Raw genomic sequence first — 57,671 nt, 5'->3', positions numbered from 1 at the left:
GGTCGGTGGCGGTGTACGCACTGCCATCGGGCTTGCGCGCCGCAGGATCGGCGTCGACGGTGTACATGAAGATCTCGCCCAGGCCGGTGGAGATCGGCCCCAGCTGCGGGTCCAGCCCCGCCGGGATCTGCGATTTCACCTGCTGGAGGCGTTCGGCCACCTGTTGCCGCGCGAAGTAGATGTCGGTGCCGTCTTCGAACACGACAGTGACCTGCGACAACCCGTAGCGCGACAGCGAGCGCGCCTGTTCCATCCGCGGCAGGCCGGCCATCACCGTTTCCACCGGCCAGGTGATGCGCTGTTCGGCTTCCAGCGGGGAGTAACCCGGTGCGGCGGTGTTGATCTGCACCTGCACGTTGGTGATGTCCGGGGTGGCGTCGATGGGCAGCTTGGTGAAGCTCCACACGCCCACCGCGATCAGCACCAGGGTGAGGCTCATCATCAGCCAGCGATGGGCAATGGAGGCGGCAATGATGCGTTCAAGCATGGCGGTGCGGGGGTGCTCAGTGCTCATGCGCTGCTCCCGCCTTGCCGATATCGGCCTTCACCACGTAACTCTGCTCGGTGACCACGGCTTCGCCGATGGCGAGGCCTTCCAGCACTTCCACCTGCTTCGCGTCGCGTGCGCCAAGGCGAACGGGGCGGGCGGTATAGGTCTCGCCCGTGCGTACGAACACCACGTCCTTGCCTTCCAGCGTCTGCAGCGCGCTCAAGGGCACCACCTGCGCCGCCGGGCGGGTTGCCACTACGATGCGCGCCTTCACGGCGGCACCCGGACGCCACAGGCCGTCGTCGTTGCGCAGCGTGGCGCGGGCCACGGTGCTCTGGCTGGCGGTGGCGGTGCCGGGCAGCACGCGTTCCAGCGTGGTGGCCCGGGTGACCCCGTCGGTCATGCGCGACACCGTGACCGGCACGCCGGCGGTGATGTGCTGGGTGTCGTTGCCGAAGATGTGCAGGTCCACCCACAGCGTGGACAGGTCGCCGATCTCGAACAGGGCTGTGCCCTCGCCCGCCACCGCGCCCACCTGGGCCTGGCGCGCCAACACCACGCCGCTGATCGGTGCGCTGACGGTGTACGTGGTCAGGCTGAGGTTGCTTTCGATGCTGGCCAGTACCTGGCCGGCCTTGATGGTGTCGCCGACGTTGGCACGCAGCGAACGGATCGGCCCGGGGAAACGCGCCATCACCTGGGCGACGCGACCGTCGACCGGGGTCAGCAGGCCCTGCACCTCGTGTTCGTCGGCAATGGTGCCGGCCGCCACCGGGGCGACGCGGATACCGGCTTGTCCGGCCATGGCGGCGGGGATGAGAGTGCTGTCCGGTGCTTCGTCGTGGTCGCCGCCCTCATCGGTATGCCCCGGCTCGCCGTGGCCGGCGTCGGTGTCGGGGGTTGCCGTGGGCGCGTCCCTGGCGCAGCCGGCCAATGCGAGCAGGCACAGCAGGAGTGCGGCGATACGGGCCGCGCGGGTGATCGAAAGGTTCATCGGCGGTCCTCCGTGGACGCGGTCGCGGTATCAGGGGTGGCCTCGGCGGCACGGGCCAGCAGGCCCTGCCCGGTCAGGCGTTGCAGTTCGATCAGCGCGCTCTGCGCGGCGATGGCGGCTTCAAGCTGACGTTGCCTCGCTTCAACGCGCATGGCCTGCAGCTGGGCCCATTCCATGTAACTGATGGCCCCGGCGCGCCAGGCTCTCTCGGCGGCATTCTCGGCGCGCTGCAGTTGCGGCAATACATCGCGGGCCATGCGGGTGACCTGCAGCCGCGACGTTTCGTAGCGACCGTGCGCTTCAGCCAGCGTGGTGTACAGCTGCAGCGCGCGCGCTTCGCGTTCCACGCCGTTGAGGAAAAGCTCGGCTTCGGCCGCGCGGATCTCAGGGCCGGCGCGGCGCACACTGCCCAGCGGCAGGCTGAAGCCGCCCACCAGCGCGGTATCCCCGCTGTCGCGGCTGTTGCGCACGCCGGCCTGCCAGCTGATGTCGGGCCGTGCCTGGGTGCGTGCCAGCTGCAGCTGCGCTTCGCGCACGCGGCGTTCGCCAGCCAGCACGGCCAGCTCCGGGGTGCGCTGCAGTTCGTCGGCGAGTACGTCGAAGGGCTGCAGTGCGGGCAGCTGCAGCGGGTCGCCGCTGACAACATCGAAACCAGGTTCGCGCTCGCGCCACAACGCCGACAGCGCAAGCCGCGCGGCGCGGTCTGCCTGCCTGGCGCGATCGCGGTCAACTTCGGCCTGCGCCAACATCGCCTGCGCGGTCATCACTACCGACTCGGGTGACGCGCCCGCCTGCAGCCGCACGCGGGCGGCGGCCACCGCGCGGCGCCGCTGGTCGATGTCGGTTTCGGCAATGGCGAGCTGCGCGCGGGCTTCGGTGATGGCGAGGTAGCGCTGGGCCACGGCGGCCATCAGGTCCAGCCGCGCGGTTTCGCGCTGGGGTGCCAGTGCGTCCAGGTTGGCCTGCGCCAGGACGCGGCGGGCGTCGAGCTTGCCACCGCGCTCGAGCACCCCTGCGAGGGTCACGGTCAGCTCGGCGGCATCGAACCCACGGCTGCCGCCGGTACCCAACGCATTTTCAAGCTCCACGCCGAGGGTCAGCGGCGGGCCGAATGCGGCCGCCTCGCGGCGCGCTTCCCAGACCGGGCGCTGGGCATCAACCAGGCGCAGGTCCGGGTGGAACCGGGCAACGCGGGCGATGGCCTCGTCCAGGGTCAACGGCGTGTTCAAGGTCGAGGCACCCGGAGCGGGCGTGTCGATGAAAGGGGTAACGGGCGCGGTGCCCTGCGCATACGCGCACGGCACCCACGCAATGGCAGCAACGGCTGCCAGACGCATCCACATGGGAATCTCCAGAAAGCGGTTCAGAGGTGAAGCCGCGGCAGGTCGCCGCGTGGCATCACACCGCTATCGGGGGGCGCAGCAGGCTCTCGGGCGGCTGCGCAAGCAGCTGCGCGGTCAGGCCGCCCGGCACCAGGTGCGCCGGGGCGACGGGCAGCGCCCACGCCGACGCCGCCAGCGGCAGCACGCCACCGTGGCCATGGCAATGCCCGCAATGGACCAGGGCGTGCAGCAGGCGCGCGCCCTCGTCTTCGTTGTCGTGGCCACTGTCGGCATCGGTCAGGGCCACCGCCACGTTCGCCGGTTCGGCATGCGATTGCGCATGCGCAAGCCCGGCGAGGTCGGTGTGCGACAGCGCATGCAGATCGCCCAGCGCCGACGCCAGTGCGCCACCGGCCGTGCCGAACAGCACCACCCCCAGCATCAGCAGGCGGAGTGGCAACGACAGGCGGTGGCGCAGGCGGGACATCATCGGCGCAGGGTAGCCGTGGGCGAGTCCGTTACACAATCGCAGCGGTGCCGTGCGTTCATGCGCTGCGCGCTTCGGGCAGGGCGCAGATGGCCTGGCGGATTTCGCGCAGGCGCATCGCTTCGGTGGCGGTGCACGGGTCCGGCGTCTCGGGCCGGGCACGGCCGTCGACGGCGGGTACCTTGAGCAGGTAGTCGCACTGCAGCTGGCCGCCGTCGCGCCGGATATCAGCCTGCACGGTCCGGCCCGGATCGCACCCGGCCTGCGGGCGGCTGCTCCAGCAAGGGCTTGTGTCCTCCACGCGCAGGCTGGGGACGCCGAGGCGCTCGGCAATGCCACTGATGCCATTGAAACTGCCGGCGTGGGCATTGCCGACCAGCGCCACCCAGCGCTGGGGACCGGGTTTGCCGACCTGGTTGCGCTGGTCGTGCTCGATCCTCCGGGTGGCCACGTGGTTCGCCACCTTGATCCGGATCTCCGTCGTGCTCGACGCGCCCGGGCCGACCTCATCCTCGATACCGCGCAGGTGGTAGCTCGTCATCAGGTCAAGCGCCACGACCCGGATGCCGGCATTGAACGCTGCGTCGACCAGGTTGCGGAACGTCGCACCGCTGGCCGCATCGGTCATGTGCCCCTGGTCCTGCCCGGCGAGGAACCGGCCCAGTGCGGGCGAAACCACCCCGGTGCGGTGCAGCTGGTCCAGGTCGGCCTGGTGGATGTCCCCCTGCAGGTGTTGGAGATACAGGGTGTCCACACCGAGGTGGCGCAGCAGCGGCATGTGGCCGATCAGCAGGGACTTTCCGGCGCGGGCTGCATGGACCTCGCCGATCACCAGCCCCTTCCTGCCATCAAGCAGCTGCCGCAGGAGCTGTGCGTGCGTGCGGACCGGGGCCAGCCCCGGCCACGGATCGCGCCCGGCGCTGGATGGCACCGGGGTGCCGAGTGCGGTGTCGGCCAACTGTGCGCGCCGGGCGAAGAAGCTGTCGAGCGCGGCGCGCTCCGGGGCCGGGAACGGCAGGTGGTAATCGGGGTCAAGGACCCTGCGGTGCAGTTGCAGCAGCGCGACGAGGGTCTGGCCCTGATCCGTTGGCAGCGCGAAGCGCTGCAGCGGATCGGGGGGTGTTGGCCGCTGGCAGACAACGCCGTCGAACACGGCGGCGTTGCGCGTCTGCGCGGGCGGGCTGTCGGGAAGATTGCGCAGCGACAGCAGCGCAGGGGTCGCGTTGCGGCGCTGCACGACTGCGGTGGCAGGGGAGGTAGCGCGGTGCATCAGTGCGGACAGGGCATCCAGCATGGTCAGGCTCCTTGTGGGGGGAACGCGCGCCCGTGGGCGCGCCCTGACCAGCCTAATCATGCGCTGCAGCAATGTTGCGATGCGCTAAGCAGTTTTCATCGTCACGCTGAGGGCCATGTGCCGATGCGTGCGCGAGCGCACATCGGCACCGACCAATCACGACATCAGGGCGCGCGGCGCTCTTCGATGTACGCACGGATCTGCGCATCCAGCACCGGCAGCGGCACCGAGCCCTGGCTGAGCACCGCGTCGTGGAAACCCTTGACGTCGAAGCGGTCGCCCAGCGCCTGCTCCGCCTCGCCGCGCAGGCGCACGATGGCGATTTCGCCCAGCTTGTAGCTGAGCGCCTGGCCCGGCCAGGAGATGTAGCGGTCCACTTCGGTGGTCACTTCGTGTTCGCTCAGCGCGGTGTGGTCGCGCAGGTAGGCCAGCGCCTGGTCGCGGGTCCAGCCCTTGTGGTGCACGCCGGTATCGATCACCAGGCGCGCGGCCCGCCACATTTCATAGGTCAGGCGGCCGAAATCCTCATACGGGGTTTCGTAGATGCCCATCTCCACGCCGAGTTTCTCGCTGTACAGGCCCCAGCCTTCGCCGTAGGCGGAAATGTAGGCATTGCGGCGGAACTCGGGCTGTTCGCCCTGTTCTGCGGCCAGCGCGCCCTGCAGGGCGTGGCCGGGGTCGGACTCGTGCAGGGTCAGCGCCGGCAGGTTGTACAGCGGTCGCGCCGGCAGGTTGTAGGTGTTGACCCAGTAGGTGCCCATGCCGCCACGGCCGGCGGTCCAGAACGGGGCGATGTCCGGCGGCACCGGCACGATGGTGAAGCGCGCGCGCGGCAGGGTCATGTACTTGCCGATCACCCCATCCACGCGCTTGGAGATCCACGCGGCGCGGTGCAGCAGCTCGTCGGGGATCTTGGCGTAGAACTGCGGGTCGGTGCGCAGGAAGGCCAGGAAGTCGGCGAAGCTGCCCTTGAACTGCACTTCCTTGATGACGTCGTTCATTTCCTTCTGGATGCGCGCCACTTCCTTCAGGCCGATCTCGTGGATCTGCTGCGGGGTGAGGTCCAGGGTGGTGTATTCGTGGATCTGCTGCTGGTAGTACGCCTTGCCCTCGGGCAGCGCTTCAGCGGCCAGGGTGGTGCGTGCCTGCGGCACGTATTCGCCGACGAAGAAGGTGCGCAGCTTGGCGAACGCCGGTACCACGCTGGCGCTGATGGCCTGGCGGGCCTGGGCCTGCAGCTCGGCCTGCTCGGCGGCCGGAATGGCGGCCGGCAGCTTCTTGAACGGTGCGTACAGCGGCGACTGGGTCGGGTCCTTCAGCTCGGCCACGGTGGCGATGGACACCTCACGGCCATCAAGCACCGCGCGTGGCACGCTGAAACCGCGCTTCAGGCCGGCACGCATGTTCTCGGTCTGCTGGTCGAAGTAGCGCGGCACGTCGTTGAGGCGGGCGATGTAATTGCGATAGTCCTTGGCGGTCTTCATCTCGCGACGCGCCATGAACGAGAGGTTGGACCAGAACGAGGAATCGGAATTGAACGGCATTTCGTAGCCGCGCAGGCGCACGTCGGCAGCCAGATTGAACACCTGGTCGCGGTAGATCGCGTAGTTGACCTGGTTGGTGGCCGACAGCGCCTTGGTATCGAGCGTGTCCAACTGGGCCAGCACGTCGTCCCACACCGCCAGGCGTGCCTGCTGGGCAGCCGCGCCCACGTCGGGCATGCGGGTGGCGTTGGCCGGACTGTCGCTGTCCTCGCTGGCTTCGCCGCCACCGGCCTGGCGCCAGGCCCATTCCTTCTCGTAGATGGCGCGGAACGCGGCGTCGGCCGGCGATTCCGTGGCCAGGCTGGCCGGCGCGGCAGCTGGTACCGAGGGCGGTGCCGCCAGCGCGGGGTGGGCAGGAAGGGCCAGGGCGAGCAGCAACGCGGCAACGAGCGGTGATTTCACGATCAGGGGTTCCCGAGGGACGGCAAACCCCGATCATGGCACCCCGATCCGCGGCGCGCATGGATCAAAGGTCCTACGTGCGGAGCCCGTAGGACGGGGATCGACCGAAGGTCGAGACCCAAGCGCCGAAGGCGCGGGTAGCGCCGACTGTTAGTCGGCTGGTTTTGATCTGGACGTCGTTTTTGCCTTCCGCGAAGAGCAGCCGACTAACAGTCGGCGCTACCAGTCGGGTACGGTTCGGGTACCGGTACCGTCAATGTTCCGCTTTGTCCCTTCGCCAACCCCTGTGCTGGATATCCAGCTTCAGGCTGTAAAGCGCGGTGAACGCCGGGAACAGGTTCTGCAGCACGCCCACCGAATCCTGCTTGGCCGAGAACAGGAAGTAGCTCAGCGTCATCAAGCTGCCCACCACGCTCATGTACCAGAACAGGCGTGGGATCACCGGCTTGCCGGCCCGGCGCGAGGCGACGAACTGCACCAGCCAGCGGCCACCGAACATCAGCGCGCCGGTGTAGCCGATGAGCTTCCAGCCGGTCACGTGCAGGCCGGTCCAGAACAGCCACGTCAGCGGTTGGTCGAGCCAGTGCAGTTCCATCAACGTTCGTCCACGGCGGTGCGCCTGCTGCGGGTGATCAGCCAGGCCACCCCGCGCAGGTCGCGGATGCCCACCAGCGCGCGGCCCAGGTTGTTGTACTTGGACACCCCGGCGGTGCGGTGGCGATGGTTGACCGGCACGCTCACCGTCTTCCATCCGGCCCGCTGCATCAGCGCGGGCAGGTAACGGTGCATGTGGTCGAAGTACGGCAGGTCCAGGAACGCGGCGCGCTCGAACAGCTTGATGCCGCAGCCGGTGTCGGGCGTGTCGTCGCGCAGCATGCGGGCGCGGATCGCATTGGCCCACTTGCTGGCCCAGCGCTTGCTGCCGCTGTCCTGGCGGTTGACACGCCAGCCGGCGAACAGCTTCACCTGCGGCTCGGCGCCTGCGCGGGCGGCCAGCAGCTTCGGAATGTCGGCAGGGTCGTTCTGGCCATCGCCATCGAGCGTGGCGATCCAAGGCGCCCGGGCATGCTTGACCCCATTGCGCACGGCCGTGCTCTGCCCGCTCTGGCTGACGTGATGCAGGACCCGCAGTTCGGGGGTGGCCCGCTTCAGCGACTCCAGCACGGCCAGGGTGTCGTCGCGCGAGTGGTCGTCGATGTAGACGATCTCGAAGTCCAACCGGCCGCGCAGGGCCGCGGTGATCTCCTCGACCAGGGGCTGCACGTTGTCGCGTTCATTGAATACCGGAACGACGACCGACAACTGGGGTTGGCTCATGATCGGGCTCTGCGAAAGGCCAGGAATGTAGAAGACCGCGCATTTTCCGAAATCAAGGTTATCCGAAGATGAACCTGCCGATGTGAGTCAGGCGCGATCTCCGAAATAATCGCGGCACCAGGCCACCACCGGTGGCAGGCCGCGCTCGATTGGCGTAACCGGCTCGTAGCCGAAAGCGTCATTGGCGCGATGGGTATCGGCCATGGTGCGGACCATGTCGCCGGGCTGCATCGGCTTGTAGACCTTCTGCGCCGGGCGTCCGGCGGCGGCCTCGATGACCCCGATGAAGTATTCCAGCTCGATCGGGGTGTGGTTGCCCAGGTTGAAGACACGGTGCGGTACGTCCTCGCCGGACGGATGCGCCAGCGCGCCGAGGATACCGGCCACGATGTCGGAAACATGTGTGAAGTCGCGCTGCATCTTCCCCTCGTTGAACACGTCGATCGGCCGCCCGGCCAGCACCGCGCGCGAGAACAGCAGCGGCGCCATGTCGGGACGGCCCCACGGGCCATACACGGTGAAGAAGCGCAGGCCGGTGGCGTGCAGGCCGTACAGCTGCGCGTAGGTGTAGGCCATCAACTCGTTGGCGGCCTTGGTGGCCGCGTACAGCGAGCGCGGCTTGTCGATGCGCTGGTCTTCGGAGAACGGCGGGGTGGCCGAATCGCCGTAGACCGAGCTGCTGGAAGCGTATACCAGGTGGCGCACGCCGCGATGGCGGCACAGCTCCAGCATGTTGACGAACCCGGTCAGGTTGCTGTCCACGTAGGCGTGCGGGTTTTCCAGCGAGTAGCGCACGCCGGCCTGCGCGGCCAGGTGGATCACGCGGGACGGCTGGACCTCATCGAACAGCGCGGCCAGTCCCTCGCGGTCGGTCAGGTCCAGCACGCGGATGTCGGCCTCGGGGCACAGCGCAGCCACGCGATCGTGCTTGATCTGCGGGTCGTAGTAGTCGTTGTAGTTGTCCAGGCCGACGACCGCGTGGCCTGCATCGAGCAGGGCACGCACGGTGTTGGCGCCAATGAAGCCCGCGGCGCCGGTTACGAGGATGGTCATGGAAACAGGTCCCGGAGGATGCAATGCCCCATTGTGCTACGGCGCGGGTGACATGGCATGCATGCGCCCCGCGCGGACCCCTCGATTACAGGCTCAGCGGCGGTTCCAGCGCCAGTGTTGCCTTGCGTTCCTTGCTGAAATCCCACCATGGGCGCGGCGCCTCGCCCTGCATGAAGCGCACGATCGACAGGAATACATCGATGACGCAGGGGTCGTGCAGGACCCCCGTGCGCATGCACAGCTGCGCATACATGTCATAGGCATCGCGGCCGCGCACGTGCGCGGGAACGCGGATCCCGATCAGTCGCAGATCTTTCTCACAGGCCGGCCCGACATTCGGCAGGTCGGTCAGACGCAACAGATGGTTGCGGTCGACCTTGGTGGGGTTCATTGAATGTGGACTCAGCCTTTGCGTACGCGGAGCTTCTCGAGCACACCGTCCAGCGTGTCAAGGTCGGTGTAATGGATGATCAGCTTGCCCTTGCCACCGCGGCCGTGGTTGATCGCCACGCGGGCGCCCAGCGATTCGGACAGCTCGGTTTCCAGCGAGGCAATATCGGCCTGCGGAGTCGCCGCACTTGGCTTGCGGCGCAGCGAAGCGGGCACCTTGCCGGCGGCAAACTGCTGCGCGCGGTGTTCCACTTCACGCACCGACCAGCCCTGGTCGGCCGCTTCCTGGGCCAGCTTGCTGGCCAGTTCCGGGGCCAGGGTCAGCAGCGCGCGGGCGTGGCCCATTTCCAGCCGGCGGGTTTCCAGCAGCAGGCGGATCGCCACCGGCAGCTCGAGCAGGCGCAGCAGGTTGGACACCGCCGCGCGCGAGCGGCCGACGGCCTGGGCGGCCTCGGCGTGGGTCAACGCGAATTCGCTGATGAGCCGCTGCAGCGCTTCGGCTTCTTCCAGCGGGTTGAGGTCTTCGCGCTGGATGTTCTCGATCAGCGCCATCGCGATGACGGTGCGGTCTTCCAGCTCACGCACCACCACCGGCACTTCATCCAGGCCGGCCAGCTGCGAGGCGCGCCAACGGCGTTCACCGGCCACGATCTCGAAGCTGTCCGGGCCCAGCTGGCGCACCAGGATCGGCTGGATCACGCCCTGTGCCTTGATGGATTCGGCCAGCTCGGCAAGCTTGGTCTCGTCCATGTCCCGGCGCGGCTGGTACTTGCCCGGCTGCAGGTGCTTCACGGGCAGCTTGCGCAGCACTTCACCCGGCAGCGGTTCGACCACCGCAGCGGCCTGCACCTGTGTCACCGCGCCCTTGGGCCCCAGCAGCGCATCGAGGCCACGGCCGAGGCCGCGTTTCTTGCCGGGGGTGGGCTTGGTGCTCATCAGGCGGTCTCCATGGCCTTGCCGGCCGTGTTGCGTTGGTGGTGGCGGCGGATGATCTCGCCGGCCAGGCCGAGGTAGGCGACGCCGCCGCGCGAGGCGCGGTCGTAGCCGACAATGCTCTGGCCGTGGCTGGGCGCCTCGGCCAGGCGCACGTTGCGCGGCACGATGGTGCGGAACACGCGGTCGCCGAAGTGGTTGGTCAGTTCAGCCGACACGGCGTTGGCGAGGTTGTTGCGCACATCGAACATGGTGCGCAGCACGCCTTCGATCTCCAGAGTGGGATTGAGGTTGGCGCGCAGCGCATCGATGGTTTCCACCAGCGCGCTGAGGCCCTCCAGCGCGTAGTACTCGCACTGCATCGGCACGATCACCGAATCGGCGGCGGCCAGGGCGTTGAGGGTCAGCAGCGACAGCGCCGGCGGGCAGTCGATCAGGATGAAGTCGTACTCGTCCTGGATCGGGGTCAGCGCGCGCTTGAGGCGCTGTTCGCGCTCGCCCTGGTCCATCAGCTGGATCTCGGCGGCGGTCAGGTCGATGTTGCCCGGCAGCAGGTCGAAGCCTTCCGGGGTGGTCACCCGGACCTCGGCCGCGGTGCTTTCGCCCAGCAGCAGGTCGCAGGTGGAGGCGGCAACTTCCCGCTTGTCCACGCCGCTGCCCATGGTCGCGTTGCCCTGGGAATCGAGGTCGACCAGCAGCACGCGCTTGGGCGCAGCAGCCAGGGCGGCGGCCAGATTGACGGCAGTGGTGGTCTTGCCGACGCCGCCTTTCTGGTTGGCGATGGCGATGATGCGGGCCATGCGGGTGAGCCTCATCGGCAGGGGGTGGGACTGGGCATTATGCGGGCATGGGGCGTGTCATGTCTCACGGACCGGCCACCACCACCAGATGTCGTTCGCCGGTGAGGCCGGGAACCTGCAGCGGCAGGACCTGTTCGACCTGCCAGCCGGCCGGCAGCCGGGCGATCTCGTCGTGCGGGTAGACACCCTTCATGGCCAGCAGGCGCCCGCCGGGGCGCAGCAGGTGGCCACCCACCTCGATGATGCCGGCCAAAGTATCCATGGCGCGGGCGGTGAGGTGGTCATACGCGCCCGGCTCGGCCAGCGTTTCAGCGCGCGACTCGGCCACGCGGGCATTGCCCAGGCCCAGCTGGCGCACGGCCTCGCGCATGAAGCGGGCCTTCTTGCCGTTGCTCTCCACCAGGGTCACCTGCAGCTGCGGGCGGGCGATGGCCAGCGGAATGCCGGGCAGGCCGGGCCCGGTGCCCAGGTCGGCCAGGGTGCCCTGCTCCAGGTACGGCTGCATCGCCAGCGAATCAAGCAGATGGCGGGTGACCATCTCCAGAGGATCGCGGATGGCGGTGAGGTTGTAGGTGCGGTTCCAGCGGTCGAGCAGCGCCAGGTAGGTCAGCAGGGGCGGCGCCAGGGCAGCATCCAGGCCCATGGCGGCCAGGCCGCGCCAGAGCGCTTCGGCCACGCCGGCCGGGAGGTTGTGTTCGGTCATGTGCCCATTATCGCAGGGTGGCGGCCCGCTGGCTGCCCGGATTCGGCGCGCTTACAGCGCGTGCCAGGCCAACGCGGCACGGAAATCGTCTGCGGCCTGCCATTCGTGCAGGTGCCAGCGCTGGGCCGGGCCGAGTTCGGCATCGGACCAGGCCAGGTGCAGCGCGCCATCGGTGCCAGGGGCCAGCTGCAGGCGATGCAGCCCGAACGAGATGCCCTGCCCCTGCGCCTTGAGGATGGCTTCCTTGGCGCACCATACCCGGAAGAACCAGTGGTTGCGGGCAGCGTCGTCCAGGCCAAGCAGCCAGGCCACTTCGGCCGGGTGGAAGAAGCGCTCGATGATTTCGGCCATGCGCGGGCGCGGGCGCAGCGGCTCCAGGTCCACCCCCAGCCGCACGCCCTCGCCCAGGCCGACCAGCAGCAGGCCGTGGCTGTGGCTCCAGCCGGTGCCGATATGTGCCAGCGGGCCATGCAGCTCGGGGCGGCCGCGCAGGTCGCGCTGCAGCGGCAGGGCCTCCGGGTTGCCACCCAGCTGCTCGGCCAGCAGCACCCGCGCCTGCGGCTCGCCGCGGGTGCCGGGCACGTGCGGCAGGCGCCAGACGGTGACCGGACCGAACCGCCAGGGGCCGTCGAGCGTGGCGGGCAGGCTCATGCGAACACCCCGGCAAGGCCAGTGCACGATGACTTCACGGGGCCTGCCGTCAACTGGGCCCGTCTCATCCGCACACTGGGAGTCAACAACATGGGCATCATCATCTGGTTGATCGTCGGTGGCATCGTGGGCTGGCTTGCCAGCATCATCATGCGTCGCGACGCGCAGCAGGGCATCATCCTGAACATCGTGGTCGGCATCGTGGGTGCGTTGATCGCCGGTTTCGTATTCGGCGGCGGCATCAATGACGCGATCACGATTCGAACGTTCCTCTTCTCGCTGATTGGTGCAGTGATCCTGCTGGCAATAGTGAATCTCTTCACTCGTAAGAGCATTCGATAACCTGACAGGGTAGGTACCCACCGTTGGTGGGTACTCCTTGCCGACAAGGCCCGGCATCGGCCGGGCCTTGCTGGTTTCAACCCAGCTGCACCCACGCTGGCGCGTGGTCGCTGGGGCGGTCCCAGGTACGCGGCTCGCGGTCGATGCCCGAGGCCAGTGCGCGCGCCTTGAGCGCGTCCGAAACCAGGGTCAGGTCGATGCGCAGGCCCAGGTTGCGGCGGAAGCCGGCCGCGCGGTAATCCCACCAGCTGAAAATGCCCTCTTCCTCGCTGTGCAGGCGGAAGGCATCATGCAGGCCCAGCTGCAGCAGCTTGTTGAGCGCACCCCGTTCGGCGGTGGAGGTCAGGATGTGGTTCTCGTTCCAGACCAGCGGGTCGTGCACGTCGCGCGCGTCCGGGGCGATGTTGAAGTCGCCCATCACCACCAGCTCGGGGTGTTTTTCCAGTTCCGAAGCCACCCAGGCATGCACCGCTTCAAGCCAGCGCAGCTTGTAGGCGTACTTGTCGGTGTCCACGTCCTGGCCGTTGACCACGTACAGGTTGATGATGCGCACCCCGTTGACGGTGCCGGCGATCACCCGCTTCTGTTCGTCCTCGAACCCGGGAATGCCGATCTGCACGTCCTGGGCCGGCTCACGCGACAGCAGCGCCACGCCGTTGTAGGTCTTCTGGCCCGCGAACACGCTGCGGTAGCCCAGCCCGGCCAACACCGCGTCGGGGAACTTGTGGTCCTCCATCTTGGTTTCCTGGATACCGACCACGTCCGGCGCGAACGCGGTGAGCCACTGTTCCAGGTGCGGCAGGCGCACGTTGAGCGAATTGACGTTCCAGGAGGCGATTTTCATGGGGGCATTGTAGCGGGTCGGGGGTTGCGTACCGACCAACGGCCGGTGCCTACCGGCCGGCGCTACCGGAGAATCGCCTTCAGCAGACCGGCAATTCTTGAATAGGGCGGCTTGAGCAGGTCGCTGGCCGCCCACCGCGACTGCCACAGGATCGGCAGCTGCTTGCTCATCGCGTCAAAACCCGCACGCCCGTGGTACGCGCCCATGCCGCTGGGGCCCACGCCCCCGAACGGCAAACCGTTGATGGCGAAATGCAGCAGGGTGTCGTTGACGGTGACGCCGCCGGCCACGATCTGGCCAAGCACGCGCTCCACTACCGGCCGCTGTTCGCTGAAGACATACAACGCCAGCGGCCGGTGGCGACCCTGCACCGATTCCAGTGCGGCATCCAGGTCGGGATAGGCGCACACCGGCAGGATCGGGCCGAAGATTTCGTCCTGCATCAGGTCCAGGTCGCCCGGCGGGTCGAGCACGATGGTCGGTACGATCAGCCGTTCCCGGCGCGCGCGCTCCGGGTCTACGCTGGCCAGTTCGATCACGGGCACGCCGCGCTCGCGCGCCTGGGCGAGATAGCCGACCAGGCGCTGGTACTGGCCTTCGTTGATGATCCGGGTGTAATCGTCGGCGTTGCTGAAATCGCCGTAGCGTGTCCGCACCTGGGTCTGCAACTGCTGCACCAGTTCGCGCTGGCGGCGGCCGTCGATCAGCACGTAATCCGGTGCGATGCAGGTCTGCCCGGCGTTGAACCACTTGCCGGTGGCCAGGCGTGCGGCGGCTTTGTCCAGCGGGTAGTCGCTGCACACGATGGCGGGTGATTTGCCGCCCAGTTCCAGGGTAAGCGGGGTCAGGTGCTGCGCGGCGGCGGCCATGACCTTGCGGCCCACGGCGGTGGAGCCAGTGAACACCAGGTGGTCCAGCGGCGAGCCGGCCAGCGCGGACGCCAGCGCCGCATCGCCCTGCACCACCGCCACCCGGTTGGCGGGGAACACCTCGGCCAGCAGGTCGTGCAGGAAGGCGCTGGTGCGCGGGGTGTGTTCGGACGGCTTGAGGATGGCGTGGTTGCCGGCGGCAATGGCGGTGGCCAGCGGGATCAGCGCCAGGTTCACGGGGTAGTTCCAGGGGGAGATCACCCCGACCACGCCCAGGGGCACCGGCCGGGTCTGCGCGCGCGCCGGCCAGAACCGCCAGCCCACCCCGACCCGGCGCGGGCGCGCCCAGCCGCGCAGGTGGCCCAGCAGGTGGTCGATCTCGTTGAGCACGGTCATCCCATCGGCGATGAGCGACTCATGGGTGGAGCGGTGGCCGAAATCGGCGGCGATGGCTTCGGCCATCTGCGGCAGGCGCGCCTTGAGCGCGGCGCGCAGGCGGTGCAGGTCGTCGCGCCGCTGTTCCAGCGACGGGCGGTTGGCCTGCCAAGCGGTCCGTAGGGTACGCAGGATCTCAGAGAGCTGGTTCGGATCGGTATTTGCGTCGCTCATGCCGCGACTATAGCGGCATGCCCGGTGATACCGGCATGGATGTGCAACCGCCGGTAGGGTCGCATCCCGATCGACCGCACGTAACGGTGATCGGCACGGCTGGGGCATGACCGTTGCCGAGGCGGGTTTGATGTTGACGTGCAGAGCGCGATTCCGATCTACGGTCATGCCTTCGTCGCCCGTGGTCATCGTATCGGCGGTCGATTGGGATGCGACCCTACCGGCGCCCCGTCGTTCCGTCGTTCCGGCATTCCGGCATCCGGCATCCGGCATCCGGCATTCCGATTGTTCAAACGGGCGGATCCCGGCGCACCAGACAAAAAGGGCCGTGGCAATGCCACGGCCCTTCCGGTTCACGCCATCACCGGGTTACTTGGTGATGTCCACACCCTTGGTTTCGTGCAGGAACAGGCCGCCAACCACGACCGTCATCAGCGCGATGATGATCGGGTACCACAGGCCGTAGTAGAGGTTGCCGGTGCCGGCCACCAGCGCGAACGAGATCGCCGGCAGGAAGCCACCGAACCAGCCATTGCCGATGTGGTACGGCAGCGACATCGAGGTGTAGCGGATGCGGGTCGGGAACAGCTCGACCAGGTAGGCCGCGATCGGGCCGTAGACCATGGTCACGTACAGCACCAGGAGCCACAGCATGAACACGGTGCCGGCGATGTTGATGCGGGCGTTGTCGGCCTTGGCCGGGTAACCCGCAGTCGTCAGTGCCGTCTTCAGTTCTGCACCGAAGGCATCGCCCTTGGCCTTGAGCTCATCCTTGGTCAGCCCAGCGGCCTCGAACGAGGTCACCTGGGTGCTGCCCACGCTTACCAGGGCCAGCGAACCGGCGGCGGCAGGCTGCACGTCGTACGGCACACCGGCCTTGGTCAGCGCGGCGGTGGCCACGTCGCAGGAGCTGGTGAACTTGCGCAGGCCGACCGGATCGAACTGGAACGAGCAGGTGGCCGGATCGGCAATCACCAGTGCCGGCGAGCTGCTGCGGGCTTCTTCGATGGCCGGGTTGGCGAAGTGGGTCAGGCCCTTGAACACAGGAATGTAGGTCACCGCGGCCAACAGGCAGCCGGCCAGGATGATCTTCTTGCGACCGATGCGGTCCGACAGCCAGCCGAAGAAGATGAAGAACGGCGTACCCAGGGCCAGCGCGCCGGCGATCAGCAGGTAGGACGTAGTGGCATCAACCTTCAGCATGCTGCTCAGGAAGAACAGCGCGTAGAACTGGCCGCCGTACCACACCACGGCCTGGCCGGCCGCGGCGCCGAGCAGCACCAGCAGCATCAGCTTGAGGTTGCCGCCCTTGAGGCTGTCACGGAACGGGGTCTTGGAACCCTTGCCTTCGGCCTTCATCTGCTGGAACAGTGGCGACTCGCTCAACTGCAGGCGGATCCACACCGAAATACCCAGCAGGACGATGGAGACCAGGAACGGAATGCGCCAGCCCCAGGCTTCGAACGCTTCGTTGCCGAGGAAGTAGCGGCAGGCCAGGATGATCAGCAGCGACATGAACAGGCCGAGCGTGGCCGTGCACTGGATGAAGCTGGTGTACAGGCCACGCTTGTCGGCCGGTGCATGTTCGGCTACATACGTCGCCGCGCCACCATATTCACCGCCCATCGCCAGGCCCTGGGCCAGGCGCAGCACGATCAGGATCACCGGAGCGGCGAAGCCGATCGATGCGTAGTTGGGCAGCACGCCGACCAGGAAGGTCGAGATGCCCATGATCAGGATCGTGATCAGGAACGTGTACTTGCGGCCGATGCGGTCGCCGAGGCTACCGAAGAAAGCCGCGCCGAACGGACGCACGAAGAAGCCGGCCGCGAAGGCCAGCAGGGCGAAGATCATGCCCGTGGTTTCATTGACCCCGCTGAAGAACTGCTTGGCGATGATCGCTGCCAGCGAGCCATACAGGAAGAAGTCATACCATTCGAATACGGTGCCAAGGCTGGACGCGAAGATGACCTTCTTGTGGCCTTTGGTAAGTTCCGCTTTTGCAGGTACAGGTGTGGTGGACATAAGACGCTTCCCCTCGGTAGCGCCGACCGTTGGTCGGCGCTCGTCATGTGTCGCCGACCCGTGGGCCGGCATTCGTTTTAATGGTTAAAAACTGTACTTCGTGGTGAATTGCACGCGGTTGATGTCGCCCTTGCGGCCGTCTTCGATCTCGCGTACGCCGTACATGTACTCCGCGCCGATATCGACCTTGGGCATCGGCGTGTAGAAGACGTTGCCGCGGATGCTCTGCACGCTCTTGGTGACCAACGGGCCGAGCACGCTGTCGTTGTCGTAATCGCTGCGTGCGTAGATCAGGTTGGTGCGCAGCTTCGGGGTGAAGGCGTGGCGCCAGCCGACATAGCCGGCCAGCACGCCGGTTGGGTTGAGTTCGTCCTGCGCCACGTCGTAGGCGGTGTCGGCGGTGACGCCGAGACCGACATAACGCGCAATGCCTTCACCACCGCTGACCTGGTAGTGCAGCTGGTCGCTGCCGCCCATCACCCACTTGCCGCCCAGGGTCAGGCCGCCGCCGATCTTGTCTGCGTCGGCGCCGGTGGCCTGGTTGTCGACCTTGAGCTGGCGCACGATACCGCCGACACCGAAGGTGCCCCAATCGCCCTTCCAGCCATACCGCAGGGTCAGGTCCGGCAGCGAGCCGCGGTCGCTGTTGCTGGCCACGTTGGTCCACGCCCCGGTGACCGGGTTGCGGGTACCGGTGAGCGTGGTGGTTTCCGGGTTTTCCAGCGCGACGCTGAAGCCGCCGTTGGTGTAGCGGATCTGCGCCTGGCGGACGAACAGCACGCCGTCGGTGGGACCGACGAAGTCGGCCGCTTCCGGCAGCGAGGCCGCGTCCATGAAGTTCGACCAGGTCTGGCCAGCCATCCAGTTGTTCCAATACATGTACGCATGGCGCAGGGTCACGCCGTAGGTATTGGTGGCAGTCTGGTTGCCCAGCGAGTTGCCGAAGAAGTCCATCTCGAAGAACGCGCCGGACTTGTTGCCGGCATCGCTGACGTTGTCGATGCCCAGGTTGAAGCGTGAGAACTTGGCATGGGCGTTGTAGTCAACGTCCGAACGCTCGCCGCTGCCGCCGGCACCGGCCACCGGCGTCTGGCCCGGCAGGTACAGCGCGCGGCCGGTGGCGTCGTCGGCCAGCTGGCCATCGCCGGTCTGGGTGGCCAGGAAGTCGGCCTTGATGAAGCCGCCGATCTTGACCGTGGTACCCGGCGCGGCGCCCGGGGTGATGGTGGTGACCTGGATCGGCTGCTTGCCGGCAGGCACGGTGGCACCGGCAGGCTGTTGGGCCTGTACCGTCCTCACCGCCGTCACGTCGGTCTGCGCCTGGCTGATCTGGGTCTGTTGCTGCTGGGTGGTGGACAGCAGCAGCTGCACCTGGCGTTCCAGTTCGGCAACGCGCGCTTCCAGCTGCTTCTCCTTGGCGGTTTCGGCAAACGCCATGCCAGGCGCTATCAACGCGACCAACAGGCAGGTCGCCAACGGCTTGCGCATGGTCTTCAACATACGGGTACTCATGTTGCCCTCTCTCCCGGGTGGCAAAGTGATCGCCGCGTGTGGGGTCACGGTCCAGCCGAGCGTGCGGCCGGTTGACGCACCTGGGCTATTGGCAATTGGTCGTATCCGCCCCGCCGGGGCGGATACCTGGACGCCAAAGGCGGACAGCAGATGCCGCAGGCAGCTGAGTAGGTACCGACCGTTGGTCGGTACGCGCCGGTCCGATAGGGTGCAGCCACGCAGGGCGTGGCTCTGCGCTTTACTACGAAGGTCTAAGCAGTTGCATACCGCGCGAGGCGGTGGATGCGGCACACTGGGCAGGAACAATCGCGGGTTATGCTGCGATCGCACAACCCAGTCCTAGTGCAAGTGAGGGTGCCATGGCCGATCTTTACCCCGTCAAGGCGGACGTTGCCGCCAAGGCGCGCATTGACAAGAACACCTACCAGCAGCTCTACCGCGAATCGGTGGACAACCCCGACGCGTTCTGGGGCAAGGCCGCCGAGCGGCTGGACTGGTACAAAAAGCCGTCAACGATCCGCAACGTCAGCTACCAGCTCGACGATTTCCGCATCAAGTGGTTCGAGGATGGCGAGCTCAACGCCAGCGTGAACTGCCTGGACCGCCAGCTTGAACAGCGCGGCGACAAGGTCGCCCTGCTGTTCGAACCGGACAGCCCGGATGCACCGGCCCAGGGCGTGACCTATCGCGAGCTGTATGAGCGCACCTGCCGGCTCGGCAACGCGTTGCGCAACCTGGGCGTCAAGAAGGGCGACCGGGTCACCATCTACCTGCCGATGATCGTCGACGCCGCCGTGGCCATGCTGGCCTGCGCGCGTATCGGTGCGATCCACTCGGTGGTGTTCGGCGGCTTCGCGCCGAACTCGATTGCCGACCGCGTGATCGACTGCGGCAGCAAGCTGATCATCACCGCCGACGAAGGCCTGCGCGGCGGCCGCAGGATTCCGCTGAAGGCCAACGTGGATGCCGCGCTGAAGCTGCCCGGCACCACCACGGTGGAAACCGTGCTGGTGGTGCGCCATACCGGCGGCGCGGTGGACATGCAGGCCCCGCGCGACCGCTGGTTCCACGATGTGGTGGACCCGCAGCCGGCGCAGTGCGAACCGGAACGGATGAACGCGGAAGATCCGCTGTTCATCCTCTACACCTCCGGTTCCACCGGCAAGCCCAAGGGCGTGCTGCACACCACCGGCGGTTACCTGCTGTACGCGGCCTACACCCATGAGGCGGTGTTCGACCTGCGCGAAGAGGACATCTACTGGTGCACCGCCGACGTCGGCTGGGTCACCGGGCACAGCTACATCGTGTACGGGCCGCTGGCCAACGGCGCCACCTCGCTGATGTTCGAAGGCGTGCCGAACTACCCGGACACCTCGCGTTTCTGGCAGGTGATCGACAAGCACCAGGTCAGCATCTTCTACACCGCGCCCACCGCGATCCGCGCGTTGATGCGCGAAGGCGATGCGCCGGTCAAACGCACCTCGCGTGCCTCGCTGCGCCTGCTGGGCAGCGTCGGCGAGCCGATCAATCCGGAAGCCTGGCGCTGGTACTACGACGTGGTCGGCGATGGCCGCTGCCCGATCGTGGATACCTGGTGGCAGACCGAAACCGGCGGCATCCTGATTTCGCCGCTGCCTGGCGCCATCGATCTCAAGCCGGGTTCGGCCACCCTGCCCTTCTTCGGCGTGCAGCCGGCGCTGGTCAATGCCGATGGCGAGATCAAGGACGGTGCCACCGAGGGCAACCTGATCATCCGCGATTCGTGGCCGGGCCAGATGCGCACCGTCTATGGCGACCACCAGCGCTTCATCGACACCTACTTCCGCACCTACCCGGGCAGCTACTTCACCGGCGACGGCTGCCGTCGCGATGAAGACGGCTACTACTGGATCACCGGTCGTGTCGACGACGTGATCAACGTGTCTGGTCACCGCATCGGTACGGCCGAAGTGGAAAGCGCGCTGGTCTCCCACCCGAAGGTGGCCGAGGCGGCCGTGGTCGGCTTCCCGCACGACATCAAGGGCCAGGGCATCTATGCCTACGTGACCCTGGTGGCGGACGAGACGCCCAGCGATGAACTGCAGAAAGAGCTGGTGGCGTGGGTGCGCAAGGAGATCGGTCCGATCGCCTCGCCGGACCACCTGCAGTGGGCGCCAGGCCTGCCGAAGACGCGCTCGGGCAAGATCATGCGCCGCATCCTGCGCAAGATCGCCGAGAACGCGCCCGACCAGCTTGGTGACACCTCGACGCTGGCTGATCCTTCCGTGGTGGCCTCGCTGGTCGAAGAGCGTAAAGTGAAGTAACGCTCTGGACGGCGCAGGAAAGCGCCTCGGGGCCGCCCGCGTTGGAGGGCGCTGGCGGCCACTGGATTCTGTTCCTGCGCGTGAGTGCGATGCCCGATGATTCCTTCCATCCCCCGGATTCCATGACAACCCTGCTGATTGCCGATGACCACCCCCTGTTCCGCGAAGCGCTGCGCGGCGCGGTACAGCGGGTGATGCCGGGCGTGCAGCTGTTTGAAGCCGACAGCGTGGAAGCGCTGTACCAGCTGGCCGACCAGCATGCCGATGCCGACCTGGTCCTGATGGACCTCAACATGCCCGGTGCGCAGGGTTTCAACGCGCTGGTGCATATGCGGGCACTGCACCCGCAGCTCCCTGTCGTGGTGGTGTCCGCGCGCGAAGAGCCCACCGTGATGCGGCGCGCGCTGGATCATGGCGCGTTCGGGTTCATTCCCAAGTCGGCCGACTCGGACACCATCGGCCATGCGCTGGGCACGATCCTCGATGGCGAAACCTGGGCCCCGCCGGAAGCGCACAACGTGCCGCCGACCGGGCGTGAGGAGCGCGAGGTGGGCCAGCGCCTGCGCGAGCTCACCCCGCAGCAGTTCCGGGTGCTGCAGATGCTCGGTGCCGGGCGGCTCAACAAGCAGATCGCGTATGACCTCAATGTGTCCGAGGCGACGATCAAAGCCCATGTGACCGCGATCCTGCGCAAGCTGGGCGTCACCAACCGCACCCAGGCGGTGTTGATGGCCGGCAAGCTGACACTGGATGACGAGCCGTTGGTGTTGCCGCCGGAAGAGGATTGAAGCGGTAACGCCGTAGGCGTTATAGCCGCAGCTATACATTCCAGCATTCCCTGCGCAATTCGCCGGTTTGGGCGGTGAACCGCAATCCCGGTGCTAAGCTTCGCGTCCCCTGCGGCAGCCGGTTTCCCGCTGAGTTCCGATGTCCCCGATTTCGATGTTGCTGATCGGCTTTGCCATGTCCACCGATGCGTTCGCCGCAGCGGTCGGCAAAGGCGCGGCCATGCGCAAGCCCCGCTTCGCCGATGCCCTGCGCGCCGGCCTCATCTTCGGTGTCATCGAAGGCATCACACCGGTCATCGGCTGGCTGCTCGGCCGCGCTGCCTCCTCCTACGTGGAAGCGTTCGACCACTGGATCGCGTTCGTGCTGCTGGGTGCGCTGGGCGTGCACATGATCATCAACGGGGTGCGGCCGGACAAGGAAGCGGCCGATGAAGACCCCGGCCGACATCACGGCTTCTGGCACCTGGCCGTCACCGGTTTCGCCACCAGCATCGATGCGATGGCCGTGGGCGTGGGCCTGGCCTTCCTGGATGTGCATATCGGCGTGATGGCCGCGGTGATCGGGCTGTGCACGCTGGTGATGGTCACCGGCGGCATCATGCTGGGCCGGGTACTGGGCCAGTTGGTCGGCAAGCGTGCCGAGATCATCGGCGGTGTGATCCTGATCATCGTGGGCAGTGCGATCCTGTACGAACATCTCAGCGGCGCGGTGGGCTGAATGCTTGCCGGGCAGGGCGCGGCACGCACACTGCCGGCGTCACGTGCGGGGCCGGTGGTAGTCGACGATGTCCACCAGCTCGTGCCCGCCCTGCCCTTTACGGTGCAGCAGCCGCCACGCGTTGCGGCCCGGGCTCTGCCGCCCTTCCCAGTGGATGTCGTTGGCCTGGTAATGCTCGCCGTGGTAGCGGACCGGATGACCACAGGGACGGTTGGCGGCGAGGTCATCCTCGATCCGGTTCAGTTCCCGCCAGGTGCGGCTGTCGGCGGCCAACCCCAGGAGCTTGGCGCGCAGCAGCGGGCCGCGGCAGACCTTGCTGCGGGCCTGGCCGACTGATGCCACCACCTCCGCTGCCGGCGTCGCACTGCCACTGGCCGTGCGTTGCGTGAAGGGTGGCGGTGCCGCGCGCGGTGCGCCGTGCTGGCCGGTCGAACGCCGGTTGGTCACTTCCACCAGCGGGCCGACCTCGAAGGGCGATGGATGCGCACACACCCGCATTTCGCCATGGGATTCATTGGTGGTGAACGACTGCGCACCGTGCAGGGTTTCGTTGGCCAGGTCCACCCGCAGGTACGGGCAGCGCAGCCTGCGCAATACCGTGCCGGCGGTTACGCCCTTCTGGCTTAGCCCGTCTGCAATCGCGCTGCCCTGCTCCGCATGGGCGGCAACCAGATAACAAGCCGTGGCGCTGAGCCTGCTCAACAGGACGATGCCGCGCTCGCCGCAGTGGGTCAGGTAGAAGTGACGGATGACGCCGGCCATGAGCGGATTCGGCGATACCTCGCGACTGTGGCAGTAGGCGTTGAACTGGGTGATCATCCGGCCGAACTCCCGTTCAAGCTGGCCAGCGAGCGATTTCAGCGCGTCCAGGTCATCCACGCTGGTACCCACCTCGTGCAGCCGCTGGCGCACGGCCGGGTAATCGACCAGCGCACGCTCATGTGGCTGCAACTGCGCCATCGCCCTGCCCGGATCCAGGTAGCGCTGCACATTGGTCCAACCAATTGCCAACCAGCCACCGACCAGCGCGTCCGGAACGAGGTTGGTGCAACCGCGGAACGCCAGTGAGACCGCTGCGCCGGCCCCTGCACCCACGCTGCAAGCCAGCGGGACCGCCCATGCGGAATGCAGCGGGGTGGCGAAAATGGAGCGCAACGAGGGAAGGGGCACGGCAGCTCCGCAGCGAAAGAAACGGCTGCGCAGCATAGACATCGCGACGGCGCGGCAGTCGCGCGCCTGTCGGCTTCAACCTTTCAAGGTCAAGTGTGCGGCCAGGTAGGCACGCAACGACGCCGGCTTGATCGGCTTGGTCAGCAGGCGGTAGCCACGCTCGCGCGCCATGCGCTTGAGCTCGTCGCGGCCATCGGCGGTAAGCAGTGCCCCGGGGATGTCGCGCCCAGCGCGCTCGCGCAGCGCCACCAGCGTATCCAACCCATCCAGGCGGTCATGCAGGTGGTAATCCACCAGCATCACATCCGGCTGTGCCTGCACTTCTTCCAGTGCCTGGTCCACGGTGCTGGCGGTGATCACCTGCACCTGCCAGCGGCCCAGCAGCGCGCGCATGCCATCGAGGATTTCCTGGTCGTTGTCCACGCACAGCACGCGCATGCCGGCCAGCGAATCGGTGCGGGTGCTGTGCTCGGGCACGGTCGCCGGCGCATCACTGGGCGGCAGCTCGGGCACCTGCGCACGCGGCAGCAGGATCGAAAACATGCTGCCGCTGCCTACCCGGCTGCGCGCGTTGAGGCGGTGGTCGAGCAGGCGCGAGATGCGCTGGCAGATCGACAAGCCCAGGCCCAGCCCCTGCTCGCCCCAGTCGAATGGCTGCTGGTAGCGATGGAATTCGTTGAAGATCTGCTGCATGTGGTGCTCCGGAATGCCGGGCCCGGTGTCCCACACCTGCAGCTCGACCTCGTCGCAGCGATGGCGCACCGCCAGCACGATGCGGCCCTGGCGGGTGTAACGCAGCGCGTTGGCCAGGAAGTTCTGCAGCACCCGGCGCAGCAGGCGGCGGTCGCTACGCACCCACGCCGGCCGCGCGAACAGGTCCAGGCGCAGGCCGCGTCCAGCGGCTACCGGCGAGTACTGTGCGGCCAGTTCGCGCATCAACAGGCTCACGTCGAAATCGCCGATCACCGGGTGCAGGCCGCCGGCATCCAGCCGCGACACGTCCAGCAGCCCGTCCAGCAGTTCTTCGGCGGCACGCAGCGAGGCGTCCACGCGTTCGGCCAGGTGGCGCTGCTCGTCGTTGTTGTGGTGGCTGTCGCGCAGCGCCGAGGCGAACAGGCGCGCCGCATTCAGTGGCTGCAGCACGTCGTGGCTGATCGCGGCCAGGAAGCGGGTCTTGGACTGCTGCGCCACTTCGGCTTCGTGCGAGCGTTCGGCGACGCGCTGCTCCAGGGTCTCATTGGCCTCCAGCAGCGCGGTTTCCGCGTGCTTGTAATCGGTGATGTCGTTGTAGCTGGTGACGTAGCCACCGCCGGGCAGCGCCTGCCCGCGCATCTCGATCACCCGGCCATCGCTGCGGGTGCGCTCGAAGATGTGCGGTGAACCGGCGCGCATGTAGCCGATGCGGCGGTTGATCTGCACGTCGATGTCACCTTCGCCCAGCTCGCCACGTTCGGCGTTGTAGCGGATCAGGTCGGCGACCGGGCGGCCCACGTACAGCATGCCGTCGGGGTAGCCGAACATCTGCTGGTAGCGGCGGTTCCAGGCGGTCAGGCGCATCTCCGGATCGACCACGCTGACCCCGGCGCTGATGTTTTCCAGCGTGGTGGACAGAATCTCGCGGTTGAAGCGCAGTTCCTGGCCCGCTTCGTCGAGCACCGCCACCACTTCGCCCAGGTCCATGCCCGAACCCCGCAGCAGGCTGGTCAGCAGCAGGCGTGCGGACGCGGCACCGATCGAGGCGGCCAACAGGCGTTCGGTGAACTGCACCCAGGCACGATCGGCGGCGGCCGAAGCCTGCAGCTCGCGGCCCAGCGACTGCGCCTGTTCGAAGAACGAACGCCGCGCATGGCGGTCGCCGACCACGCGCGAGGCCAGCGCCAGCAGGTCGCCCACGTGCACATGGCCCGGCCAGGCACCGGCCACCGACGGGCGCTCCGCATACGGGTCCAGGAAGGGAGCGGCGCGCAGGCGCTCGTCCACGCCCGGGCGCCAGCGCACCGACACCAGCAGCATCGCGCCGGCATTCACCAGCAGCGACCAGAACGTACCGTGGGTGAGCGGGTCCCAGCCAGTCATGCCGAACAGGCGCTGCGGCTGCAGCCAGACGATGCCGAACGGGCCGTCGCTCAGCCACTGGGCATCCATCCAGCCGGCGTGGGTCAGTGCCGGCAGCAGCAGCGTGTAGATCCAGGTGCCGAAGCCGAGCAGGATGCCGGTTTCCACGCCACGACGGCTGGCCCCGCGCCAGTACAGGCCGCCGATCAGGCCCGGCGCGAACTGCGCCACGGCCGCGAACGCCATCAGCCCGTACGACGCCAGCGTGCTGTCGTTGCTGCTGCCACGGTAGTAGCCGTATGCAGCCAGCGCCAGCAGCAGGATCGCCATGCGGCGGATCCACAGCACCCGCGAGGCGACGTCGGCCCCTTCCTGGTGGTCGCCACTGCGGCGCAGCAGCACCGGCATCACCAGGTCATTGCTGACCATGGTGGCCAGCGCGATGGAAGACACGATCACCATGCCGGTGGCGGCCGAGAACCCGCCCACGTAAGCCACCAGTGCCAGGAATTTGCGCCCCTCGGCCAGCGGCAGGGCCAGCACCATGCTGTCGTCGGCGATGCTGCCGCCGGTGCCGAACAGGGTCACGCCGGCGGTGGCGATCGGAATCACCATCGCCGAAATCACGATCAGGTAGCCGCCGAACATCCAGCGCGCGCGGCGCACATCGCGCACGTCACCGCATTCGACCACCGCCACGTGGAACTGGCGCGGCAGGCATACGATGGCGAGGAAACTGAGCAGGGTCTGCGAGATGAAGCCCACCGGCGGCAATCCGGTGAACAGCGTATGCGCACTGCGCACCACGGTTTCGCCGCGGTCGGCCAGCCACAGGTAGGCGAACAGGCCCAGTGCCACCATGGCGATCAGCTTGATCATCGATTCCAGCGCGATGGCCAGCATCATGCCGTGGTGGTGCTCGGTGGCGTCGACCTGGCGGGTGCCGAACAAGGTGGCGAACAGCGCCATCAGCAGCGCCACGTACAGCGCCGGGTCGCTGAACCAGCCGGTCGGGCCGACGCTGCCGGTCAGCACCTGAAGGCTCATCGCCACGGCTTTGTATTGCAGCGCCAGGTAGGGAACGATGCCGATCAGCGCGATCACCGCCACCAGCGCGGCCAGGCGGCGCGAGCGGCCGAAGCGCGAGGAGATGAAGTCGGCGATGGAGACCACGTTCTGGCTGCGCGCGATCAGCGCCAGGCGCTCGATGATGCGCCAGCCGAACAGCAGCAGCAGCAGCGGGCCCAGGTAGATGGGCAGGTAGCCGATGCCATTGCGCACCGCCGTGCCCACCGCGCCGTAGAACGTCCACGACGAGCAGTACACCGCCAGTGCCAGGCTGTAGACCACCGGGCGCAGCCACGGGCGGTTGGGGTACATCGGCCGGCGGTCGCCCCACCAGGCCACGCCGAACAGCAATGCGGCGTAGGCCACCGACACCAGTAGCAGGATCCAGCTGGAGACCACAGGCATGTTTCCGCAAGCGCAACCGGCAGTGTAGCGGTTGGATGAACCCGGTGCGGCAGCCCCCGGCTCGAACCGGGCGCAACCGACAGTGGGGCGTCGTGGTTGCCGCTTGTCGCACGGGCCAAGGCCGGGCAGCGTGAAGGGACCTACCCGCTGCCGAGTCCGCCATGCCCGTTGCCACCGCCGTCCCGGATGCACTGACCCCGATGCTGCGCCATCGCCTGGAAACCTCGCTGCCGCCGCAGCAACGTTCCCTTATCTGCAACGCCCTGAACAACCTGCTGCACTCGGTCAGGAACGTCCCGGCCGTCACCCGGACCCCGCCGCCATCGGATCGGACCAGCGACTGGCCGATGGCCCAGAACTACCTGCGCCTGGTGACGCCGGTGCCGGGGTCACAGGCGGGGCCGTTCAGCGCCGACGAACAGCGCACCGTACACCTGGTGCACTACCTGCACGAAGTGGAAACGGCAACGCCGCTGGAGGTCAGCGCAGACCCGGCCGTGCAGCGACCGGAAAGTCAGATCCATGCCCACCTGCGGCAGGAGCTGCGCCGCGAATTCCAGTTGCTGCCCTGCGAGCTGCCACTGACCTGGCGGGAACTGGCCATCTGCGACATCGCCGCCAAACTGTTGGCGAGCGCCCTCCGGCTGGGGTTCCAGCCCACCGAGGTGCGGGTGGTGGGCGCGCAGGAACTGCCGCCCGAGGCCGGCCGTCACCGGGGCGGACTGAGACTGAACCTGGCGGCGTGGCACGCCGCGGCGCCGCCACCACCTGCACTGGATGCCTCTCCCGATCCCAACGTCTGGGACCCGGACAACCCGCTGGGCAACGGGCTGGATCTGCTGCGCGCGCGCCTGCAGATGGACTGGACCGGCCTGACGCCGCTGCCGCGGCACTGAGCGGCGGCCGGTTTACTCGGCCGGCACGCCCATTTCCTGCAGCAGCTCCGGTGCCGGGTAGACCTTGGCCAGCAGCCAGCGCAGGTAGCGCATGTCCACGTGCACGGCGCGCTTGAAGCGCGGGTCGAACCACCAGCTGGCACTGACCGATTCCCAGTTGCTGTCGAAGTTCAGCCCGATCAGCTCGCCGCGTGCATTGAGCACCGGCGAGCCGGAGTTGCCGCCGGTGGTGTCCAGGTTGGTCAGGAAGTTGACCGTCTGGGTCTTCAGCACCGGGTCGGCGGTGCTGCCGAAATCGCCCTTGGCGATCGCCGCCAGCAGCGGCTTGGGCGCATCGAACGGGAACGCATTGGTGTTCTTTTCCACGATGCCGGCCACGGTGGTGACCGGATCGAAGTGCACCGCGTCGCGTGGCGAGAGTGCTTCGACCTTGCCGTAGCTGATGCGCAGGGTGCGGTTGGCATCCGGGTACACCGCGCGGCCCTGCTTGGCACGCCAGGCAAACAGCGCCTGCATGTAGGCCGGGCGCAGGCGCAGCTGCTCGCCTTCACGGGTCTTGCGCTGGTCTTCCAGGCGCAGTTGCGCGGCCACCAGCGGGCCGGCCAGGTCGATCAGCGGGTCGTGTGCCAGTGCGTTGCCGTCCTTCGCCGCAGCGAAGCGGCTCAGGCGCTCGGCTTCGTCGCCGAGGCGGGTGCCGGTGTACAGCGCGTCCAGCGCCTTGGCCAGCGCCTCCGGGGTGCGCCCGAACGCGGCGTCGAATTCGGGCACGCGCTGTGCGTCGGGCAGCTGCTGGTAGCGGGTCAGCAGGTGGGTCAGCAGCGCCTTTTCGACGTCGGGCGCATAGCGGCGCTGGACCTGCTTGAGCGTGCCTTCGATCAACGCCTGGTCGCGCTGCTGGTAGCCACTCTCGCGCTCGGCATCGGGCTTGGCCGATTCGATGCGCAGGCGTTCCAGCAGCAGCGCCGAACGCAGCAGCTGGCTCTGCCCAGCCACCTGTTCCAGCACGAAATCGCGCTCGCCCATCGCTGCGCCCTGCGACAGCGAACCCAGCAGCGCCTGGATATCCGGCTGCCAGGTCGCATCGGTGGCCTTCAGCATCGCGGCCTCGTCGGTGGCGCGCTGGGTCTTGGCATCGCTGCGCAGCAGCCCTTCCAGCTCACCGGCGGCGCGCTTGCGGTTGTTCTTCAGCGACTGCAGCTGCGCGGCATAGCGGGTACGCGCCTGCGCGTCCTTGGCAGTGGTCGCCTCGATGGTGTCGATCATCTGCTGGAACACCGCCACCCGGCGCGGCAGCACCGCATCGATCTGGCCGGCGAACTCGGCCGCCGTACGGTGCCGGTAGGTGATGCCCGGGTAGCCGGCCAGCATCGCGTAATCGCCGGTCCTGGGGCCATCGGTGGCCATCTTCAGGTGCGCCGGCGGGTGGTAGGGAACGTTGTCCGGGCTGTAGGCGGCCGGCTTGCCATCCTTGCCCACGTAAGCACGCAGCAGGGTGAAATCGCCGGTGTGGCGCGGCCACATGAAGTTGTCGATCTCATCGCCGTAGTTGCCGATCGCGCGCGGCGGCGCGTACACCAGCCGCACATCGCTCAGTTCCAGCTGGCGGATGCGGTAGAAATCGGTCCCGTAGTACATGTCGGCCACGCTGCAGCGCACGTTGCCTTCCTGCTCGCACTCGGCCACCAGCCGCTTGCTGGCCTGGTCCACCGCGTCGAAGTAGGCGCGCCCGGTCTTGCCGCGCGCATCGCGCAGCACCTCATCGGTGACCTTGTCGAAGCCGGTGGTGACCAGCACCCGGAAATCCGGGTTGGAGGGGCGCTCATCGCTGCGGCCCTGCGCGATGAAGCCGCCATCGATCAGGTTGTGCTCGGGCGTGCTGTTGTACTGGATCACGCCCATGGCCACGTGGTGGTTGGTCAGCAGCAGGCCGTCTTCGGATACGAACGAGCCAGTACCACCCCCGGCCCGCACCACGGCGCTCAGCGGCGCGGCGGTCACATTGGCCAGGTCGGCCGGGTTGCCCTTGAAGCCGGCCGCCTTCAGCGGCTTGGCCAGGTCCGGCAGCTGGGTGGGCATCCACATGCCTTCGTCGGCAAGGGCGCCGGCGGCGAGGGTAAGGCCAAGGGCCAGGGCGGCGGTCAGGGGCTTGCGTGCGGGCATGGGTGCATCCGGTACGGCGGAACGAGGGGGCACCTTAGCCACTGGGGCCGCGTGGGGCAACGCCCGATGGTCAGGGGGGGCGGCGGCTTGGTAGCGCCGGGCAGAGCCCGGCTGCTTCGGTAGGGTTGGTTCCCAAACAACCGCCGATCCTGTGCGCGATTGCATTGACGCATGGACCTGTGCAATTTCGCGTGCGGCGGAGGCGTGATGCCGATGATTGCAATGCCTAACCGGGCGCGGTGACTGCATCGGCGGTCGGGATGCGACCCTACCGGGTAGGTTCGTTCTTGAACGACCGCCGATGGCGTCTGCGATTCTTGTAATGCATGGCACAGTGCAATCGCACGTTCGGCGAAGAGGCGATGCCCGTGAGTCAATGACGCGGATGGTTGCGTCGTTTACCAGCGCGGTCGCGTGCGAGCGCGCGTGGATTCCTGCGTGGGCAGATACCACCCTGGGCGACAGGCCACCCTCACCACCGGTTTTACGTTGCGCAGCAGCAGGCAGCCCGGCGCGATGTGCACGCTCAGGCACGTGCCGGTTTCGATGCCTGCGGTGGTCAACCACATGCCGCGCAGGTGCAGGGAGGGGATCAAGAGTTCGCCGGGTTCCGGCTCGCGGTCGTCCTGGCGCAGGGCTCCAACGAGCACGCTGCGTGGCGTGCGCCAGTGGTAGATGACGCGGGACGGGGTGCCAGCGGACGAATCACGTTTGTGGTCATGCATGGTGAGCCTCTCCTGGATGTCTCCCTCGCCGGAATGGCGAGGGAGTCGGGAGGTTGATAGCCGTGCAGCTGGGAACGGTGCGACGTATTTCCGCGAGGGTGTTGTATTTCGTCACCCTCCCGACGTATTACATCCATCTTCTCAACTGCGGAGCTATCAAACTCCTTGGACCCACCATGCGGACTCCGCGACCATAGCGGAATTAGTTTGTTTCTGTTGAATCGCGCGATTCGGAAGACGGCGTCTACCGCTGCGTCGGGTATGACCCGAAACAGACCGCAACGCATTGGGCGCCAAGCGGATGACGAAATGTGATGCGCGCCTCAACGCTGCTCGTTCGACGCGTTGACGGACGATGATGGTGAGCTTCGTCGGTGCCGCTTTCGGCACGCGATGCGCCGGTAGGGTTGGCTCCCAAACAACCGCCGACCTTGTGCGTGATTGCTTTGACGCATGGACCTGTGCAACCGCACGTGCGACGGAGGCGTGATGCCGATGGTTGCAATGCCTTACCCGGCGCGGCGGCTACGTCGGCGGTCGATTGGGATGCGACCCTACCGCTTGGCGGCGGCGGCGTCGGCGGTGGTGCTCTTCCGCGTCCTGCGGCCGCACCACTTGTGCATCCATGCACGTCGTCGGTTGGGATGCGACCCTACCGGTGTCGGATTCTGCGTCGCGTGGACGATGCAGGCGTGATGTCGATCATTGTTGGCAGCCAGGCAGGGCCTGGCTCTACCGGTGTCCGGGCTGGGGCCCGGATCTACTTTTCTCTTCGCCAGTTGACGGAGCCGCGGTTTTCCACCGTGCTGGATTCGATTTCGAGGTCGAAGCCGCGGCTCAGCAGGTACTTCAGCGTCAGTACCGAGCCGCTGCCGACCAGCGAGACGCCGTAACCCACGTACAGCTTGGGCGAGATGAACTTGCCCACGCCGATCACCGAGCCGCCCAGCGCGCGTGACTGGCTCACGCCAGCGTCGTCCAGGCCGAGCCGGGCACCCAGCTGCGAGGCGAGCAGGCCGCTGCCGGCCGACAACGCCGCCGAGGCCGCGTTGACCTGCTGGGTCTGGTCGCTGCTGGCGCCGGTCAGGCTGCGCCCCAACACCAGGAACGCCAGCGCTTCGGACTGCGACATCGACGGGTCCGACCACACATCCACGCGCGGCGACTGCGCGCGCCCGGTCACGTCGATGCCGGCGGTGACATCGCCCACCCGGCGTTCGGCACGGATGTTGATGCGTGGGTCGGACACCGCGTTGAAGTTCCAGTTGAGGTTGCCGCGGGTGATCGTCAGGTCCTGGCCGTAGGCCTTGTAGCGGCCGCTGACTTCCAACGCGCCGTTGGCGGTCATCTCCCGGCCCGGCCGCGACCACACCTGCATCTTGCCGCCCAGACCGCCCTTCAGGCCAAAACCGGCCATGCGCACGTTGTCGCCCAGGCTCACGGTGAGGTCCATGTCCAGCGGCAGGCTCGGGCCTTCCTCCGGGTCGGCCGGGTCCAGCACCACTACGTCTTCCGATACCGAGGTGCCGCGATCCAGGCGCTCCAGGTCCAGGTCGGCTTCGGGTACGTGCACCGTGCCGCGCAGCTGCATGGCGGCCTTGGCCAGGGTGAAGTCGAGGTTGGGGTTGGCGACGATGCGCAGTTCCGGCGTGTTGGACAGCAGCACGTTCTCGCCATGGATATGCAGCTGCAGCGGCTGCGCGTCGCCGAACCACGACAGCCCACCATCGACGAACAACGTGCCCTTGCCCGAGTTGGCCTGTGCGCTGATCTTGGCCGAGCCGTCCGGCTGTGCGGTGAAGCTGCCGCTGCCCTGGTCGAAGGTCAGGCCCAATGCGGGGAACTCACCCTTGAAATTGCTCAGCTTGGCTTCGCCGCCCAACGATGGCGTGCCGCGCGTACCGCGCAGGCTCACATGGCCTTCGATCAAGCCGGTGGGGCGCACGATGTCCGGCGAGAACAGTTCCAGCCAGTACAGCCGCGACATGTTGAGGTACAGCTCGCCGTTGAGCGGCGCATTGGAATCCCAACCGGTCTGCACCTTGGCGTCGACGAAGCCGTTGCCCTGGAAGCCGACACCGAGCTTGGCGTTGATCTGCGCCGGGGTCATTTCCAGCGTGGCCGAGAACTGGTCGTAGCGCACCAGTTCGCCACGCGCGTTGTCGCCGAGGCGGATGCCGCCTTCCAACGAGGCGATTTTGGCGCTGCCTTCCCAGGCGTTGCCGCGCGGACGGATCTGCCCATCCAGGGTGATTTCGCCGCGCAGGTGCAGGCGGCGCCCGGATTGCGGCGGCAGCCAGGGCTGCACCAGTGCCAGCGGCAGCGCGTCGCCGCGTACCAGCAGGCCGTCGCGCGGCCAGTTGGCGCTGGCGCACAGGGCGCCACCGGTTGCCGCACCCAGGCAGGTGTCGGTAAGCGTGAAGCTGCTGCCCTGGATGCCGAACGTAGCCGGTGCGCGCAGTGTCCATGGATCGCCCTTGACCGGCGCTATCCGCAGCGCGGCAAGCTCGCCGCGCCACGCGCTGCCCTGCTGGCGTACCCCACCCTGCAGCGCCACCGCGCCAAGTTCATTCTTCGCCTGCGCATCCAGGCGCAGGTTGGACAGGCTGCCGGTTGCATCCACGTTGAGCGTGTCCAGCAGCATGCCGGCCTGCACCTTGGTGCCCTGCAGCGCCAACGTGCCGTTGTTTCCCTGCCACGGCAGGCGGCCACGGATGCTGAGTGTTTCGGCGCTGTAATCGGCGTAGCGCAGGCCACTGCCGACCAGGTCGGCGGTGATGTCGGGCGCGGTACGTGGCCCGCGCACCTGCACCTGGCCGCGCAGCGTGCCGGTGCTGCCGGGCATCAGGTCGTCCAGCTGCACAGGATCAAGCTGGGCATGTACGTCCAGGCGGTCGCCCACGCTGCCACGCGCGGTCAGGCGGCTGTTGCCCACCGCCAGGCGCACGTGGCCTTCGCCTTGTTGCCCACGCAGTGCGAAGCGGCCCTGCGCATCCACGCGGCGGTCGCGCAGCATGCCGTTGATGCCGGGCACGTCCACGGTGGCTTCGTAGATGCCGGCGGTACCGGCCGGGCTGCCCGCCGGGGGCGGCAGCTGACGGCCCTTGGAGGCCACGGCGCCGGACAGGCGGCCATCCCAACCGGGCACGAAGTAGCCGGGGTCGAACGCAGCCAGCTTCGCGGCCACGTCCCAGTCCAGCTGCGGTGCCCACGCCACCCGGCCCGTCACGTCCAGCGCGCCACCCGGGGTCTTGGCCTGCAGCTGTTTGATCTGTGCAGCGGTGTCGCTGCCGCGCACGTCGAACTGCAGGTCGGCCGATTGCTGCTCACGCTCCACCGAGGCCTTGCCGACCGCTGCCCATGCCTTGAGCGTACCGGCCAGGCCCATGCGCGCTTCCTTCAGCGTCACCGGCACCGGCCTGGCTGCACCCGGTGTGGTGGGGTCGGCTTCGGGCACGAAGGTAAGGTCGTTGGCGACGATGGAGAAGCGCAGGCTGGCGTTCTCGCGGTCACGGAAATCGGCGGTTCCCTGCAGGCGCGCCTGGCCACCGAAGCCCTTCACCACCAGCGGCGACACGGTCAGCACCTGGTCGGCCAGGCCGACGTTGGATGGCGCCAGTTCCACCGCCAGGTCGCCCTGCTGGATCCGGCCCTGCAGGTTGGCCTGCCCGCCCTTGCCGGTGGCCTGGAAATCCAGCGACAACGGCGTGCTGGTGCTGGCATCCATCCCCGGCACCAGCAGCGCCAGGTCCAGTTCCGTGCTGCGCGCACTGGCCTTCCAGACCGGATCGTCGCGGCCTTCGAACACCAGGCTGGCCTGCAGCGGTGCAGGCGCATGTCCGGCCAGCGCGATCTCCATGCGGTCCAGGTCGCCACGGGCGACCAGGCCAAGCCGCGCCGGCGTGCGCCCGCGCGGCGCAGGCAGCACCGCGCCGATGGTGATGTCGGTGGAATAGTTGTTGCGCGGCACGTAGCGGCCGTCCACGCGGAAATCGCCGAGATCGCTGTCCACCTTGAGCTGGCGTGCGCGGAACTCGCCGTTGGCGATCTCCAGGCCGCCGCGCAGCTTGGCGATGTCGATCACCGGTTCCTGCGCCTGGGTGATGCGGAACCCATCGATAATGATGGTGTCGGCCTGGATCGCCAGCGGCATTTCAATCTGCGGCAGCGAGCCGGGCCACGACGGCATCTCGAACGGTTCATCGCTCTTGGCCAGGTTCAGCGTGGCGTTCTTGATCTGCAGCGCATCCAGCCGCAGTTTGCGGCCGAGCAGCGGGCGGATATCCGGATCGAGATACGCGCGCTCGGCGGTGAAATGGATATCGTCGTAGCGGAAATCCAGGTGGTGCAGCACCAGCGGCCCGGCCACCGGGCCGTCCACCCTGCTCCAGGTGAGCGTGGCGCCGGCGGGGAGCCGCGCCACCACCTGCGCCAGCAGTACATCACGCCCCGCCACGGTCTGCAGCAGCCAGTACACCAGCAGCAGCGCCAGCAGTACCAGGCCAAGAATGGTGAACCCGGACCACGCCCAGAAGCGGCGCTTGCGGTAAAAACGCACGCGCGGCGGCGGGGTGTGCGGGGCCGGGGTCGGCGTGCTCACAGGTCCGCTCCCACGCTCAGGTACAGCTGGAACTTCGAATCCGGGTTGTTGAGGCCGTGCGCGATATCCACGCGCACCGGACCGACCGGCGATTTCCAGCGCATGCCCACGCCCACGCCGGTATGCAGGTCAATGGTGTTGTCGAAGGCGCTGCCGGTGTCGACGAACACCGCGCCGCCCCACGGGCCGCCCTTGAAGTAGTGCTCGTACTCGGCCGAGGCGGTCACCAGGTTTTTGGCGCCCAGCGCGAACCTGTCCGGCGGCGGTGTGCGCGGCCCGACCTCACGGAACGCGTAACCGCGGATGCTGCGGTCGCCACCGGCGAAGAAGCGCAGGCTGGGCGGCATCGCCACCAGGTCGCTGGTCCAGGTAGTGCCGCCTTCGCCGCGCAGGATCAGGCGGTCGGCATCGCCGATCGGGATGAACCAGCGCAGCATCATGCTGGCCTGCACGAAGCTGGTATCCGAGCCAGCCCCTTCAATGCCACCACGCAGGGTTGCGCTGCCACTGATGCCGCTGCGCGGCGCCAGGCGGTCGTCGACATTCACGTAGTCGGCCACCAGCTGCGGGTACACCAGCGTGGAGGTGTTGTAGATCGCGTCGGTGAATTCGGTACCCGATGCATAGCGCCAGCGCTCGCGCAGGGCGTTGATCGAGGCGATCGCGGTCCAGTTTTCGTTGATCTCGCCGCTGCGGCTGCCGATCAGCTTGAAGTTGCGCAGGTCGATGTAGTCGGTCTGTTCGTCGTAGGCGCTGGCGGTAAGTCCGTACCAGCCATCCAGCCACTTGAACGCCGGCACCCGGTAGGTGGTGACCAGGCTTTTGCGCTTCTGCGCATAGTCCAGCTGGGTGTTCATCTTGTGGCCGCGGCTGTTGAGGAAGCGCCGCTCCAGGCCGCCGCGCACACCTGCGCCGCTTTCGCTGCCGTAGCTGAGACCCGCCGTGTAGATGCTGCGCTTGGCGCGGGTCAGGGTGACGTCCACCGGTACGTTGCCGTTTTCGTCGGCCTGGTCCGGCAGCGGCTGGATGTCGATCACGCTGAAGTAATCGAGCTTGGTCAGCGATTCACGCAGGCGGTCCAGCTTGCCTTCGTGGAAGTAGCTGCCCTTCTCCCAGTACACCAGTGGATCGAACAGACGCTCCACGAAGTAGTCCTGGTGGAAACGGATGTCACCCATGTTGTAGCGGCGGCCGCTGTCCCAGGTGAGGTCGATGTCGGCCGCATTCTCGGCACGGGTAATTTCCACCCGGCGCTGGGTGAAATCGGCATCGAAGTAGCCGCGCTCGGCCAGGCGCCGGGTGATGGTGACCCGGCTGGCGTCGTAGAGCGTGTGCTCGAAGCGCTGGCCCTTGCGCGGCCGGAAATTTTCCAGGTCTTCCTGCAGGTACTGGTCCAGCTGCGCCGGTCCGGTGATGTCGATGTTCTCGCGCCGCACCACGGTCGGCGGCCCGCGCTCGACATGGATGATCACGTGCAGGTCGTCGCCCTCGCGCGGGCTTTCCACGGTGATCACCGGGTTGTAGAAGCCGAATGGCTCCAGCGCGCGGCGGGTCTGGCGCTCGGCCTGCGACAACAGGTATTCCAGCCGCGACTCGCCCTGGGGCGCGCCGATGGTGTCATACAGCGACAGCGAGACCTCGATGTTCTCGATGATCTCGGCGTCGTCATCCCTGTCCAACCCGGTGATGTCCACCTTCCCGATGGTGCCGCGCGCGTGCGCGGTCGAGGCAATGGCCAGCGACAGGAACAGGAGAGGCAGGAGGTATTTCAATGGCGGCATGGGCACAGGATAGCGGGATCGTGCCAAAAACGAAGCCTGCGAGCGCCTTGCGACAGGCGTCGAACATCACGCGATATTCACACCGGTGGCAGTTGGGCCAGGAATGCCTGCCAGTCCATGGGATCTGACACGGAGATTTCATACGGACCGCCGGCGGCCATCCCGGACTCGATGCTGATGCGGAAGAACACGGGCGCGGCCTGCGCCGGCACGCAGGCATAGTAACAATCGCCACAGCCGTCGTTGTTGTACATCCCAAACACCTGCACATCCTCGCGCAGCGCGAGATTGACCATGTACGGCTCAACGCCCTCCTCGTGGTCGGCCGTGGCCACCCGTCGTTGTATGGGCCCGGCGTCATCGTCGCCTTCAAGGAATCCCTGCTCCAGATACGCCGCCAGGGTTGCCGCGATCCGGGAGCGGAAAGCGTCACGGGCCAGCGGCATGTCGACGCTTCCGAAGTGCAGGAAATCCCCTTCCCGGGTTGCCAGCACCTGCTCGAAGGCCTCCCCCAGGGTGGGGGAGGCTGCGTCGCCCGCAGCCGTCGCGCGCGGCGGAGAGGAAGGACGGCCGGCGCCGTTGATGATCATCGCACCCTCTCGGTGTCCGATCTTGTTCTCACTGCAGTCCTGGTCACCCGAACTGGTCGACAAAGGCCTGCCAGTCGCGCGGCGGCGACACGAATATTTCATATACGCCGGTGTCCCTGCCCGATTCGATGCAGAGAGTGAAGAAACGTAACCGGCCCTGCGCGTCCTCCGGATCGGGCTGGCAGACGAAGTAGCTGTCGGCGCCACCTTGGGTGTTGCGCATGCCGATCACCTGCACACCCGGTTGCAGGGTCAGGTTGATGGCATCCCATGCCACGCCGTCGCGCGAGGTCGCCTGTTCACGCAGCAGCGTTACCGGGGCGGCCTGGTAGCTGTCCTCAGGCAGCCAGCCCTGCGCCAAGTAGCCGCCGGGTCCCATCAGGTCCTCGGTGAGGAGGCGGCGGTCATGGGCCTCAAAGTTCAGGTCAGGATCCCGCAGCGTTGAGAGCATGTGCTCCTGTGCAGCGGAAAGCAGTGACGTTTCTGGCCCGGCAATGCCCACGCGAGGGCGCGGATGAGGGGAGCCGAGTAGGTTCAGCGGGGTACCGGGACCGTTCCGTTCGATCTGCATGTTTTTCTTCCAAGGGTATCGGCACGACGGTGCGGGTGCGGCGATGATCGCCGTTGATGCACTGCCCAAGTGTGAACAGTACGTGTTAGAAGCCTTCATCCTCCACCGACGTCGGCAGCCACAGGCGCGGTACCGGCAGGTCCGAAGCACGTGGCGGATTGCGCAGCAGCTCGGCCTCGGCCGCCTCGCGACGCTGCGGGTTGGCCTTGTCCAGCAACGCGCTGTGGATCCCGGCACGTACCGTGTCGATCTCCTCACCGGCCGCTTCCCATTGCACCCGGGTGCGCTGCAGTTCGCGCTCGACCATCATGCCAACCCGCCATTCGGTACGTTCGGGATTGTCCATGAAGTGGTAGTAGACCCGCGTCTGCAGGTTGGGCAGAACGTCCATCAGATCGGTCAGGCGCCGGTCGCAACTGGTGGCGCAGGGGTGCATATCCGACATCAGCGCCATCTGGCCTGTGAGCCCTCCCTCGGGCGTGTTGACCGGCGCGCGCAATGGCGTGGCCAATGCAGGCGCAGCGGCCGCCATCGCATCAAACCATCTGTCGATCACCTTGCCCTCGCTGCAGGAGCGTATCTCGAACACGCGATAGGCACCCGGGGTGAGCTCGCGCAGGTTCGATGGCAGCGGCTGCGCATCGCCGAGCAGCTTCTGCATCGACTCGGGCAGTGCGCTGTGCGGCATTGCCGCCAGGTCCGCATCGTCTAGATCGGCCAGCCTGACCCAGCCGGGCGTTCCTTCCGCGTCCGTCGGGCCGACCCGTGCACGCAGGTCGTCCTCGGAGAGCTCGACCCGTCCCGAGCTGCGGGCGCGTTCGCTGCTGGTGGTGAGCAGGTCGGCACCCATCGCATAGTCGGCACGGAAGCGATCGTTGGGTGGAATCGGGGTTTCGGTGCGTTGCTTGCCCTTGCCCTTGTAGGTTTTCTCCACCTGGTCGTCGGCCACGAATACGCGTCGGACCGGTGTGTTGCCCAGATACCCTTTGCCTTTCATCCACGCCACCGGCGGCCCGCTGTACGCGCCGCCCTGCAGCGGGAAATCCTGCAGCGGCAGCGGTGCGCCATTGAAGCGCAGGTCCTCCAGCGCGTAGGACACGAAGTTCTTGACCCGGAAATTGCGCTCGTGCATCAGGTCCATTGTCGCCAGCTCGGCAATCCGCGCCAGTTTGGTTTCGGACAGCGTCTGGCCCTGCGCCTGCAGCGCGCGCCTTTCGGCCTTCAACGCTTCGGATTCGAGCTGCAGCGCGTGGATGCCGGCGTATTCCCGCTCGGCGCGCTGATGGAGCTGGTAGAGCTCCGCGTTGACCGCGTCACGGGTGGCAACCTCCTCCGTGGTCAATGACACGGCGGCAGGCGGGTCGCACCCGTCCACGCCGCGCCTGACCCGGACCCCGGGCATCCGCGGCAGCGTACACACGCGCATCAGCGGGGTCTGCTTCATGTGGTCGACCACCGCGCGGCGCAGCCCCTCCGGGGTGGACAGCTGCTGCCGCTCGGCCGCGTTCAACTGCTCGAAGACGCCCTCCTGCCAGCTCTGCACCCGGTTGCCGCTGCCAGCGGAAGCGGGAATGTAGGGCCGGCCATCGGCAGCGAATGCCAATTGGCCGGCAACGCCGTCCTGCGAGGCGCGGCGGAACACCAGCATGGCTGCGTCCGTGGTGGTGTCGGCGGCGATGCTCCAGGCGCGCCCCGGCACGATGTCCTGCAGGTGGCTGCCCAGCTCCTGCACTTCAGACAGCGAGCGGATGCGCCCGCTCACCACCGCTTCGCGCTGCTGTCGCCGCGAGCGGTTGCCGAGCACGTCGGCCACCTTGGCTGCGGTCTGCTGCGGGAACAGCCAGGATTCGGCGTGCTGCTTGAGTTCGCGGTCGCCGTTCACCAGCGCTTCGGCCTCGGCCCGGGTCAGCGCCGGGTAGTGCTTGACCAGGTTGTCTGCCGCTGCCGGCAGGCGGTGCTGCATCGCCGCCCAGCGCTGCCAGCTCTGCAGGCTCTGCGCGGGAACAGCGGCAACGGTGCGCCCCAGTGCATTGCGCACCGCCGCCATCAGCTGCTCGGGGGTGGCGCCGTCGTCCAATCCCAGCCGCTCGATCAGCGCCTGCTCGTCGGCCGCCTCGACCAGCGTTTCCAGGGTTGGCAGCGTGCGCGCATCCTCGGTGAGTACGCGCAGGCCGACCGGCCCGGTGCCGAAGCGCGCCACCCGCGTCCAGTCGCCGACGTCCTCGATGTAGGTTTCCACACTGCGTCCGTTGCCCAGCGCGCGCGTATCGGCCCACGCCCGCAGGATCACCGCTTCGTCGCCGGGCAGGCCCAGCGTCTCGGGCGCATCGCAGATCTGCTGGATCCGCGCCTTCATGGTCAGCTCGCGCACGGTCTGCAGCAGGTCGGTGTCCGGGCGCTGCTTGAGGGTCACGAAGCCGAATACCGCCTCGATTTCGTCCAGCTTCGCCGGCGGCAGCACGCCGGCTTCGGGCACGGCCTTGACCCAGTCTGGCGTGTCCAGGTCCGGCAACGGCGTGGTGCCGCCACGCACCGCCGGCCGCTGGTCCATGCGCCGCCACTGGCCGTGCTGGTAGCGGACCGGTGCACCCGCCGCGCTGGCGTCGCGCGGATCGCGCAGGCGACGGATGCCGTGCGGGTCCAACCAGGTCTCCACGAAGGCGCCGCCGTGCTGCAGGTACTCGCGCCCGTTCTGCAGGTACAGCGTGCCGCCGCCGCGCGCATCACGGGTCAGCATCGGCACCTCGTCCAGCGCCGACCGTGGCACGGCCAGCGCGTCGGTGAGCGCGCCGCTACGGTCGAACCCACGGCCCTGCGCCTTCCACTGCACCAGCGCCTGCGCGGCCTCGGTGGGCGTTCGCAGTGCGCCGCGCCCCAAGCGGAACAGCATCGCCGGGACCGCGCTCACCTGGGCGATGTCCACGGCGTCGAGCAACCCCCCGCCGAACTCAAGGATGGCGCCGTTCACGTTGCCGCGTTCCATCAAATCCAGGCCTTCCTGGATGCTGGCCCACACATGCGCCAGCGAACCTGCCGCGCACAGGGCGGCACCGGCACCGGCGCTGGCCAATGTGCACACTGCACCAACGCTGATCGCGCCGATCACCTTGAGGGTCTCGACCAACTGTTCCCGCGGGCTCACCGTCTTTTCGTCCACATCGCTGATGCGCGCGGCGATCAAGGCGGCGGCGGCGGCCTGCGGGCCGCGCGTGAGCGTAAAGCCGACCGGAATACCGCGGCTGGACGCGGTGTGTTCGAACATCGCCGCCAGGTCGGGGTGGTGCCGGTACTGCGCACGCGCGCGGACGTAGCCTTCCGCTTCGGGTTGACGCAACCAGTCGCCGAACGCGCGCTCATCCAGCACGCGATCACCCTGCGCGGTATCGGGCAGGAACACGTAGCGCCCGCGCGGCGTGCGGATCGCCCACAGCCCGACGATCGCATGGCCCTTGAGCGAGACGCCGTGCAGCGACGATGCCCGTGCACCGTCCGGGTCCAGGCTGGCGTGCGCCGCCGTCAGCGCGGCGTGGGTGGCCGCATCCAGCGCACCGTCCTGCCGCGCCACCTCGATCATCCAGGCGGTGCGCGCCCGGATCTGGTTGCCCAGCACGGCGGCGAAGGCCTGCCCGTCGGTCGTATCAGGCAACGCGTGCAGGTGGGCGAGGTAGGCCTCGGCCAGGCGGTTGCTGTCGGCGAAGGATTCCAGCTCGACGCAGATCGCGCGGCGCAACGCGGGGTCCTGCAACGCCTGACTCACCACGGCGTCCTCGCTCACCTGGTCCTGTGCGTCACGCCGGTAGGCGGTGAGTTTCATCGCGTCGACCGTGTCATCGTCCAGCCACGGCGCCGCGTCCAGCCGCGTGTTCGGCATGCCCGCCGCATCCGGCGAGAAGACCGGCAGGTTGATCGGCATCGCATCGGGGTGCAGCCCATGGCGCTGCCAGCCGCTGGTGGCCCAGTCGGTCAGGTCCATTTCCTGCCCGCCCAGCCGCAGCCGTATCTGGTCCGGATCAATGCTCTCCGGCGCGCCGCGCCAGCCCGCGCGACGCAACGCTTCAGCCATGGCCACGCCAACGGTGGGCTTGGCGTGTTGGCGCAAGGTCTGCAGCGCAGTGTCCTGTTTCTGTTGATACGCCTTTTCGGCAGCAAGGTTGGCGATGCCCAGCGGGCTCCAGCGCAGCAGATTTCGGTCCAGGCGCTCCTGCGCCAGCGCCTGCCCATGCGCCACCAGCGCGTAGGCCCACTGCTGGCGTGCGCCTTCGGCCTGGTCTACCCGGGCGAATTCCAACTGGAAACTCTCGCCGGGATTTCACGCCTGCGGCCCGCGCTGGCCGCTCTGGTAGCGCGCCAACCGCGCTTCCCACGACTGCACCAGGCCGCGCACGGCGGCGCGCTGGGCCGGCAACGCAGCCTGCACGATGTCGCCGGCCAGGGTGTGGTCGATGCCACCGTCGGCGGCGAACGCACCGATGCGGGCACGCTGGGTGTCCAGGAACTGGCGGAACGCACTTTCATCGCCGAATGCCTGGAAACTGGACAGGTCCGAGCGGTACAGCACCACCTGGCCGCTGAGGGCCGGATCGTCGCTGGCACTGCGCAGCACCAGGTAATTGGGCACCTGCACCGTCACCGTGCTGCCGTCACGCAGGCGGTCGACGTAGGTCAACGCGGCGCGCTCAACCGCACCGGTGCCCTGCAGGAAGCCGAGTACGACGTCGGCGCCACGCCGGTACGCGCTGCCACTGCCCAGCACACCGTGCGCCTTGGCCTTGAGCGCATCGATCACCAGCCGCGCCTGCAGCGCGCGGCTCAGCGCCGGACGCACCTGCTCGACCCGCGCGTTGATCGCCGCACGCAGGCGTGGCGCGTCAGTCCCCGTAACAAACCGGTCCAACTGCGCCCACTCCGCCGCCGATACCGGGACGTCATCGCGCAGGAACGAATGCTCCCCATCGCGGGCCTCGCGGGCCAGGCAGAACTGCAGCAGCGGCAGGCGATCGTCCACCTTCACGCCCGCCACCTCCACGGACGGCAGGCGTACCTCGATATCCCGCCACTCGCCGCGCCAGCCCACGTCCTGCAATGCCGAGGTGATCGCGGTATCGGTCGCCGCTTCCACCGCGGCCAGTGCCGGGGTGAGCGCGCGCAGCGCCTGCCACTGGCTCACCAGCAGTTCCTGTTCCGACGCCGGCAGCGTCGCCACCCATGCCCAGCCCGGCTGAGCGGCGATGTCGCGCGCCACTGCGACCGACCACAACCGCATCGACTGCACCTGCTGCATCAGCGCGGGGTCGGCGCGCAGCGCGTCCAGCAGATCGGCAGGGACGTCCTGAACCTGCGTGCCGACGTCGGCGGTGGCTCCGGAGGGTGTCGACGTGGCATCTGGCGCGGCACGTCGCATGCGCGCGCCACGCTGGGTGATCTCCAGTTCCCCCAGCACCCGATCCAGGCCGGTACCCCAGTGACCGTTGGGAAGTTCTGCCACCTGCGTAGCCAGGCGCTCTGCAAGTTCGGCAGGTGTTGCCGCCGCGCTGTCAGGCCAGAAATGGTTTTTCAGCCCCATCGCCAACGCGCCGACGCCCGTCACGGCCAACCCTGCGGCCGCGGCCAACGGTGTCCTGCGCAGACCGGGGAACGCGCGCGTCGCCGCTGTGCCCGTGGCGGCTGCCACTTCCGTGGGAACCAGCGGCGTGGTCGCGGTGACCTCTTTGAGTGCCGAGGCGCCCATCAAGGTCATTTCCACCGCAGGCGGCGCCTGCGGCACGGCCTGGAAACCGCCGCGCACGGTGTGGCCCAGTGCCGCGATGCCGGCGCCCAGCCAGGCGAGCACGCCGCCCCGCTGGCGGCTGGCCGGCGAGGTGGCGGCGTCTGGGGCGGCGTCGAGCAATCCTGCTGGCGGCGCGGCGATGGCGCTGCCCGGCTGCAATGTGCCGGGCGCGGCCGACAGCCCCACATGGTCAATGGCCGGGTTCCAGTCTGGCACCACGTCGCTGCCGCGGTTCACCGCATCCTGGTGCAGGGTGCGCGCCTGTTTTTGCTCGGGCGTCAGCTTGACCTTGGGCGCTGTCAGATCGGCACCCCCGGTCGCCTCGACCGGCTTGAACAGCGCTCCGCCCACCCCGTTCAGCACGGCGAGCTGTTGCCAGTGCCCAGGCAGATCGGCGATGAACTTACCGATACCTTGCAGCTGGCCCGAGGGCTTGGGCAACTGCTGCCGCAGCTGCCACAGCAACGCCGCCACCGCCAACGCCGACAACAGGTGCCCGCCGCCGAGGTTGGGACGCGACTGCGCATCGGCCTGCGCGACGCTCTCATGCAGGGTCCACAGACCGCTGCGAACCGACTCGGGCAGCGACTGCACCAGTGCGTCGAAATCGGCGTGGGTGCGCAGCGTAGGCAGCGCCGCCGCCAACGACGGCAACACAGTCGCCACGCAGCTCCAGGTCCCGGTGAACACGCTGCGCGCCAGCTGTCCTGCGGTCAGGGCGCTGCTGGCCCAGCCCGGCAGTTCGGCCATCAACGTGGTCCACGCGGCCCGGGTCAGCACGCTGTCCAGCGCATGGATGCGCAGGTCGCGGAGCACCGCCACATCGTGTCCGCGTGCGGCCAGCGCCTGTTCCATGCGCAGCGTCACCGTATCGCGCGCCTCGGGCGTGGTGGCGCTGGCCAGGTAATTCTCCAGCGTGCGTACCAGTGCCCGGCTCTCGGGTGCGCCGGTGGCGAGGATCGCCTCGCGTACCGCCGCCTCGCGTGGATTCAGCACCTGCGTCGGTGCGGCTCTACTGCTGGCACGGGGCGCGGGCGCATTGCAGATGCGCTTGGGTGCGATGGCCTGGTCCTGGGCCGCGCTTTCGCCGGCCAGTGCGGTGAAGCGGTTGAAAGTGGGAAAGTCTGCAGCGGCGATCGGCAACTTGGGCATTGGGCGGTACTTCCGTGCGAAGCGGGGGCGGGCCGGCGTGGAAGGCGCGCGGCATGTCATTGCCGCAGGGACGAGCGGCGCGGGATGATCACGCGGCGCCGGGGAATACCGATTGCACGAATTTATCGTTTGCTACGTTTTCAGTTGATGCGCTCAATCAATATTCAGATTGATTGCAGTTTTCGTCGCATTCGAGCAAATGCGCATAAAAAGAAAGCGCCCGAACCAGTCGGGCGCTTTCAAGGGTGAGACGCGATCAGGCTGTTGCCGTCAGCTGGACAGATGCTCGATCGCCGCCACGCTGCCCAGGCGGTCGCCCAGGCGCTTGAGCAGGGCCAGGCGGTTGCCACGTAGCGCCGGATCTTCGGCGTTGACCATCACCGCGTCGAAGAACGCATCCACCTGCGGACGCAGGCGGGCCAGCCGCGCCAGCACGCTGACGTAATCCTTCTGGTGCAGGCTGGCGTTGCTGTCGTCGATGGCCGCTTCCACGGCTCCGGCCAGTTCGCTTTCGGCCGGCTCGGCCAGCAGCGCCGGATCGACCATTCCGGGAATCTCTCCCTCGGCCTTGCGCAGGATGTTGCGGATGCGCTTGTTGGCAGCAGCCAATGCCTCGGCTTCCGGCAGCGCTGCGAACGTGCCGATGGCGTCGATGCGACGGTCGAAGTCGTACAGCGACGCCGGCTTCAGCTCGGCCACTGCATTGAAGTGCGTGGCCGGCACGCCCTTGTCGGCGTAGTAGCCGCGCAGGCGGTCGAGGATGAAGTCGTACAGATCGAGGGAGAGACTGTCTGCATCAACAGGCAAAGATTTCACCTCCATCGACTGCGCCTGGATTCCCGTCGAATCCATCTGCTTCATCTTCTTGACGGTCGCCTCGATGGCGGTTGCTTCACTTTGCTGCCGAATGGACTCAAGCGCTGAGTGCAGCAGCGCGCGCAGGTCCAGGTCGAAGCCCGATTCGATGATCGTCCGGGCCAGGCCCAGCGCATTGCGGCGCAGCGCGAACGGATCCTTGTTGCCGGTCGGCTTCAGCCCGGCGGCAAAACCACCGGCCAGGGTATCCAGGCGCTCGGCAATGGCCAGCACCTTGCCCAAGGCCGACAACGCGATGTCGTCGCCGCCAAAGCGGGGCTGGTAGGCCTCGTCTATAGCCAGCGCGACCTCCGGCGATTCGCCACCGGCCACGGCGTAATGACGGCCGGCAATGCCCTGCAGTTCCGGGAATTCATTGACCATGCGTGACTGCAGGTCGTTCTTGGCCAGCAACGCGGCACGCTTGGCCAGCACCGGGTCGGCACCCACCTGCGGTGCGATCAGGCCAGCCAGCGCCACCACGCGCTGCACCTTGTCGGCCACCGAGCCCAGCTTGGCCTGGTAGGTGACGGACGTCAGGCCGTCGCCCATCGATTCCAGGCCCTGCTTCAGGTCTTCATCAAAGAAGAACTTGGCATCGGCGAAGCGCGGGCGGATCACCCGCTCGTAGCCCTTGGCCACTTCGGCTACGTTCTTCGACTCGATGTTGGCGATGCCGATGAACTTCTCGGTGAGCTTGCCGCTGGTATCGAGCACCGGGAAGAACTTCTGGTTGATTTCCATCGTTTCGATCAGCGCTTCCTGCGGCACCGCCAGGAACTCGCGCTCGAAGCTGCACAGCACCGGGGCGGGCCATTCAACCAGGTTGACCACCTGTTCCAGGTTGTCGGCGGTGATCCGCGCCTGGCCACCGGCCGCAGCGGCTTCGGCATTCACTGCCTCGACGATGCGCGCGCGGCGTGCGTCGGCGTCGACCAGCACGTAAGCGGCCTGCAGCGAGCTCACATAGTCGTGCGGCGAGGACAGCCACACGGTCTTGTCGTGCATGAAGCGATGGCCACGGCTCATGCGGTCGGATTTCAACCCCAGTACGTCAGCTTCGATCACTTCTTTGCCATGCAGCAGCACCAGCCAGTGCACCGGACGCGCGAAGCCGTAGCTGTGGCTGCCCCAGCGCATCGGCTTGGGAATGGGCATGCCGGCCAGCGCTTCGGCCAGCACCTCCGGCAGCAACGCGGCAGTGCGTGCGCCCGGGGTCACCGAACGGTGCACGAAGCGCTCGCCCTTGGCATCGCGGGTGCGCTCGAGCGCGGTCCAGTCGATCCCGGCCTTGGCGGCGAAGCCCTGCAGCGCCTTGGTCGGCTGGCCGTCGGCGTCCAGCGCGATGTTCAGGTACGGGCCCAGCATTTCGCCCTTCTGCTCGGGCTGCTCCACGGCCACGCCGGGCAGCAGCACCGCCAGCCGGCGCGGCGTCGACAGCGGCTTGGCATCGCCACGGTCCACGGCTACGCCACGCTTGGAAAGGCCGTCCACCACGCCATCGAAGAACGCCTGTGCCAAGCCTGGCAGCGCCTTCACCGGCAGTTCTTCGGTACCCAGCTCGATCAGCAGCGGCAGCATCGTGCTCATGCCTGAACCTCCTTGGCAGCCACCGCTTCGAGGCGCTTGGCTTCATACAGTTTCGCCACCGCCTGGGCCAGCGCGCGCACGCGCAGGATGTAGCGCTGGCGCTCGGTCACACTGATCGCGCGGCGCGCATCCAGCAGGTTGAACGAATGGCTGGCCTTGCACACCTGCTCATAGGCCGGCAGCGGCAACCCCACCTCGACCAGTTTCTGCGCTTCCTTCTCGCAGGCGTCGAAGCGATGGAACAGTTCTTCCACGTCGGCATATTCGAAGTTGTAGGTGCTCTGCTCGACTTCGTTCTGCAGGTACACGTCGCCGTAGGTCACCGGCGTGCCGTCCGGGCCGTAGGTCCAGACCAGGTCATACACGTTGTCGCAGTTCTGCAGGTACATGCACAGGCGCTCGAGACCGTAGGTGATCTCGCCCAGCACCGGCCTGCACTCCAGGCCACCCGCCTGCTGGAAGTAAGTGAACTGGGTCACTTCCATGCCGTTGAGCCACACTTCCCACCCCAGGCCCCAGGCACCCAGCGTCGGCGATTCCCAGTTGTCCTCGACAAAGCGCAGATCGTGCACCAGCGGGTCGATGCCCAGTGCCTTCAACGAATCCAGATACAGCTGCTGGATGTTGTCCGGGCTGGGCTTCATCGCCACCTGGTACTGGTAGTAGCGCTGCAGGCGATTGGGGTTCTCGCCGTAGCGGCCGTCGGTGGGGCGGCGCGACGGCTGCACATACGCGGCATTCCAGCTTTCCGGGCCGATCGAGCGCAGGAAGGTGGCCGGATGGAAGGTGCCTGCACCGACCTCCAGGTCCAGCGGCTGGATCAGCACGCAGCCCTGCTGCGCCCAATACTGGTTGAGGGTCTGGATCAGGCCCTGGAAAGTGATCGGAACGTTCTGGGTCGCGGACATGCGGCGGATTCTTGCCTGCAAAGGGGGTGCGCTAGTATAGCGATGGACCGCGCGACGGCAGTCCGGGCACCCCGCCCAGGCCATACCGCCCCGCTCCGAGGATTCTGGCGCCATGGAACACCGCTCTCCGGCTACGCTCGCCCCCGTTCCCGTCCCGGGGCCCTTGCCGCCGGGCCGGCTGGTCTTCGAACAGGTCGCTGCGGCGATGGTTGCCGACGGCCTGGTCGCGGCAGGCGACGTGGACCGCATCCGTTTCAGCGGCCAAGGCGCGCGGAACGCCAGCGAAGTGCACCCGCTGGTGTTGCTGGCCAACCTGAAGCTGGCCGCCGCCAGCGGCGGTGAACTGGGCCTGGAACGGCTGACCCAGTGGCTGGCCGGGCGCACCGGAACCCGCTACCTGCGCATCGACCCCACCCGCGTGGACGTATCGGCGGTGACCGCGCTGGTCTCCCACGCATACGCCCGCCGCCACCGCTTCCTGCCGCTGGCGGTGGACAGCGAGCGCCTGCTGGTGGCCACCAGCGAACCGCTGGCCCAGGAATGGCTGCTCGACCTGCAGCACCTGACCCGCCGCCGGATCGAACTGGCGATGGTCAACCCGCTGGACCTGCACCGCTACACCATGGAGTTCTACGGGGTTACCCGTTCGGTGCGCGGCGCGCGCAGCGGTTCCCGCAGCGAGACCAACGGCACCCTGCCCAGCTTCGAGCAGCTGGTCGAACTGGGTCGCGCCGGCGACGTGAACGCCGACGACCAGCACGTGGTCCACATCGTCGACTGGCTGCTGCAGTACGCCTTCGAACAGCGCGCCTCGGACATCCACCTGGAGCCGCGCCGCGACATGGGGCGCATGCGCTTCCGGATCGACGGGGTGCTGCACAAGGTGTTCGAGGTGCCCCCTGCGGTGATGACCGCCGTGGTCAGCCGCATCAAAGTGCTGGGCCGCATGGACCTGGCCGAACGTCGCCGGCCGCAGGATGGCCGCATCAAGACCCGCTCGCCGGGTGGGCGCGAGGTTGAAATGCGCCTGTCGACCATGCCCACGGCGTTCGGCGAGAAGTGCGTGATGCGCATCTTCGACCCGGACGCGGCGTTCAAGAGCATCGACCAGCTGGGCTTCAGCCCGCAGGAAGCGGCCGGCTGGACCGCGCTGGTGGAGCGCCCGCACGGTATCGTGCTGGTCACCGGCCCCACCGGCTCGGGCAAGACCACCACCCTGTATTCCACCTTGAAGCGGCTGGCCACTCCGGACGTGAACGTGTGCACGGTGGAGGACCCGATCGAAATGATCGCGCCGGAGTTCAACCAGATGCAGGTGCAGACCAACATCGACCTGGACTTCGCCGCCGGTGTGCGCACCCTGCTGCGGCAGGACCCGGACATCATCATGATCGGTGAAATCCGCGACCTGGAAACCGCGCAGATGGCGGTGCAGGCCTCGCTGACCGGCCACCTGGTGCTGTCCACCCTGCACACCAATGACGCGCCCTCGGCGATCACCCGCCTGCTCGACCTGGGCGTGCCGCATTACCTGCTGGCCAGCACCATCAACGGGGTACTGGCCCAGCGCCTGGTCCGTACCCTGTGCCCGCACTGCAAGGTGCCCAAGCCGCTCAGCGCGGCCCAATGGGCGGTGCTGGCTGATGCCGATGAAGCATTACCAGAGTCGCCCACGCCATATGCACCGGCCGGCTGCATCGATTGCCGGCGCACCGGTTACCTGGGCCGGGTGGGCCTGTATGAGTTGCTGCCATTGAGTCCGCGGCTGCGCGGGCGGATCCGCGCGGACATGGATCTGGCCGGTTTCAGCCGGGCCGCCCGTGCTGAAGGAGTACGAACCCTGCGCCGCGCGGGGCTTGAAAAGGTGGCGGCAGGGCTGACTACAATCGAGGAAGTCCTCAGCGTGCTGCCTCCCCCCGATGAACCGCTCGCCCTTCCTGATTCTTGAAACCGGCCAACCGGTCGCCTCGCTGCGCCGGTACGGCCGTTTTCCGCACTGGATCCGGGTCGCGGCCGGGCTGGATGCCGACGAGACGGTGGTGGTGGACGTGGAGCACGGTGGCGCGCTGCCCGACCCCCGCGATTTCGCTGGGGTGATCATCAGCGGCTCGGCCGCCTACGTGACCGACCGCGCCGACTGGAGCGAGCGCAGCGCGCAGTGGCTGCGCGCCGCCGCCCATGACAACCGCCCGGTGTTCGGCATCTGCTACGGCCACCAGCTGCTGGCGCACGCGCTGGGCGGCGAAGTGGCCTACAACCCTGCCGGGCGCGAATCGGGCACGATCGAGTTGGCGTTGGAGCCCTCGGCCGTAGACGACCCGCTGTTCGCCGGGCTGCCGGCACGCTTTCCGGCCCACGCCACCCACCTGCAGACGGTGCTGCGTGCGCCCGAAGGCGCGGCCATCCTGGCCCGCTCGGCGCAGGACAACTGCCATGCCTTCCGCTGGGGCCAGCAGGCCTGGGGCGTGCAGTTCCACCCCGAGTTCGCCACCCACCACATGCGCGGCTACGTGCGGGCCCGTGCCGAATGCATCAGCCGCCACGGCGGTTGCGCGCGCAGCGTGGCGCGCGGCGTCAGTGCGGCCCCGCTGGCCCGCCAGCTGCTGCGCCGGTTCGTCCGCCAGGCACGCAACAACTGACAAACCGCCGGACGGGTCCTTTCCTTCAGGTGGTGCGCAAAAAAAACAGGGATAATCGTTGGGATTCGGGGCGCACGCGCCCTTCCCCCTGTTCCGGAATGGTATGAGCGAAATTCGCAAGCTGCCCGCCTCGGCGGGCGCCCAATGGCTGCTGGACGCGTTCTCCCTGTATCGCCGTGCGCCGCTGCAGCTGGCAGTCCTTGGCGTGATCGGCATGCTGGTCAGTTCGCTGATCCTGGTGCTGGCGCAGGCATTGCCCAGCTGGCTCGGCATCCTGCTCCAGCTGGTTTCCGTGGCGGTAGGCCCGCTGGTGTTCGGTGGCATGCTGGTCGCGGTGAGCGAAGTGGCCCAGGGCCACCGCGCCGCGCCGGCCCACCTGCTGCAGCCGATCCGCGACCGCCGCGTGACTCACCTGCTGGTGCCGCTGGCGATCCAGCTGATCGCGGTGATCGCGCTGGGCACGCTGCTGTACGTGATGATGGGTACCGACGGCCTGAGCGCCTCGGCCGAGATGTTCCGCAGGATGCAGGAGCTGCAGCAGTCCGGCGCGACGCCGAGCAACGAGCAGACCATGGCGCTGATGGCGGGCGTGCCGGTGATGCGCATCCTGCTGTGGCTGGTGATCGCGTTCGGCACGTTCGTGGCGCTGAGCATGGCCATGTTCACCCAGCCGGCGCTGGTGGTGTTCGATCACCAGAGCGGCATGCACGCGCTGCGCATGAGCCTGCAGGGCTGCGTCCGCAACTTCGGCGCGATGGCGGTGTTCATGCTGCTGGGCCTGATCGCGGCGATGTGCATCTACTTCGTGATGATCATCGTGATGCAGCTGGCGCTGATGGCCGGCGGTGCAGGTGCAGCTGCGTTCGTGATGCAGCTGACCAACACCGCGGTGATCATGCCGTTGTACGTCGGCGCGGTATACGCCGCCTGGAACCAGATGTTCGCCCACCGCGGCCGCGTCGCGCCGCCGCCGGTGCCGCCGTCGAACGGGCCTGGGAATATTTTCGCGGCTTGATTGACGGCAACGGCAACGGCAACGGAAGCGTTTTAGGTGATACGGGCTGGGGAGGCCAGCGCCGGTTGGGGCGGTTCCCAAACGACCGCCCTCAGCCCCTCAACGCCCGGTAACGCGTTGAAACAACCGAAACGATGGCGACGGCGCCGCAGGCTACGTGGGCCGACCAACGGTCGGCGCTACCGGCTCGTTTGCTCATCACCCTTCGCAGGTACCAGCCACCGCGAAGCATGAATTCCCAGCTCATAAAGCAGGCACATCGGAATGGCCAGCATCAGCTGCGACACCACGTCCGGCGGGGTCAGCACCGCCGCCAGCACGAAGATGCCCACGATCGCGTAACCGCGGCCGTCCTTGAACTGCTGCGGCGTGATCCAGCCCAGCAGGGTCAGGATCACCATCGCCACCGGCAGCTCGAAACTGCTGCCGAACGCGAAGAAGATCGCCAGCACGAAATCCAGGTACGCATTCGCATCCGGCGTGATCGCAATCACCTCCGGGCGGAACGTGGTCAGGAAGTGGAACACCGCCGGCAGCACCAGGAAGTAGGCGAACGCACAACCGATGTAGAACAGCAGCACCGACGTCACCAGCAGCGGCACTGCCAGCCGCCGCTCGCGCGCATACAGCCCCGGCGCCACGAACGCCCACAGCTGGTACAACAGCCACGGCACCGCCACGAACAGCGCCACGAAGAAGGTCAGCTTCAGCGGCGCGAAGAACGCCCCCGCCGGATTGATCGCGATCATCGACTGCGCGTTCGGCAACTGCGAAATCAACGGCTGCGCCAACCACGTGTAGATCTGCCGCGAAAACGGCATCAGCCCCAGCAGCACCACACCCAGCCCGATCAACGCCCGCATCAGGCGCGCACGCAGCTCGATCAGGTGTTCGATCAGCCCGCTTTCCGGCGTCTCGTTACCGCTCATCGCGGGGCCTCCGGCGTTGTAGGCAGCGGATCGCGCGGCGCTTGTCCATCGATGCCCGGCGGCGCCATCGCATCGCGTGGTTCCTCGGCTACGGGTTCGGGTTCGGGTTCGGGCGCCACCACATGCTGGGCCACGCTCGCCGGCGAACCCGGCGCCGGCCCGGTCATGACCGGCTCATCGGTGCCGGCCGGCGCATCGGCTTCGCGCCGCACCTGTTCGGCTTCGCGCCGCACCTGCTCGGCTTCGCGGCGGACCGCCTCACCACTGGCGCGCAGCTGCGCCTCGGTATCGCGCACCGAATCCTGCGCGTCGCGGAACTGGCGCTTGATCTCGTCGGCGTGCAGTTCGCGTTCCAGCTCCTGCTTCACCGAATCCCACTGGTTGCGCGCACGCCGCACCCACAGGCCCGCGAAGCGGGCTGCCTTGGGCAGACGCTCGGGACCCAGCACGACCAACGCTACTACCGCGATGAGCAGCAGTTCACTGAAACCGATGTCGAACACGCCATGCCGCCCTGATCAGCGCCGGTCGCGGTCGTGCTCGTTCTGCGATGTCGTCGTCGGGTCCTGCGGACGCGACTCATCGCTCAGGTGCGCGGTCGGCTTGTCCTCGTCGCGCATGCCCTTCTTGAATTCCTTGACGGCACTGCCAAGGTCCTTGGCGCCACTGGTCAGCTTCTTGGTGCCGAACACCAGCAGAACGATGACCAGTACCACCACCCAATGCCACAAGCTCATACTGCCCATGATGTGCTGCTCGCATTACCCGGTAACAAGGGGTTGAGCATAGCGCACCGCCGGTAGGACGGCGCGCGTGACGAAAGTCAGTTGCCGTCCAGCGATTCGGTGCGGACTTCACCTTCACCCACCGGCTGGAAGCCCTGCTGCGGTGCCGGCTGCGCCGGAACAGCCTGCAGCGGCGCGGTGGTGGCGCCGGCATTGGCCTGTTCAGCTACCGCCGGTGCGGCCTGCTGGGGTGTCTGCGCTGGTGCTGCCCGGGGTGCTGGCGCGCGCGTACCCGCCGTGCCGCGGTTCTGACGGGCGGCGTAAGTAGCCTCTTCCAGGCGGTCGCGGAACGCGACCACGTCTGTCGACGGCGCCTCGCCCACGCGGCCCTCGAACACCATGCGCGGCGTGGTGTTGCTGCCGTAGGCGTCCAGGTTGGCCGCATCGTCGATCTGCAGCACCGCACCATCCAGCGCCACGCCGGCAAACAGGCCGCGCGCGCGCGACCACGACCAGATCTCGGCCTTCAGCTGGCCATCGGTAGCGGCTGCCGCATTACGCCCGACCGGACCGGCTGCGACGCCGGCGTCGGCGCCCAGGGTGAACTTGCCGTTGACCAGACTGTCCAGGCTGCGGTCGTTGCGGAACACCAGCACCACGTCCGAGGACTGCACGCCGGCCTGGAAGCCGATGCTGCCGCCGGTGAGTTTCATGAACACGGGGTTGGACCAGCTGCCGTCGGCATTCTTCACCGACATCAGGCCATGCCCGCGGCGGCCGCCGATGACCAGGCCGGCCTTGATCGTGTCGGGAATGACGACGATCGCACGGCCTTCGTCCAGCAACTTGTCAGGAATTCCCTGCTCGGGAATGTTCTGGATGTCGTTCAGCACGCGCACCGCATTGCGGGCGCGCTGGTCTTCCTCCGGCCCGGCCATTGCCTGGGTGGACAACAGGCTGGCGGAAATCAGCAGTACAAGGCTCAAGCGGCGCATGGGTGCTCCAGAAAAGGGGAATCGAAAGGCAACCGATTCAAAAACGGCGATATCGATCTACCGGGGGGAAACCGGTAGGTATCGGCCGTGGGTCGATACGCTCTCCCCGAAATTAGTGGGGTTCCAATGAATCCGCAATGAGTACGTGCTCCCCGTCGCGCAGACCTGCGAGAATGGCGCCCATGCTCGACGCACCCGACACCGCCGTGCTGGCGGTCAATCTAGGCACACCCGAGACGCCCACCGCTCCGGCGGTCCGGCGCTACCTGGCCGAATTCCTCAGCGACCCGCGCGTGGTCGCGATCCCGCCGCTGTTGTGGAAGCCCTTGCTGCATGGGCTGATCCTGCCGCTGCGCAGTGGCCGCTCGGCGGCCAAGTACGCCCAGGTGTGGCTGCCTGACGGTTCACCGCTGATGGTCTACACCCGCCGCCTGGCCGACGCCATGCAACAGCTGATGCCCAACCTGCGCATCCGCCACGCCATGCGCTACGGTGCCCCCGCGCTCACTGCCGAGCTGGACCGGCTGGCTGCCGAGGGCATGCGCCGCATCGTGGTGCTGCCGCTGTATCCGCAGTATTCGACCACCACCACCGCTTCCATCGAGGACCAGGTGCGCGGCTGGCAGCCCCGCCACCCGGGCGTCACCGTGACCCTGATCCGCGATTACGCCACCGACCCGGATTGGGTGGCAGCGATCGCCGGCAGCATCCGCCAGTGGTGGGAGCAGCACGGGCGCGGCGAGCAGCTGGTGTTTTCCTTCCACGGCATCCCGCAGCGCCTGGCCGATGCTGGCGACCCCTATCCGCAGCGCTGCGAAGCCAGTGCGCAGGCGATCGCGCATGCACTGGGCCTGGCCGACGGCGAGTGGCAGCTCACCTACCAGTCGCGCTTCGGCCGCGAGAAGTGGCTGCAGCCGTATGCCGAACCGACGCTGTGGGCGATGGCCGGGCGCGGCGTCAAACAGATCGACGTGGTCTGCCCGGGCTTCGCCACCGACTGCCTTGAGACGCTGGAGGAAGTGGCGTTGGGCTTCACCGAAACCGTCGCTGCGCGGGGCGCGCAGATGCGCTACATCCCCTGCCTCAACGCTGATCCCGCGCACGCCATGGCGTTGTCGCGGCTGAGCATCGCGGCGTTGGCATGACGCTCAAACCGTTTGTGCTGCCGGTTGCCGGCACTTCCGTGGCCGGCCTGCGTTCGGCGGCCGCGGAAGGTACGCGCGTGCTGGCCCTGCACGGCTGGCTCGACAACGCCGCCAGCTTCATTCCACTGGCCGCTGCGCTGCCCGGACTGGAGCTGGTCGCCATCGACCTGCCCGGGCACGGCCATAGCGCGCACCTGCCGCCGGGCACGCAGTACAACACGCCCGGCGCGATCTGCCACGTGCTCGAGGTGGCCGATGCGTTGGGCTGGGAGCGCTTCACGCTGCTCGGCCATTCCATGGGCGCCGGCATTGCCAGCCTTGCCGCTGCGGCGGCGCCGGAGCGCGTGGAACGGTTGATTGCCATCGAAGCGCTCGGTGGCCTGCGCGGGCCGGAAGATGAAACCGCACAGCGCCTGCGTGAGCATGTGCGCGCCGTTCGCGCATTGCCATCGAAGAAGCTGCGCGTGTTTTCCGACCTGGCCGCACCGGTGCGTGCGCGCATGATGGCCAACCAGCTCAGCGAGCCGTGTGCGCGGCTGCTGGTCGAACGTGGCGTCATGCCGGTGGAGGGCGGCTACAGCTGGTGCAGCGACCAGCGCCTGATGCTGCCTACCGCGATGCGCCTGAGCGAAGCGCAGATCGACGACCTGTTGGCCGCGATTGAATGCCCCACCCAGGTGATCTACGCAACGCCCGCGCAGTCGTACTATCCCGAACCACTGCGCAGCGAACGCATCAAACTGCTGCGCGATGGGCGCCTCGATGTATTCCCCGGCACCCATCACCTGCACATGGAGCATCCGGCGCTGGTGGCCGACGTCATCACGCGGTTCCTCGCCGGGTAACCGCTGCGACACACGGTCGCACTCAGCTTCCAGCAACGCCAACCGATACCGATGCAGCGGGCCAGCGAAGTGCGCAGCCGGGCGCAACGTTCCGCGGAGGCCGCGCGTGAAATCCGGCAGTTGATCGATGCATCGGTCAGCGAGGTTGCCGATGGCGCTCGGTTGGCACGGGACGCCGGCCACACCATGCGGGAAATCGTCGGCAGTGGCCGGGGTCAGCGGGATCATGGCCAATATCGCCGCGGCGTCGCAGGAGCAGGCCGCCGGCATCGATCAGATCAACCAGACCGTAGTACAGATGGACGAGGCCACCCAGCAAAACGCCGCATTGGTGGAAGAAGCCAGCGCCGCCGCCCGCGAGCTGCAGCAGCAGGCGGCAGACCTTACCGAGGCCGTCGCAGCGTTCCGTTGACGAATGACGGGGATATCAAAGAGGCGCCCTGCGGGGCGCCGTCGCGAGGTCGGTAGGGTTGCATCCCGATCAACCGCCGGGGTGATGATTACCCCATTGGGGCATGATCCCGAACGCAGGCAAAGAAAAAACCCCGCTGCGTGAGCAGCGGGGTTTTTGGGTGTAAACCCTGGCGATGACCTACTCTCGCATGGCTTGAGCCACACTACCATCGGCGCAGCTGCGTTTCACTTCCGAGTTCGGGATGGGATCGGGTGGTTCCACAGCGCTAATTTCACCAGGG

General features: G+C 67.6%; 44 protein-coding genes, 1 rRNA gene and 1 pseudogene (1 of these 46 running past the window's edge). 11 read left to right on the top strand and 35 right to left on the bottom strand.

Annotated features, from left to right (window positions below; translation table 11 throughout):
• The 14 genes from J7J08_RS12695 to J7J08_RS12630 form a co-directional block, all read right to left on the bottom strand.
• Positions 1 to 487: the start of a CusA/CzcA family heavy metal efflux RND transporter gene (locus J7J08_RS12695; RefSeq protein WP_214906289.1), read on the bottom strand. It extends 2,678 nt beyond the left edge of the window; 487 of the gene's 3,165 nt are visible here — the first part of the coding sequence; the start codon lies at positions 485 to 487; its stop codon lies off the left edge, out of view.
• 16 nt (positions 488 to 503) lie between these two features.
• Positions 504 to 1,484, bottom strand: coding sequence for an efflux RND transporter periplasmic adaptor subunit (locus J7J08_RS12690; RefSeq protein WP_214906118.1), 981 nt, complete (start codon positions 1,482 to 1,484; stop codon positions 504 to 506).
• Entirely contained in the window at positions 1,481 to 2,827 is a 1,347-nt protein-coding gene (locus J7J08_RS12685; RefSeq protein ID WP_214906115.1) for a TolC family protein, read from the bottom strand. Before J7J08_RS12685 ends, J7J08_RS12690 begins: the two co-directional genes overlap by 4 nt.
• Positions 2,828 to 2,882: 55 nt before the next feature.
• The gene (locus J7J08_RS12680; protein WP_214906112.1) at positions 2,883 to 3,293 is read right to left on the bottom strand and encodes a hypothetical protein; all 411 of its coding nucleotides are present in this window, start codon (positions 3,291 to 3,293) and stop codon (positions 2,883 to 2,885) included.
• A 58-nt stretch (positions 3,294 to 3,351) separates the two neighbouring features.
• Entirely contained in the window at positions 3,352 to 4,587 is a 1,236-nt protein-coding gene (locus tag J7J08_RS12675; RefSeq protein ID WP_214906109.1) for a membrane-targeted effector domain-containing toxin, read from the bottom strand.
• 164 nt (positions 4,588 to 4,751) lie between these two features.
• On the bottom strand, positions 4,752 to 6,533 hold the full coding sequence (locus tag J7J08_RS12670; protein WP_214906106.1) for a DUF885 family protein: 1,782 nt from the start codon (positions 6,531 to 6,533) through the stop codon (positions 4,752 to 4,754).
• Positions 6,534 to 6,786: 253 nt separating this feature from the next.
• Entirely contained in the window at positions 6,787 to 7,128 is a 342-nt protein-coding gene (locus tag J7J08_RS12665; RefSeq protein WP_214906103.1) for a lipid-A-disaccharide synthase N-terminal domain-containing protein, read from the bottom strand.
• Positions 7,128 to 7,850, bottom strand: a complete 723-nt coding sequence (locus tag J7J08_RS12660; RefSeq protein ID WP_214906100.1) for a glycosyltransferase family 2 protein — start codon at positions 7,848 to 7,850, stop codon at positions 7,128 to 7,130. Before J7J08_RS12660 ends, J7J08_RS12665 begins: the two co-directional genes overlap by 1 nt.
• A gap of 87 nt (positions 7,851 to 7,937) precedes the next feature.
• Entirely contained in the window at positions 7,938 to 8,903 is a 966-nt protein-coding gene (locus J7J08_RS12655; protein WP_214906097.1) for an SDR family NAD(P)-dependent oxidoreductase, read from the bottom strand.
• Positions 8,904 to 8,988: 85 nt separating this feature from the next.
• The gene (locus J7J08_RS12650) at positions 8,989 to 9,294 is read right to left on the bottom strand and encodes a helix-hairpin-helix domain-containing protein (RefSeq protein WP_214906094.1); all 306 of its coding nucleotides are present in this window, start codon (positions 9,292 to 9,294) and stop codon (positions 8,989 to 8,991) included.
• Between the two features lie 11 nt (positions 9,295 to 9,305).
• Positions 9,306 to 10,229, bottom strand: coding sequence for a ParB/RepB/Spo0J family partition protein (locus J7J08_RS12645; RefSeq protein ID WP_214906091.1), 924 nt, complete (start codon positions 10,227 to 10,229; stop codon positions 9,306 to 9,308).
• A complete protein-coding gene (locus J7J08_RS12640; protein ID WP_214906088.1) occupies positions 10,229 to 11,026 on the bottom strand; it encodes a ParA family protein in 798 nt (265 codons plus the stop codon). The genes J7J08_RS12645 and J7J08_RS12640 overlap by 1 nt, the downstream gene beginning before the upstream one ends.
• Before the next feature lie 64 nt (positions 11,027 to 11,090).
• Positions 11,091 to 11,729, bottom strand: a complete 639-nt coding sequence (rsmG, locus tag J7J08_RS12635) for a 16S rRNA (guanine(527)-N(7))-methyltransferase RsmG (protein WP_214906085.1) — start codon at positions 11,727 to 11,729, stop codon at positions 11,091 to 11,093.
• A 51-nt stretch (positions 11,730 to 11,780) separates the two neighbouring features.
• Positions 11,781 to 12,380: a 4'-phosphopantetheinyl transferase superfamily protein gene (locus J7J08_RS12630; protein WP_214906082.1), complete on the bottom strand. Its 600-nt coding sequence runs from the start codon at positions 12,378 to 12,380 to the stop codon at positions 11,781 to 11,783.
• A 90-nt stretch (positions 12,381 to 12,470) separates the two neighbouring features.
• Here J7J08_RS12630 and J7J08_RS12625 point away from each other — a divergent pair, with 90 nt between their 5' ends.
• A complete protein-coding gene (locus J7J08_RS12625) occupies positions 12,471 to 12,722 on the top strand; it encodes a GlsB/YeaQ/YmgE family stress response membrane protein (protein ID WP_214906080.1) in 252 nt (83 codons plus the stop codon).
• A 76-nt stretch (positions 12,723 to 12,798) separates the two neighbouring features.
• On the opposite strand, the gene xth is transcribed toward J7J08_RS12625, so the two are convergent.
• The 4 genes from xth to J7J08_RS12605 all read right to left on the bottom strand — a co-directional run bounded on the left by xth (position 12,799) and on the right by J7J08_RS12605 (position 18,581).
• On the bottom strand, positions 12,799 to 13,566 hold the full coding sequence (gene xth / locus J7J08_RS12620) for an exodeoxyribonuclease III (RefSeq protein ID WP_214906077.1): 768 nt from the start codon (positions 13,564 to 13,566) through the stop codon (positions 12,799 to 12,801).
• A gap of 62 nt (positions 13,567 to 13,628) precedes the next feature.
• Positions 13,629 to 15,044, bottom strand: a complete 1,416-nt coding sequence (locus tag J7J08_RS12615) for a coniferyl aldehyde dehydrogenase (RefSeq protein WP_214906076.1) — start codon at positions 15,042 to 15,044, stop codon at positions 13,629 to 13,631.
• A gap of 369 nt (positions 15,045 to 15,413) precedes the next feature.
• Positions 15,414 to 17,069 (bottom strand): MFS transporter, encoded by a 1,656-nt coding sequence (locus tag J7J08_RS12610; RefSeq protein WP_214906073.1) that lies wholly within the window; start codon positions 17,067 to 17,069, stop codon positions 15,414 to 15,416.
• Positions 17,070 to 17,153: 84 nt separating this feature from the next.
• The gene (locus tag J7J08_RS12605; protein WP_214906070.1) at positions 17,154 to 18,581 is read right to left on the bottom strand and encodes a DcaP family trimeric outer membrane transporter; all 1,428 of its coding nucleotides are present in this window, start codon (positions 18,579 to 18,581) and stop codon (positions 17,154 to 17,156) included.
• 359 nt (positions 18,582 to 18,940) lie between these two features.
• On the opposite strand from J7J08_RS12605, the gene acs reads away from it, so the two are divergent.
• The 3 genes from acs to mntP all read left to right on the top strand — a co-directional run bounded on the left by acs (position 18,941) and on the right by mntP (position 22,390).
• Entirely contained in the window at positions 18,941 to 20,884 is a 1,944-nt protein-coding gene (gene acs, locus J7J08_RS12600; protein WP_214906067.1) for an acetate--CoA ligase, read from the top strand.
• A 122-nt stretch (positions 20,885 to 21,006) separates the two neighbouring features.
• Positions 21,007 to 21,672, top strand: a complete 666-nt coding sequence (locus J7J08_RS12595) for a response regulator transcription factor (RefSeq protein WP_214906063.1) — start codon at positions 21,007 to 21,009, stop codon at positions 21,670 to 21,672.
• Positions 21,673 to 21,811: 139 nt separating this feature from the next.
• Positions 21,812 to 22,390: a manganese efflux pump MntP gene (gene mntP / locus J7J08_RS12590; protein WP_214906060.1), complete on the top strand. Its 579-nt coding sequence runs from the start codon at positions 21,812 to 21,814 to the stop codon at positions 22,388 to 22,390.
• A 39-nt stretch (positions 22,391 to 22,429) separates the two neighbouring features.
• Here mntP and J7J08_RS12585 read toward each other — a convergent pair whose 3' ends face one another.
• Together J7J08_RS12585 and J7J08_RS12580 are read right to left on the bottom strand one after the other, a co-directional pair.
• On the bottom strand, positions 22,430 to 23,560 hold the full coding sequence (locus J7J08_RS12585) for a hypothetical protein (RefSeq protein ID WP_214906057.1): 1,131 nt from the start codon (positions 23,558 to 23,560) through the stop codon (positions 22,430 to 22,432).
• 75 nt (positions 23,561 to 23,635) lie between these two features.
• Entirely contained in the window at positions 23,636 to 27,082 is a 3,447-nt protein-coding gene (locus J7J08_RS12580; RefSeq protein ID WP_214906286.1) for a PAS domain-containing hybrid sensor histidine kinase/response regulator, read from the bottom strand.
• A gap of 167 nt (positions 27,083 to 27,249) precedes the next feature.
• Between J7J08_RS12580 and J7J08_RS12575 the strand changes: the two genes are divergently transcribed.
• Entirely contained in the window at positions 27,250 to 27,984 is a 735-nt protein-coding gene (locus J7J08_RS12575; protein ID WP_214906054.1) for a hypothetical protein, read from the top strand.
• Positions 27,985 to 27,996: 12 nt separating this feature from the next.
• On the opposite strand, the gene J7J08_RS12570 is transcribed toward J7J08_RS12575, so the two are convergent.
• The 10 genes from J7J08_RS12570 to glyQ all read right to left on the bottom strand — a co-directional run bounded on the left by J7J08_RS12570 (position 27,997) and on the right by glyQ (position 48,683).
• Positions 27,997 to 30,144, bottom strand: coding sequence for a S46 family peptidase (locus J7J08_RS12570; RefSeq protein WP_214906051.1), 2,148 nt, complete (start codon positions 30,142 to 30,144; stop codon positions 27,997 to 27,999).
• Positions 30,145 to 30,542: 398 nt separating this feature from the next.
• Positions 30,543 to 30,869, bottom strand: a complete 327-nt coding sequence (locus J7J08_RS12565; protein WP_214906049.1) for a SymE family type I addiction module toxin — start codon at positions 30,867 to 30,869, stop codon at positions 30,543 to 30,545.
• Between the two features lie 760 nt (positions 30,870 to 31,629).
• Positions 31,630 to 35,469, bottom strand: coding sequence for a translocation/assembly module TamB domain-containing protein (locus tag J7J08_RS12560; RefSeq protein WP_214906047.1), 3,840 nt, complete (start codon positions 35,467 to 35,469; stop codon positions 31,630 to 31,632).
• The gene (locus J7J08_RS12555) at positions 35,466 to 37,250 is read right to left on the bottom strand and encodes an autotransporter assembly complex family protein (RefSeq protein ID WP_214906044.1); all 1,785 of its coding nucleotides are present in this window, start codon (positions 37,248 to 37,250) and stop codon (positions 35,466 to 35,468) included. Before J7J08_RS12555 ends, J7J08_RS12560 begins: the two co-directional genes overlap by 4 nt.
• Before the next feature lie 77 nt (positions 37,251 to 37,327).
• A complete protein-coding gene (locus J7J08_RS12550) occupies positions 37,328 to 37,840 on the bottom strand; it encodes a hypothetical protein (protein WP_214906042.1) in 513 nt (170 codons plus the stop codon).
• Positions 37,841 to 37,883: 43 nt separating this feature from the next.
• Positions 37,884 to 38,411 (bottom strand): hypothetical protein, encoded by a 528-nt coding sequence (locus J7J08_RS12545; protein WP_214906039.1) that lies wholly within the window; start codon positions 38,409 to 38,411, stop codon positions 37,884 to 37,886.
• 85 nt (positions 38,412 to 38,496) lie between these two features.
• A complete protein-coding gene (locus J7J08_RS12540; RefSeq protein ID WP_214906035.1) occupies positions 38,497 to 42,699 on the bottom strand; it encodes a hypothetical protein in 4,203 nt (1,400 codons plus the stop codon).
• A gap of 21 nt (positions 42,700 to 42,720) precedes the next feature.
• Entirely contained in the window at positions 42,721 to 45,330 is a 2,610-nt protein-coding gene (locus tag J7J08_RS12535) for a hypothetical protein (protein ID WP_214906032.1), read from the bottom strand.
• A 270-nt stretch (positions 45,331 to 45,600) separates the two neighbouring features.
• Complete coding sequence (gene glyS, locus J7J08_RS12530; RefSeq protein ID WP_214906028.1) at positions 45,601 to 47,775, bottom strand: glycine--tRNA ligase subunit beta; 2,175 nt, start codon at positions 47,773 to 47,775, stop codon at positions 45,601 to 45,603.
• Positions 47,772 to 48,683, bottom strand: a complete 912-nt coding sequence (gene glyQ / locus J7J08_RS12525) for a glycine--tRNA ligase subunit alpha (protein ID WP_214906024.1) — start codon at positions 48,681 to 48,683, stop codon at positions 47,772 to 47,774. Before glyQ ends, glyS begins: the two co-directional genes overlap by 4 nt.
• Positions 48,684 to 48,795: 112 nt before the next feature.
• Here glyQ and J7J08_RS12520 point away from each other — a divergent pair, with 112 nt between their 5' ends.
• The 3 genes from J7J08_RS12520 (at position 48,796) to J7J08_RS12510 (ending at position 52,337) form a co-directional block, all read left to right on the top strand.
• A complete protein-coding gene (locus J7J08_RS12520; RefSeq protein WP_214906021.1) occupies positions 48,796 to 50,631 on the top strand; it encodes a GspE/PulE family protein in 1,836 nt (611 codons plus the stop codon).
• Positions 50,603 to 51,322 (top strand): glutamine amidotransferase, encoded by a 720-nt coding sequence (locus J7J08_RS12515; RefSeq protein WP_214906018.1) that lies wholly within the window; start codon positions 50,603 to 50,605, stop codon positions 51,320 to 51,322. Before J7J08_RS12520 ends, J7J08_RS12515 begins: the two co-directional genes overlap by 29 nt.
• 103 nt (positions 51,323 to 51,425) lie before the next feature.
• Positions 51,426 to 52,337, top strand: coding sequence for a BPSS1780 family membrane protein (locus J7J08_RS12510; RefSeq protein WP_214906015.1), 912 nt, complete (start codon positions 51,426 to 51,428; stop codon positions 52,335 to 52,337).
• A gap of 179 nt (positions 52,338 to 52,516) precedes the next feature.
• Here J7J08_RS12510 and tatC read toward each other — a convergent pair whose 3' ends face one another.
• The 4 genes from tatC to J7J08_RS12490 all read right to left on the bottom strand — a co-directional run bounded on the left by tatC (position 52,517) and on the right by J7J08_RS12490 (position 54,986).
• The gene (gene tatC / locus J7J08_RS12505) at positions 52,517 to 53,266 is read right to left on the bottom strand and encodes a twin-arginine translocase subunit TatC (protein ID WP_214906012.1); all 750 of its coding nucleotides are present in this window, start codon (positions 53,264 to 53,266) and stop codon (positions 52,517 to 52,519) included.
• Positions 53,263 to 53,769, bottom strand: coding sequence for a Sec-independent protein translocase protein TatB (tatB, locus tag J7J08_RS12500; RefSeq protein WP_214906009.1), 507 nt, complete (start codon positions 53,767 to 53,769; stop codon positions 53,263 to 53,265). The genes tatC and tatB overlap by 4 nt, the downstream gene beginning before the upstream one ends.
• Before the next feature lie 15 nt (positions 53,770 to 53,784).
• Positions 53,785 to 54,012 carry a Sec-independent protein translocase subunit TatA gene (tatA, locus tag J7J08_RS12495; RefSeq protein WP_068847929.1) on the bottom strand — a complete coding sequence of 76 codons (228 nt, stop codon included), beginning with the start codon at positions 54,010 to 54,012 and terminating at the stop codon, positions 53,785 to 53,787.
• 77 nt (positions 54,013 to 54,089) lie between these two features.
• On the bottom strand, positions 54,090 to 54,986 hold the full coding sequence (locus tag J7J08_RS12490; RefSeq protein WP_214906007.1) for a lipid-binding SYLF domain-containing protein: 897 nt from the start codon (positions 54,984 to 54,986) through the stop codon (positions 54,090 to 54,092).
• 182 nt (positions 54,987 to 55,168) lie between these two features.
• On the opposite strand from J7J08_RS12490, the gene hemH reads away from it, so the two are divergent.
• The 3 genes and pseudogenes from hemH to J7J08_RS12475 form a co-directional block, all read left to right on the top strand.
• A complete protein-coding gene (gene hemH / locus J7J08_RS12485) occupies positions 55,169 to 56,131 on the top strand; it encodes a ferrochelatase (protein ID WP_214906003.1) in 963 nt (320 codons plus the stop codon).
• The gene (locus J7J08_RS12480) at positions 56,128 to 56,976 is read left to right on the top strand and encodes an alpha/beta hydrolase (protein WP_214906001.1); all 849 of its coding nucleotides are present in this window, start codon (positions 56,128 to 56,130) and stop codon (positions 56,974 to 56,976) included. The genes hemH and J7J08_RS12480 overlap by 4 nt, the downstream gene beginning before the upstream one ends.
• 60 nt (positions 56,977 to 57,036) lie before the next feature.
• Positions 57,037 to 57,388, top strand: a pseudogene (locus tag J7J08_RS12475) (methyl-accepting chemotaxis protein); the annotation flags it as partial.
• Positions 57,389 to 57,555: 167 nt separating this feature from the next.
• On the opposite strand, the gene rrf reads toward J7J08_RS12475, so the two are convergent.
• Positions 57,556 to 57,670: ribosomal RNA gene (gene rrf / locus J7J08_RS12470) — 5S ribosomal RNA — on the bottom strand.
• Between the last annotated feature and the right edge of the window lies 1 nt (position 57,671).

Origin of the sequence: Stenotrophomonas sp. ISL-67, assembly GCF_018612915.1 — a bacterium.
In the GTDB taxonomy this organism is placed as follows: domain Bacteria; phylum Pseudomonadota; class Gammaproteobacteria; order Xanthomonadales; family Xanthomonadaceae; genus Stenotrophomonas.
This window is presented reverse-complemented; position numbering and strand designations above follow the sequence as displayed.

Coding starts and splice junctions, on each gene's coding strand:
- J7J08_RS12605 (WP_214906070.1), bottom strand. CDS start 18,581: ATGAGTACCCGTATGTTGAAGACCATGCGCAAGCCGTTGGCGACCTGC.
- J7J08_RS12490 (WP_214906007.1), bottom strand. CDS start 54,986: ATGCGCCGCTTGAGCCTTGTACTGCTGATTTCCGCCAGCCTGTTGTCC.
- J7J08_RS12645 (WP_214906091.1), bottom strand. CDS start 10,229: ATGAGCACCAAGCCCACCCCCGGCAAGAAACGCGGCCTCGGCCGTGGC.
- J7J08_RS12555 (WP_214906044.1), bottom strand. CDS start 37,250: ATGCCGCCATTGAAATACCTCCTGCCTCTCCTGTTCCTGTCGCTGGCC.
- J7J08_RS12520 (WP_214906021.1), top strand. CDS start 48,796: ATGGAACACCGCTCTCCGGCTACGCTCGCCCCCGTTCCCGTCCCGGGG.
- J7J08_RS12515 (WP_214906018.1), top strand. CDS start 50,603: ATGAACCGCTCGCCCTTCCTGATTCTTGAAACCGGCCAACCGGTCGCC.
- J7J08_RS12685 (WP_214906115.1), bottom strand. CDS start 2,827: ATGTGGATGCGTCTGGCAGCCGTTGCTGCCATTGCGTGGGTGCCGTGC.
- J7J08_RS12480 (WP_214906001.1), top strand. CDS start 56,128: ATGACGCTCAAACCGTTTGTGCTGCCGGTTGCCGGCACTTCCGTGGCC.
- J7J08_RS12665 (WP_214906103.1), bottom strand. CDS start 7,128: ATGGAACTGCACTGGCTCGACCAACCGCTGACGTGGCTGTTCTGGACC.
- J7J08_RS12675 (WP_214906109.1), bottom strand. CDS start 4,587: ATGCTGGATGCCCTGTCCGCACTGATGCACCGCGCTACCTCCCCTGCC.
- J7J08_RS12535 (WP_214906032.1), bottom strand. CDS start 45,330: ATGCCCAAGTTGCCGATCGCCGCTGCAGACTTTCCCACTTTCAACCGC.
- J7J08_RS12575 (WP_214906054.1), top strand. CDS start 27,250: ATGCCCGTTGCCACCGCCGTCCCGGATGCACTGACCCCGATGCTGCGC.
- tatA (WP_068847929.1), bottom strand. CDS start 54,012: ATGGGCAGTATGAGCTTGTGGCATTGGGTGGTGGTACTGGTCATCGTT.
- glyQ (WP_214906024.1), bottom strand. CDS start 48,683: ATGTCCGCGACCCAGAACGTTCCGATCACTTTCCAGGGCCTGATCCAG.
- J7J08_RS12545 (WP_214906039.1), bottom strand. CDS start 38,411: ATGCAGATCGAACGGAACGGTCCCGGTACCCCGCTGAACCTACTCGGC.
- J7J08_RS12630 (WP_214906082.1), bottom strand. CDS start 12,380: ATGAGCCTGCCCGCCACGCTCGACGGCCCCTGGCGGTTCGGTCCGGTC.
- J7J08_RS12510 (WP_214906015.1), top strand. CDS start 51,426: ATGAGCGAAATTCGCAAGCTGCCCGCCTCGGCGGGCGCCCAATGGCTG.
- J7J08_RS12690 (WP_214906118.1), bottom strand. CDS start 1,484: ATGAACCTTTCGATCACCCGCGCGGCCCGTATCGCCGCACTCCTGCTG.
- J7J08_RS12595 (WP_214906063.1), top strand. CDS start 21,007: ATGACAACCCTGCTGATTGCCGATGACCACCCCCTGTTCCGCGAAGCG.
- rsmG (WP_214906085.1), bottom strand. CDS start 11,729: ATGACCGAACACAACCTCCCGGCCGGCGTGGCCGAAGCGCTCTGGCGC.
- J7J08_RS12615 (WP_214906076.1), bottom strand. CDS start 15,044: ATGAGCGACGCAAATACCGATCCGAACCAGCTCTCTGAGATCCTGCGT.
- mntP (WP_214906060.1), top strand. CDS start 21,812: ATGTCCCCGATTTCGATGTTGCTGATCGGCTTTGCCATGTCCACCGAT.
- J7J08_RS12640 (WP_214906088.1), bottom strand. CDS start 11,026: ATGGCCCGCATCATCGCCATCGCCAACCAGAAAGGCGGCGTCGGCAAG.
- acs (WP_214906067.1), top strand. CDS start 18,941: ATGGCCGATCTTTACCCCGTCAAGGCGGACGTTGCCGCCAAGGCGCGC.
- xth (WP_214906077.1), bottom strand. CDS start 13,566: ATGAAAATCGCCTCCTGGAACGTCAATTCGCTCAACGTGCGCCTGCCG.
- J7J08_RS12655 (WP_214906097.1), bottom strand. CDS start 8,903: ATGACCATCCTCGTAACCGGCGCCGCGGGCTTCATTGGCGCCAACACC.
- hemH (WP_214906003.1), top strand. CDS start 55,169: ATGCTCGACGCACCCGACACCGCCGTGCTGGCGGTCAATCTAGGCACA.
- J7J08_RS12660 (WP_214906100.1), bottom strand. CDS start 7,850: ATGAGCCAACCCCAGTTGTCGGTCGTCGTTCCGGTATTCAATGAACGC.
- J7J08_RS12550 (WP_214906042.1), bottom strand. CDS start 37,840: ATGATCATCAACGGCGCCGGCCGTCCTTCCTCTCCGCCGCGCGCGACG.
- J7J08_RS12570 (WP_214906051.1), bottom strand. CDS start 30,144: ATGCCCGCACGCAAGCCCCTGACCGCCGCCCTGGCCCTTGGCCTTACC.
- J7J08_RS12680 (WP_214906112.1), bottom strand. CDS start 3,293: ATGTCCCGCCTGCGCCACCGCCTGTCGTTGCCACTCCGCCTGCTGATG.
- J7J08_RS12650 (WP_214906094.1), bottom strand. CDS start 9,294: ATGAACCCCACCAAGGTCGACCGCAACCATCTGTTGCGTCTGACCGAC.
- J7J08_RS12565 (WP_214906049.1), bottom strand. CDS start 30,869: ATGCATGACCACAAACGTGATTCGTCCGCTGGCACCCCGTCCCGCGTC.
- tatC (WP_214906012.1), bottom strand. CDS start 53,266: ATGAGCGGTAACGAGACGCCGGAAAGCGGGCTGATCGAACACCTGATC.
- glyS (WP_214906028.1), bottom strand. CDS start 47,775: ATGAGCACGATGCTGCCGCTGCTGATCGAGCTGGGTACCGAAGAACTG.
- J7J08_RS12625 (WP_214906080.1), top strand. CDS start 12,471: ATGGGCATCATCATCTGGTTGATCGTCGGTGGCATCGTGGGCTGGCTT.
- J7J08_RS12610 (WP_214906073.1), bottom strand. CDS start 17,069: ATGTCCACCACACCTGTACCTGCAAAAGCGGAACTTACCAAAGGCCAC.